The 57,671-nt window shown below is 58.8% G+C and carries 51 protein-coding genes and 2 riboswitches; of the genes, 23 read left to right on the top strand and 28 right to left on the bottom strand.

All coding sequences use genetic code 11. The features are described 5' to 3' along the window. Nucleotides 1–17: 17 nt before the first annotated feature. A complete protein-coding gene (locus tag J7399_RS18055) occupies nucleotides 18–641 on the bottom strand; it encodes a glutathione S-transferase (protein WP_209088441.1) in 624 nt (207 codons plus the stop codon). Between the two features lie 18 nt (nucleotides 642–659). Further along, nucleotides 660–1,136, bottom strand: a complete 477-nt coding sequence (locus J7399_RS18050; protein ID WP_209088438.1) for a nuclear transport factor 2 family protein — start codon at nucleotides 1,134–1,136, stop codon at nucleotides 660–662. Between the two features lie 128 nt (nucleotides 1,137–1,264). Between J7399_RS18050 and J7399_RS18045 the strand changes: the two genes are divergently transcribed. Continuing rightward, complete coding sequence (locus J7399_RS18045; RefSeq protein ID WP_209088436.1) at nucleotides 1,265–2,161, top strand: LysR family transcriptional regulator; 897 nt, start codon at nucleotides 1,265–1,267, stop codon at nucleotides 2,159–2,161. A gap of 13 nt (nucleotides 2,162–2,174) precedes the next feature. Here the strand turns inward: J7399_RS18045 and J7399_RS18040 are convergent, their stop codons facing one another. From J7399_RS18040 to ugpC, 14 genes are all read right to left on the bottom strand, one after another. Beyond that, complete coding sequence (locus tag J7399_RS18040) at nucleotides 2,175–2,870, bottom strand: RraA family protein (RefSeq protein ID WP_209088433.1); 696 nt, start codon at nucleotides 2,868–2,870, stop codon at nucleotides 2,175–2,177. Next, nucleotides 2,867–3,562 carry an alpha/beta hydrolase gene (locus J7399_RS18035; protein WP_209088430.1) on the bottom strand — a complete coding sequence of 232 codons (696 nt, stop codon included), beginning with the start codon at nucleotides 3,560–3,562 and terminating at the stop codon, nucleotides 2,867–2,869. The genes J7399_RS18040 and J7399_RS18035 overlap by 4 nt, the downstream gene beginning before the upstream one ends. Further along, nucleotides 3,559–4,692 carry a cobalamin-independent methionine synthase II family protein gene (locus tag J7399_RS18030; RefSeq protein WP_209088427.1) on the bottom strand — a complete coding sequence of 378 codons (1,134 nt, stop codon included), beginning with the start codon at nucleotides 4,690–4,692 and terminating at the stop codon, nucleotides 3,559–3,561. Before J7399_RS18030 ends, J7399_RS18035 begins: the two co-directional genes overlap by 4 nt. Before the next feature lie 126 nt (nucleotides 4,693–4,818). Next, the gene (locus tag J7399_RS18025) at nucleotides 4,819–5,778 is read right to left on the bottom strand and encodes a cupin (RefSeq protein ID WP_209088424.1); all 960 of its coding nucleotides are present in this window, start codon (nucleotides 5,776–5,778) and stop codon (nucleotides 4,819–4,821) included. 166 nt (nucleotides 5,779–5,944) lie between these two features. Further along, nucleotides 5,945–6,934, bottom strand: a complete 990-nt coding sequence (locus J7399_RS18020; RefSeq protein WP_209088421.1) for an ester cyclase — start codon at nucleotides 6,932–6,934, stop codon at nucleotides 5,945–5,947. Nucleotides 6,935–6,940: 6 nt separating this feature from the next. Next, a complete protein-coding gene (locus tag J7399_RS18015; RefSeq protein ID WP_209088594.1) occupies nucleotides 6,941–7,981 on the bottom strand; it encodes a LacI family DNA-binding transcriptional regulator in 1,041 nt (346 codons plus the stop codon). Next, nucleotides 7,978–8,742, bottom strand: coding sequence for an SDR family oxidoreductase (locus J7399_RS18010; protein WP_209088418.1), 765 nt, complete (start codon nucleotides 8,740–8,742; stop codon nucleotides 7,978–7,980). The genes J7399_RS18015 and J7399_RS18010 overlap by 4 nt, the downstream gene beginning before the upstream one ends. Then, nucleotides 8,742–9,791, bottom strand: a complete 1,050-nt coding sequence (locus J7399_RS18005) for an ester cyclase (RefSeq protein WP_209088415.1) — start codon at nucleotides 9,789–9,791, stop codon at nucleotides 8,742–8,744. Before J7399_RS18005 ends, J7399_RS18010 begins: the two co-directional genes overlap by 1 nt. A gap of 63 nt (nucleotides 9,792–9,854) precedes the next feature. Continuing rightward, on the bottom strand, nucleotides 9,855–11,186 hold the full coding sequence (gene hisD / locus J7399_RS18000) for a histidinol dehydrogenase (RefSeq protein ID WP_209088412.1): 1,332 nt from the start codon (nucleotides 11,184–11,186) through the stop codon (nucleotides 9,855–9,857). Between the two features lie 78 nt (nucleotides 11,187–11,264). Beyond that, nucleotides 11,265–11,798, bottom strand: a complete 534-nt coding sequence (locus J7399_RS17995) for an ester cyclase (protein ID WP_058239333.1) — start codon at nucleotides 11,796–11,798, stop codon at nucleotides 11,265–11,267. 126 nt (nucleotides 11,799–11,924) lie between these two features. Next, nucleotides 11,925–12,809 (bottom strand): carbohydrate ABC transporter permease, encoded by an 885-nt coding sequence (locus tag J7399_RS17990; protein WP_058239334.1) that lies wholly within the window; start codon nucleotides 12,807–12,809, stop codon nucleotides 11,925–11,927. Next, nucleotides 12,809–13,837, bottom strand: coding sequence for a sugar ABC transporter permease (locus tag J7399_RS17985; RefSeq protein WP_209088408.1), 1,029 nt, complete (start codon nucleotides 13,835–13,837; stop codon nucleotides 12,809–12,811). Before J7399_RS17985 ends, J7399_RS17990 begins: the two co-directional genes overlap by 1 nt. A gap of 79 nt (nucleotides 13,838–13,916) precedes the next feature. Continuing rightward, nucleotides 13,917–15,152: an extracellular solute-binding protein gene (locus tag J7399_RS17980; protein ID WP_209065498.1), complete on the bottom strand. Its 1,236-nt coding sequence runs from the start codon at nucleotides 15,150–15,152 to the stop codon at nucleotides 13,917–13,919. Nucleotides 15,153–15,232: 80 nt separating this feature from the next. Further along, nucleotides 15,233–16,282: a sn-glycerol-3-phosphate ABC transporter ATP-binding protein UgpC gene (gene ugpC / locus J7399_RS17975; RefSeq protein ID WP_209088405.1), complete on the bottom strand. Its 1,050-nt coding sequence runs from the start codon at nucleotides 16,280–16,282 to the stop codon at nucleotides 15,233–15,235. 183 nt (nucleotides 16,283–16,465) lie between these two features. On the opposite strand from ugpC, the gene J7399_RS17970 reads away from it, so the two are divergent. After that, nucleotides 16,466–17,488 (top strand): ester cyclase, encoded by a 1,023-nt coding sequence (locus J7399_RS17970; RefSeq protein WP_209088402.1) that lies wholly within the window; start codon nucleotides 16,466–16,468, stop codon nucleotides 17,486–17,488. Then, complete coding sequence (locus tag J7399_RS17965; RefSeq protein ID WP_209088399.1) at nucleotides 17,478–18,353, top strand: amidohydrolase family protein; 876 nt, start codon at nucleotides 17,478–17,480, stop codon at nucleotides 18,351–18,353. Before J7399_RS17970 ends, J7399_RS17965 begins: the two co-directional genes overlap by 11 nt. 10 nt (nucleotides 18,354–18,363) lie before the next feature. Here the strand turns inward: J7399_RS17965 and J7399_RS17960 are convergent, their stop codons facing one another. The 3 genes from J7399_RS17960 to J7399_RS17950 all read right to left on the bottom strand — a co-directional run bounded on the left by J7399_RS17960 (nucleotide 18,364) and on the right by J7399_RS17950 (nucleotide 20,612). Beyond that, a complete protein-coding gene (locus tag J7399_RS17960; RefSeq protein ID WP_209088396.1) occupies nucleotides 18,364–19,161 on the bottom strand; it encodes a sulfotransferase in 798 nt (265 codons plus the stop codon). Between the two features lie 261 nt (nucleotides 19,162–19,422). Further along, on the bottom strand, nucleotides 19,423–19,782 hold the full coding sequence (locus tag J7399_RS17955; protein ID WP_209088393.1) for an MAPEG family protein: 360 nt from the start codon (nucleotides 19,780–19,782) through the stop codon (nucleotides 19,423–19,425). 65 nt (nucleotides 19,783–19,847) lie between these two features. Next, a complete protein-coding gene (locus tag J7399_RS17950) occupies nucleotides 19,848–20,612 on the bottom strand; it encodes an alpha/beta hydrolase (protein WP_209088390.1) in 765 nt (254 codons plus the stop codon). A 101-nt stretch (nucleotides 20,613–20,713) separates the two neighbouring features. On the opposite strand from J7399_RS17950, the gene J7399_RS17945 reads away from it, so the two are divergent. Continuing rightward, complete coding sequence (locus tag J7399_RS17945; RefSeq protein ID WP_209088387.1) at nucleotides 20,714–21,616, top strand: AraC family transcriptional regulator; 903 nt, start codon at nucleotides 20,714–20,716, stop codon at nucleotides 21,614–21,616. A gap of 144 nt (nucleotides 21,617–21,760) precedes the next feature. Here J7399_RS17945 and J7399_RS17940 read toward each other — a convergent pair whose 3' ends face one another. After that, nucleotides 21,761–25,204, bottom strand: a complete 3,444-nt coding sequence (locus tag J7399_RS17940) for an SdrD B-like domain-containing protein (protein WP_209088384.1) — start codon at nucleotides 25,202–25,204, stop codon at nucleotides 21,761–21,763. A gap of 671 nt (nucleotides 25,205–25,875) precedes the next feature. Between J7399_RS17940 and J7399_RS17935 the strand changes: the two genes are divergently transcribed. After that, on the top strand, nucleotides 25,876–26,511 hold the full coding sequence (locus J7399_RS17935; protein WP_209088381.1) for a hypothetical protein: 636 nt from the start codon (nucleotides 25,876–25,878) through the stop codon (nucleotides 26,509–26,511). A gap of 3 nt (nucleotides 26,512–26,514) precedes the next feature. Further along, entirely contained in the window at nucleotides 26,515–27,408 is an 894-nt protein-coding gene (locus J7399_RS17930) for a hypothetical protein (RefSeq protein ID WP_209088378.1), read from the top strand. Here the strand turns inward: J7399_RS17930 and J7399_RS17925 are convergent. The 6 genes from J7399_RS17925 to J7399_RS21220 form a co-directional block, all read right to left on the bottom strand. Further along, nucleotides 27,316–28,410: a glycosyltransferase gene (locus tag J7399_RS17925; RefSeq protein WP_209088368.1), complete on the bottom strand. Its 1,095-nt coding sequence runs from the start codon at nucleotides 28,408–28,410 to the stop codon at nucleotides 27,316–27,318. The genes J7399_RS17930 and J7399_RS17925 overlap by 93 nt on opposite strands. Before the next feature lies 1 nt (nucleotide 28,411). Next, nucleotides 28,412–29,365, bottom strand: a complete 954-nt coding sequence (locus J7399_RS17920) for a glycosyltransferase family 2 protein (protein ID WP_247738901.1) — start codon at nucleotides 29,363–29,365, stop codon at nucleotides 28,412–28,414. A gap of 183 nt (nucleotides 29,366–29,548) precedes the next feature. After that, nucleotides 29,549–29,713, bottom strand: coding sequence for an LPXTG cell wall anchor domain-containing protein (locus tag J7399_RS17915; protein ID WP_209088365.1), 165 nt, complete (start codon nucleotides 29,711–29,713; stop codon nucleotides 29,549–29,551). 1 nt (nucleotide 29,714) lies between these two features. Further along, nucleotides 29,715–30,041 (bottom strand): hypothetical protein, encoded by a 327-nt coding sequence (locus J7399_RS17910; RefSeq protein WP_209088361.1) that lies wholly within the window; start codon nucleotides 30,039–30,041, stop codon nucleotides 29,715–29,717. A gap of 13 nt (nucleotides 30,042–30,054) precedes the next feature. Beyond that, on the bottom strand, nucleotides 30,055–31,644 hold the full coding sequence (locus J7399_RS17905) for a GMC family oxidoreductase (protein ID WP_209088358.1): 1,590 nt from the start codon (nucleotides 31,642–31,644) through the stop codon (nucleotides 30,055–30,057). Nucleotides 31,645–31,854: 210 nt separating this feature from the next. Further along, nucleotides 31,855–32,607 carry an acyltransferase gene (locus J7399_RS21220; protein WP_209088356.1) on the bottom strand — a complete coding sequence of 251 codons (753 nt, stop codon included), beginning with the start codon at nucleotides 32,605–32,607 and terminating at the stop codon, nucleotides 31,855–31,857. Between the two features lie 224 nt (nucleotides 32,608–32,831). Between J7399_RS21220 and J7399_RS17895 the strand changes: the two genes are divergently transcribed. The 17 genes from J7399_RS17895 to J7399_RS17815 all read left to right on the top strand — a co-directional run bounded on the left by J7399_RS17895 (nucleotide 32,832) and on the right by J7399_RS17815 (nucleotide 54,574). Next, the gene (locus J7399_RS17895) at nucleotides 32,832–34,403 is read left to right on the top strand and encodes an FAD-dependent oxidoreductase (protein WP_209088353.1); all 1,572 of its coding nucleotides are present in this window, start codon (nucleotides 32,832–32,834) and stop codon (nucleotides 34,401–34,403) included. Between the two features lie 722 nt (nucleotides 34,404–35,125). Further along, entirely contained in the window at nucleotides 35,126–36,565 is a 1,440-nt protein-coding gene (locus J7399_RS17890; RefSeq protein ID WP_209088350.1) for a UbiA family prenyltransferase, read from the top strand. Next, complete coding sequence (locus tag J7399_RS17885; RefSeq protein ID WP_209088347.1) at nucleotides 36,562–36,981, top strand: GtrA family protein; 420 nt, start codon at nucleotides 36,562–36,564, stop codon at nucleotides 36,979–36,981. Before J7399_RS17890 ends, J7399_RS17885 begins: the two co-directional genes overlap by 4 nt. Then, nucleotides 36,978–38,324: an FAD-binding oxidoreductase gene (locus J7399_RS17880; protein ID WP_209088344.1), complete on the top strand. Its 1,347-nt coding sequence runs from the start codon at nucleotides 36,978–36,980 to the stop codon at nucleotides 38,322–38,324. The genes J7399_RS17885 and J7399_RS17880 overlap by 4 nt, the downstream gene beginning before the upstream one ends. Next, nucleotides 38,321–39,064: an SDR family oxidoreductase gene (locus tag J7399_RS17875; protein WP_209088341.1), complete on the top strand. Its 744-nt coding sequence runs from the start codon at nucleotides 38,321–38,323 to the stop codon at nucleotides 39,062–39,064. Before J7399_RS17880 ends, J7399_RS17875 begins: the two co-directional genes overlap by 4 nt. A gap of 16 nt (nucleotides 39,065–39,080) precedes the next feature. Then, complete coding sequence (locus J7399_RS17870; protein ID WP_209088338.1) at nucleotides 39,081–40,715, top strand: hypothetical protein; 1,635 nt, start codon at nucleotides 39,081–39,083, stop codon at nucleotides 40,713–40,715. A gap of 6 nt (nucleotides 40,716–40,721) precedes the next feature. Beyond that, nucleotides 40,722–42,179 (top strand): oligosaccharide flippase family protein, encoded by a 1,458-nt coding sequence (locus J7399_RS17865; RefSeq protein ID WP_209088335.1) that lies wholly within the window; start codon nucleotides 40,722–40,724, stop codon nucleotides 42,177–42,179. Nucleotides 42,180–42,676: 497 nt separating this feature from the next. Then, nucleotides 42,677–44,422, top strand: a complete 1,746-nt coding sequence (locus tag J7399_RS17860; RefSeq protein WP_209088332.1) for a hypothetical protein — start codon at nucleotides 42,677–42,679, stop codon at nucleotides 44,420–44,422. Between the two features lie 144 nt (nucleotides 44,423–44,566). Beyond that, the gene (locus J7399_RS17855; RefSeq protein ID WP_209088329.1) at nucleotides 44,567–45,559 is read left to right on the top strand and encodes an NAD-dependent epimerase/dehydratase family protein; all 993 of its coding nucleotides are present in this window, start codon (nucleotides 44,567–44,569) and stop codon (nucleotides 45,557–45,559) included. 347 nt (nucleotides 45,560–45,906) lie between these two features. Then, nucleotides 45,907–48,078 carry an exopolysaccharide transport family protein gene (locus J7399_RS17850; protein WP_209088324.1) on the top strand — a complete coding sequence of 724 codons (2,172 nt, stop codon included), beginning with the start codon at nucleotides 45,907–45,909 and terminating at the stop codon, nucleotides 48,076–48,078. 90 nt (nucleotides 48,079–48,168) lie between these two features. After that, nucleotides 48,169–49,581, top strand: a complete 1,413-nt coding sequence (locus J7399_RS21215; RefSeq protein ID WP_209088321.1) for a GMC family oxidoreductase — start codon at nucleotides 48,169–48,171, stop codon at nucleotides 49,579–49,581. Beyond that, nucleotides 49,578–50,003: a hypothetical protein gene (locus J7399_RS17840; protein ID WP_209088318.1), complete on the top strand. Its 426-nt coding sequence runs from the start codon at nucleotides 49,578–49,580 to the stop codon at nucleotides 50,001–50,003. The genes J7399_RS21215 and J7399_RS17840 overlap by 4 nt, the downstream gene beginning before the upstream one ends. A gap of 168 nt (nucleotides 50,004–50,171) precedes the next feature. Beyond that, nucleotides 50,172–50,361: riboswitch (cobalamin riboswitch) on the top strand. An 82-nt stretch (nucleotides 50,362–50,443) separates the two neighbouring features. Next, nucleotides 50,444–50,665, top strand: coding sequence for a glutaredoxin-like protein NrdH (gene nrdH, locus J7399_RS17835; RefSeq protein WP_209065525.1), 222 nt, complete (start codon nucleotides 50,444–50,446; stop codon nucleotides 50,663–50,665). Between the two features lie 5 nt (nucleotides 50,666–50,670). Continuing rightward, on the top strand, nucleotides 50,671–51,099 hold the full coding sequence (nrdI, locus tag J7399_RS17830; protein ID WP_209065526.1) for a class Ib ribonucleoside-diphosphate reductase assembly flavoprotein NrdI: 429 nt from the start codon (nucleotides 50,671–50,673) through the stop codon (nucleotides 51,097–51,099). After that, nucleotides 51,081–53,204, top strand: a complete 2,124-nt coding sequence (nrdE, locus tag J7399_RS17825; protein ID WP_209088315.1) for a class 1b ribonucleoside-diphosphate reductase subunit alpha — start codon at nucleotides 51,081–51,083, stop codon at nucleotides 53,202–53,204. Before nrdI ends, nrdE begins: the two co-directional genes overlap by 19 nt. A 12-nt stretch (nucleotides 53,205–53,216) precedes the next feature. Further along, nucleotides 53,217–54,188, top strand: coding sequence for a class 1b ribonucleoside-diphosphate reductase subunit beta (gene nrdF / locus J7399_RS17820; protein WP_209088311.1), 972 nt, complete (start codon nucleotides 53,217–53,219; stop codon nucleotides 54,186–54,188). Then, nucleotides 54,188–54,574, top strand: a complete 387-nt coding sequence (locus tag J7399_RS17815; protein WP_209088308.1) for a nucleoside triphosphate pyrophosphohydrolase family protein — start codon at nucleotides 54,188–54,190, stop codon at nucleotides 54,572–54,574. The genes nrdF and J7399_RS17815 overlap by 1 nt, the downstream gene beginning before the upstream one ends. A gap of 412 nt (nucleotides 54,575–54,986) precedes the next feature. Here J7399_RS17815 and J7399_RS17810 read toward each other — a convergent pair whose 3' ends face one another. After that, the gene (locus J7399_RS17810; RefSeq protein ID WP_209088305.1) at nucleotides 54,987–56,066 is read right to left on the bottom strand and encodes a hybrid-cluster NAD(P)-dependent oxidoreductase; all 1,080 of its coding nucleotides are present in this window, start codon (nucleotides 56,064–56,066) and stop codon (nucleotides 54,987–54,989) included. Between the two features lie 4 nt (nucleotides 56,067–56,070). Beyond that, on the bottom strand, nucleotides 56,071–57,297 hold the full coding sequence (locus J7399_RS17805) for an aromatic ring-hydroxylating dioxygenase subunit alpha (RefSeq protein WP_209088302.1): 1,227 nt from the start codon (nucleotides 57,295–57,297) through the stop codon (nucleotides 56,071–56,073). 107 nt (nucleotides 57,298–57,404) lie between these two features. Beyond that, a riboswitch (cobalamin riboswitch) is annotated at nucleotides 57,405–57,609 on the bottom strand. Nucleotides 57,610–57,671: the final 62 nt, after the last annotated feature.

Here is a 57,671-nt window from a genome sequence, read left to right as displayed (position 1 = left end):
CGCGCCAGCCTGCTGGATTAGGCCAGTTCCGGGACCGGAGAAGCCACCATGCCGACAAAGTTCGGCTCGGCCTCAACACGCGCGATCCAGGCGCGCAGGTTGGGGTAGGGGGCGAGGTCGACGCCGCCTTCTGGTGCATGGGCGATGTAGCTGAAGCAGGCCACGTCGGCGGCGGTGATGACATCTGCGGCCAGCCAGTTGCGGTCTGCGAGGTGTGCTTCCATGACCTTAAAGAGCGCATGGGCCTTGGCGATGGCGGCCTCGTGATTGAGCGGCGCACCAAACAAGGTGACCAGACGCGCGGCACAGGGGCCGGAATAGACGTTGTCTGCGGCGATGGTCAGCCATCGCTGCACCTCGGCGGCCACTTTTGGATCGGCAGGCAGCCAGTCGCTGTCTGGCGCATAGGTTTTCACCAGATAGACAAGGATGGCGTTGGAATCCGCGAGAGTGTAGCCATCGTCCTCAATGGCCGGAACCAGACCAAAGGGGCTTATTTTCAGGAAATCCGGCGCCTTATGTGCGCCAGCGGCCATATCCAGATCGATGGTTTCATACGGCAGGCCCAGCAGGGCGAGCATCAGCTCGACCCGGTGGCAGTGGCCGGATTTTGGGGTGCGGTAGAGTTTGATCGGTTTCATATCGTGATCCTGTTGTGATTAGAGGCCAAGGTCGCTCAGGCCGGGGTGGTCGTCGGGGCGCCGGCCCAGAGGCCAGCGGAAGAGCCGCTCTTCTTCGGTGATCGGTTTTTCGTTGATGGAGGCATGGCGGTTGGCCATGTAGCCATTGTCGTCAAATTCCCAGTTCTCATTGCCGTAGGCGCGGAACCAGTTGCCGCTGTCATCGTGATATTCATAGGCGTAGCGCACCGCGATGCGGTTGTCGGTGTAGGCCCAGAGCTCCTTGATCAGGCGGTAGTCGAGCTCCTTGTCCCATTTGCGGGTCAGGAAGGCTTCGATCTCGGCCCGACCTTGCGGGAACTCGGCGCGGTTGCGCCACTTGCTGTCTGGCGTGTAGGCGAGCGCCACTTTGGCAGGGTTGCGGCCGTTCCAGCCGTCTTCGGCGAGGCGCACCTTTTCAATGGCTGTTTCCCGCGTAAACGGTGGCAGGGGCGCGCGGGGCGGTTCTTGAGACATGGCCAAATCCTTTGGTTGGAAATCTGCGTTTTATCGCTTGGCCAAGAGATAGATTGATCCGAAAATCGAATGAATATACGAAATATGAAAGTCATTATTTTAAAAAATGACCATATTGGAGCTGTGCCTTGGATCGTTTGCAAACCCTCGAAGTCTTTGTGGCTGTGGCAGAAGAAGAGAGCTTTGCCGGCGGGGCGCGGCGGCTGGGGTTGAGCGCACCTTCGGCAACGCGGGGGGTGAACACGCTGGAAGCACGCCTTGGGACGCCGTTGTTCACACGGAGCACGCGGCGGGTGCGATTGACCGAGGTGGGGCACACTTATCTGGAGGATGCGCGCCACATTCTGGCGCAGATGCAGGCGGCGGATGACGCGGCCACCGGGGCGGCGACCAATCCGGTCGGGCAGTTGCGGATCACCTGCCCAACGGAGTTTGGCCGGATTTATGTTGCACCGATCCTGACGGATTTTTTGGACCTCTTCCCGGCGGTCAGCGCTGATGTGCTGATGGTGGATCGGGTGGTGAATATGGTGGAGGAGGGCTTTGACCTTGCGGTGCGGATCGGAGATTTGCCCTCCTCCGGCCTGACGGCGGTGCGCGTGGGGCAGGTGCGGCGCATGGTGGTGGCTGCGCCGGAGTATCTGGCGCGTCACGGGATGCCGCAGACGCCCGCAGATCTGCCACAGCACCAGATCCTCACCGCAGCGCCGGTCAGCCCCACCACCGAATGGCGCTTTGGCCGCGACCTGCAGGACGGCGTAAAAATCAAGCCCCGCTTGACGTTAAGCAGTGTCGCCGCAGCAATTTCCGTGGCGCAAAGCGGGTGGGGGCTGTGCCGGGTGCTGTCCTATCAGGTGGCCGCTGATCTGCAGTCCGGAGCGCTGCAGGCCGTGCTGGAAGAGCATGAGCCCGCGCCGCTGCCGATCCATCTGGTGCATGCGGAAGGGCGGCGGGCTCCGGCAAAAATCCGGGCTTTCATTGATATGGCGCGGGACCGGCTGCGGGCGGTCCCGGGGTTGGCTTAGGGGCCCTCAGCGTTTAGGTGCGCGCGGCTTCAAAAGCCTGCCACGCGGCTTCAAACTTTTCAAAATCAAAGTCGTCGGCGCGGGCTGGTTCCAGCACCAGCTTTTCTGTGTCCAGAAGCTTCAGAATGGCGTCTTCCAGCATCGGCAATACCTCTTCGGGTATGGCCAGCGCGCCGTGGCGGTCTGCGTGGATGATGTCGCCGTCGTTCACCGTCATGCCAAAGATTTCCACGGTTGTGCCAACCTCGCGCACATGCACAAAAGCGTGGCTGGGGCCGATGGAGCCTGCGACCACGGGGAAGCCCTCCGGCAGGTCGCCAAGGTCACGCATCACCCCGTTGGTGAGCGCACCCGACACGCCTAAGCCTTTGTGAACCGTGGTGTTTATCTCTCCCCAGAACGCCCCAACCGCATCAGGGTAATCCAGATCTTCGACCACAGTCACCCGCGGAGACGGGCCTTCGGACATGTGTTTGTAGTACGCCATGCGGCGCGCGCGGATCACCTCGGGGGCTTCTTGAGGGGGTTCCTGTGCGGCAATTTTGGCGGTGCGGGCATAGCCGACCATGGCGCCTTCCTCAGGGGCGGAGCAGAGCATGGTGCCGCGGGTGAATTGGGCAAAGCCACGTTTGCCTTGGGCGACTTCGATGGCGTTGCAGACGGTGGGGGTGTCGACAGATTGCAGGAGCTTGAGCAGGGAGGGGGTCATAGGGTCTCCAACCAGGTTTTGAGCGCCGCGGTGGTGGCGTCGGGTTGTTCGAGGGTCGGCAGGTGACCTGCGTTTGGCAGCACTTTGAGCGTGCTGTTGGGCAGCAGGTCATGCATGAGTTCGTGGCGGGCAACGGGGCAGAGGCTGTCATCCTCGCCGCAGAGCGCCAGCGCGGGGCCGGTGAAAGATCTTAGCGTCTGAGACTGATCTGGCCGGTCGCGTAACGCGATGGATTGGTTGATAAAAACCTGATCCCCGAGGGCGGTGGCCATGTCCATGCAGAGATCGAGAATGGCCCCCTGATTGGGGCCATCGGTGAGGTAGTTGGGCTTCATTTCCTCGCGCATCACACGGCGCAGCTCGCCGCGCTTTACCGCCTCGATCTGCGGGCCGCGTTTGGCTTTCACCGCGTCCGCTTCGGCGAGTGGGTTGGTGTCCATCAAGGCGAGGCCCGCGACACGCTCGGGGGCCTGACGGGCGATCTCCATGGCGACGATGCCGCCCATGCTGAGGCCTGCCAGCGCGAAGCGGGGTGGGGCGTGGGCCAGCACCTCTTCGGCCAAGGCGGCCATGGTCTGGTGGTGCCCGATGGGCGCGACAGAGACCGTGCGCTGAGCGGAAAAGGCGGCGATCTGCGGCGCAAAAAGCCGTGCGTCACACATCATGCCGGGGAGGAAAACGAGCGGGGTCATGCCAGATCTGAGGCCAGTTTTGCACCCTCGCTGAGCGCAGAAAGTTTGGCGTAAGCGATGTCAGGATCGACCGCGCCGAAACCGGCAAACGTGCCAAAGCCACAGTCGCTTCCAGCGACCACACGTTCGGCCCCTACGATGTCACTAAAGCGTTGAAGCCTTTGGGAAACCAGTTCCGGATGCTCCACAAAATTGGTGGTTGTGTCGACCACGCCCGGCACCAGAACCTTGTCCTCCGGGATCTCGGATTTGCGGTCGCGGAACACGGTCCATTCATGCGCGTGGCGGGGGTTGGAGGTCTCAAAGAGCACATAGCGCGCTTTGGTGTCCATGAGCGTGGTGAAGACCTTGTCCATGCCAATGTCACAGCAGTGTGGCCCTTCGTAATTGCCCCAGCAGATGTGGACGCGGACGCGCTCTTGCGGGACGTCGCGCAGGGCGTGGTTCAGCGCCTCCACATGCAGGTTTGCGATCTGAACAAACTCATCGTCGCTGAGGTCGGTAAACAACATATGACGGGACAGGGCGAGGTCGGGGCAATCCAGTTGGAGATCGAGCCCGTGGGCGATGATGGTGTCGTATTCTTCTTTCATCGCATCGGCCAAAGCGGCGAGATAGGCCTCGCGATTCTTGTAAAAATCATTCTGCAAAAACAGCGAAACCACCCCCGGAGAGGCGGCATTCATGAAGCCCTGTTCGGCGCCATGGGTGGCCATGGCGGATTTCAGGTTGTTGATATCTTTGAGTAATTCGTCCTGTCCTTTGCTGCGGACTTCGCCAGTGCATTTGGGACGGGCGTATTGTGGAGTGCCGCCGCCATCCGCGAGACGCTTCAGAAAACTGGGGAACATTTTCAGATCCGCCGGGGCGTTGCGCTCGCTGTCGCCAGAAAAACCGGTGTAGCGGTCTTTGACATAGGTGGCGTAGGAAATTTTGCTGGTTTCCCCGTCACTTACGATGTCGACACCTGCCTCGACCTGTTTGCGCACGGTGGCGTCCACCGCAGCGGTCATGGCGGCGTCAAAAGCGGCGGGATCGTAGGGTGTTTCGTTCTCGCGTGCGAAGATGAAATCCACCACCTCCTGCGTGCGGGGTAGGCTGCCGACGTGGGTCGTTAAGATTTTGCTCATGGGCCAAAATTTCCTGTCGGTATCGCGTCGGTATCGCGGCTGTATTGCGGAGGTGCAATTTTCAGCGGCTGGCGTTAACTTTTGGGGGTGTTGCGCGGCGTACGTTGCGCCGCGCAGGGGGGCTTATTAACCTTTCCACGTCGCCCCGGCGGGATCGTTGGTGGCGGTGATGCGGTAAAGGCCGGCCTCGCCGGTCATGGATGGCGCGGCGCTGTAGCTCTCACCCGGCATGGCCACGGCGGTGTCCCCGGCGGAGAGGGTAACCTCCACGTCATCAATCTTGATGCGCCAGTGGCCGCTTGCGGGCATCAGCACCACGGGCTGATCGGTCTTGACCTGCTCTGTCACAGCAGAGCCACGGGTGAGGAAATCCACCTCAAAGCCGGGCTTGTCCTTGATCATGGCGTCCTTGCCAATCACTTTGGCGGGTTTCTTTGATCCCAGCGCCATCAGATCCCAATAGCGGGCGACGTATTTGCCAACCACATCCTCAACCGGCACTTCGGGGTAAGCTTTCAGCTCTTCCTCAGACAGCAGCGGCATGGGGCGCACATTATGGGGCAGCTCCTGACCTTTCTTGCTGTCATAGAGCACGCCGTTGTCGCCCAGCATCAGGCCGTGGGCCTGCGCGTCCTCGATCACCTGCGGGGCCCATGTGACGCCACCGCCCGCATCGTCGCCGCCAAGGATCGACATGATCATGCCGTAGTCCTGACCGACGTTTTCAAAGCCCCGGAAGATGCCTGTTGGAATGTTGAAGATGTCGCCTTCTTCAGCGATGAATTCACCGGCGGTGCCATAGCGGCCCCAGAAGAAGCGCCAGCGGCCTTTGGCCACAAAAAACACCTCGGCGGTGGTGTGGCTGTGCAGGGAGTTGCGGCATTTGGGCGGCTGGCCTGCCGCGCCGATGTTGAAGCCGATCTTGTCGGTGATGTGGACGTGCTGATCGGGGGATTCCGAGACACCGCCGCCGACGATGGTGAAGTTCTCTTTCTGGTCAGAGCCCGGTGTGTGGGCGTCGATGAAAGCGGTTTTGCAGGGTTGCAGCTCGCCGTAGCGGACGATGCGGGATTGGATGGTGCTCATGTTGTGTCTCCTTTGGATTGGGTGGGAATGTGAGGGGGTTCACATTCCCTGTCCGGGAGGACGGTTGTTCAAGCGCCGCGCGCGCAGAGAGGCGCGGTGTGCATGAAAGCGCCGCGCCGCCTGTGTGGCGTTGAGATATGAGTTTTGGGCCAGCACCAAGCGCGCCTTACAGCTCGCCGGTGTGCAGCAGGATCTGTTTCCAGACGGCGGTTTCGTCAAACAGAGTCCATTCGCGGCGCAGACGGATGTCGCCGCCGATGAGTTCGCCCCATTCGGCGTGGCTGATGCCGAGCACATAGAGATCGGCCCCTGTGGGTGCGCCAAGCGCGCCCCAGCCGTCGTGTTTGCCGTGCAGGCTCCAGCGGATCGCGGAGCGGGGCGGCATATTGGGATCGTCGCGGCCGATCTGGTGGTGGATGGTGAATTTCGCGGAGGGCAGGGAGGCGCGCAGGGACATCCAGAAGCGTTCGACCGGATCCCAGCTGTGGCCGGTAGCGCCGCCGGGATATTCGCTCTGCACGGCGCGATTATAGTGCCGTTTGATCGCCGCCATATCGGCATCCATCATCGAGGTCAGCAGATCGGCGTGGCGCTGGCCCCATGGGTTGTCGTTGCCGGTGCCTTTGTAAGGGCCGTCGATGTCATTGGCCGGGGTGAAAGGTTTCACGCAGGCTTCTGGGCCGCCTTCGCGGGCGATCAGATCACGCGCGAAATCCTTGGGATCCCAGCCCATCTGGCGCACCACCGCGCCGTTGTCGCGGATCAGCCATTCGTCATCAATGGCGTTATTCTTGGCGTGGCAATCGGCCAGAATGCGGTAGGTCAGCTTGCTGCCGGTGGCCTTGCCAAAGACACCATCGCCCAGATGGGTCGCGGTGGACATAATCCGGTGGCTGGAGAGCATGCCCTCCTCCGGTGTGCCGGACCAGATCACATCTTCGCCCAGCAATGTACGATCCGGAAATTCCGCGAGTGTCGCCATGGTGGCGCCAATCACGCCTGCGTTGCCGCGCGACACAGAGCCGGGCATGCGCACCGCCACATCCGGGGCGTAATAGTCATGCAAAGTAGCCATGCCGCGGTCTTCCCAAATCTCTTTGGTGATGCCGATGATGTAGTCGGGGAAGTCCTTAAACTTCGGGTCAAAGCCTTGCATGGCGGTTTATCCTTCTTGCGGGGGCCAATTGGCAGGCACACGGGCGGAGCCGCGCACGATCAGCGGGGCCGTTATGGAGACCTGACGGGGGGCTGCGCTGGCGGGATCTTCGATGTGGGCGAGCAGGGCGTCCACGGTTTCTGCCACCATCAGATTGGCGCGCTGGCGCATGGTGGTGAGGTCATAGGCCCGCCAGGCGGCGGGGGGCACATCGTCAAAGCCGACAACAGAGACATCTTCGGGGATCTTGAGATCAAGGCCAAAGCGCAGCTCGTCCATCACCGCGAAAGCCATGTGGTCATTGGCGACAAACACCGCGTCGGGGCGCTCGTTTGCGGGCACGTTGAACATGGCGTGGGCGGTCGCGCGGGTGTGGTCGGTGTCAAACTCGCCGCAGCCGCGGGCAAAGAGGCTCTGGCCCAGTTCTTCCAAACCGGCGCGGAAGCCCGCTTCGCGGTCGCGCTGTGTAGAGGCCCCTTCCCAACCGGCGATATAGGCGATTTTCTTATGCCCGCCAGCAACGAGGAACTGCGCAAGCTCGCGACCGCCGGCGAAGTTGTCTGAGGTCACGGAGCTGACGCCCTGGGTTTTCTCAAACCGGTTGAAATGCACCACCGGCACATTGGCCTGAATGCATTTCTGCGACAGTTTGGAGGACATGGCGACAGAGGCGGTGACGATGCCATCCACCTGATAATCCAGGATTTCCTGAACCACATCGTCGATGGGGCCTGCGGTTTGTGAGGCCATGAAAACCAGCACGTGGTAGCCTTTTTCCTGAAGCGCGTTGGAGAGAATTTCCAGCGTCTCCGGGTAAAAGTAATTGTCGAGATAGGCGACCACGAGGCCAATGATGCGGCTTTTGCCGGAGACCATGGCGCGGGCGAGCACGTTGGGGCGGTAGCCCAGCTCCTCAGCCGCCTTGCGCACTTTGTCCACGGTTTTCTGGCTCACCGAGGCACCGGGGGTGAAGACACGGCTGACCGCGGATTGGCTCACACCGGCACGTTCGGCCACTTGCAGGGAGGTGACTTTCTCCGCCATCAGTCTGCCGTCCAGCCGCCGTCGATCAGCATGGAGGTGCCGGTGACCAATGCGGAGGCGTCCGTGGCGAGATAGAGGACAGCGCCCATGATGTCCTCTACTTCGCCGATGCGCCCAAGTTTGATTTTCTCTTTGATCCAGGCGGCGCGCTCCGGGTTGTCAAAGGTCGATTGCGTGAGTGGTGTTCGGATGAAGGTTGGGCAGACGGTGTTGATGCGGATCTTGGACTGGCCCCATTCGATGGCCATGGCTTTGACCATGCCCTCAAGCCCGTGTTTAGAGGCGCAGTAGACCGCGCGGTCGATGCCGCCCACATGGCCCATCTGGCTGGAGATATGAATGATCGAGCCGGACTTGCCTGCCGCGACCATGGCCTTTGCGGCGTAGGCTGAGAGGAAATAGGCCGACCGCAGGTTCAGCCCCATAACGGCGTCGTAGTCTTCCGGTGTGGTCTCCATCGCGGGGCCGTGGCGCGCCAGACCGGCGGAGTTCACGACCACATCAAAGGCGCGTTCCGCCATCACGAGGGTAAGCGCCTCGAGATCGTTTTGATCCAGCGACAGCGCCTCGGCACTGTGGCCCGCTTCGGTGAGTGTGGTGACGGTGTCGTTGAGTTTGTCCACGCCGCGCGCGGCGCAGACCACATGCGCGCCTGCCTCAGCCAGCGCCACGGCGCAGCCCTGACCGATGCCGGAGGAGGCTCCGGTGACAAGCGCGGTCTTGCCAGCAAGGGAAAAGGACGGGGTGCGGGGCAGTTGGGTCATCAGGTCATTCCATCAGGCAGTGTCAGACGCGCAAGGCTGCGCGCTTTGTTGAATTCCCGCAAGCGGGCAAAGACATCAACACCCAACTGCCGGTAGATGTCGAGCAGATCGACGAGCACCCAGTTTTCGCGGATCTTGTCGCCTTCTACGCGCCAGAAATCGAGGCTGCGTAGGCTGATCTTCTTACCGGAGGGGGCGATCCCCATCCAGCCGTCCGCGCTGAGGCTTTGCATCATGTTGGGCCAGCCGGTGACGGCTGCATATTGGCCGTCGCCGAAGAAATGATGGGTAATCTCATCCTCATGCTGGCCGCGATCAGGCATGGCCTTAAGGAAAGGGATCTGGTGCCAGTTGCGAAAGCCGGAAATGCCGCGCGCAGTGCCAATGCCTGCCGGGCCATACCAGCTCATGCGCGGGTGCCAGAAGCGGTCAAGTTCCATCACGCGCGGGTTCGGATCTTTGGGATGTTTTACCAAAGCCGTCAGCATATCAAGGATCAGTTGGCAGCTTTGCGCGCTTTGCTCTGCATCATAGGGCCCTGCCACAATGCCATCACAGGTGGCGGGGCCGGGCACGCGCCATTCACGCCCCAGCGAGGGGGCCATTGGCCAGGCGCGGGCCTGCATCATCACTTCGGGGATGTCCCAGATCGCCTGTATCTCCACCACTTTGCCGTCTTCAAAACGGAAAAACTCGTGGTAGCGCATGGCGATCTGGTGGCCGGTGGGTGGGATGTTGAGCCACGGGGCGACAAACACGCCGGTGTAGTGACCGCCACAGCCGACCCAATCCTGACCAAAGGCATCTGCACCCGCCATGACAATGAAATCACGCCGCTCCAGATCGGGCACCGCCGCAAAGAGCGGCGCATAGGCCGCCTCATAAAGCGCCTCCGGTCCGGTCAGATCGCCAAACGGATGGCACAGGTGGACGTCCACATCCGGCGCACAGAGCTGCGCCAAGGCATTCTGCACTGTGGCCGCGTCAAAATCATAAGCCGCCTCACGAAACGCCTTGATCGCTGCCTTATGCCGGGTGTGTCTGTCCATTTTCCTCTTGCTCAAAATATCCCGGGTAGTCTGAGGGGCTGGCCCCTCAGTCCCAGAACTGCCTCACTCGGCGGCGTCGCGGTAAGGCGCGCCGGTGCCGTAAGGCACGTTGATACCGCCATAGCGGCGCACCCGCACGTTGCATTGCTCCGCATGGCCCACAAAGCCTTCGAGCATACAAAGGCGGGAGCCATATTCGCCGATCAGCGTGGCCGCCTCATCTGTGGTGACTTTCTGATAGCTGTGGGTTTTCAGATATTTACCCACCCAGAGACCGCCGGTATAGCGGCCCGCCTTTTTGGTGGGCAACGTGTGGTTGGTGCCGATTACTTTGTCGCCGTTGGAGACATTGGTGCGCGGGCCGAGGAACAGCGCGCCATAGCAGGTCATGTTCTCAAGGAACCAATCGTCGCGGTCGGTCATCACCTGAACATGCTCAGAGGCGATATCATCGGCCACTTCGAGCATTTCTTCATAGGTGTCACAGACAATCATCTCGCCGTATTCATCCCAGCTCACGCGCGCGGTGTCGGCGGTGGGCAGGATCTGCAAGATACGCTCGATCTCCACAAGGGTCTCTTCGGCGAGTTTCTTGCTGTTGGTGAGCAGCACACAGGGGCTGTTGTAACCGTGCTCTGCCTGACCCAGCAGGTCGGTGGCGCAGAGTTCGGCGTCTGCCGCAGTTTCATCTGCAATCACCATGGTCTCGGTTGGGCCGGCAAAGAGGTCGATGCCGACGCGGCCAAAGAGCTGGCGCTTGGCTTCGGCCACAAAGGCGTTGCCGGGGCCAACCAGCATATGCACCGGATCAATCGTCTCGGTGCCAATCGCCATGGCACCAATCGCCTGAATGCCGCCCATCACATAGATCTCATGGGCGCCGCCCAGATGCATGGCGGCAATCACGGCGGCGTTGGGTTTGCCCTGAAACGGCGGGGTGCAGGCGATGATGCGCGGCACGCCAGCCACAGAGGCGGTGGCCACGGACATATGCGCCGATGCCACCATGGGGAATTTGCCGCCGGGCACATAGCAGCCCACGGATTGCACCGGGATGTTTTTATGGCCGAGGATCACGCCGGGCATGGTTTCCACTTCGATGTCCAGCATCGAGTCCCGCTGGGCCTGGGCAAAGTTGCGCACTTGCTCCTGGGCAAATTTGATGTCGGCCAGCTCGCGTTCGGTCAGCGAGGCGATCAGCGCGTCGATTTCCTCCTGGCTCAGGCGGAAAGAGGCCGGGGAATAATTGTCAAATTTCTCAGACAGTTCCCGCACGGCGGCGTCGCCGCGGGTTTCAATGTCTTTGAGCGTGGCTTCGACCACGGCGCGGGTTTTGGCATCGTCTTCGGCACGTTCTGCTTGGTCTTTGCCGCGTTTCAGATACTCGATGGTCATCTCGGTGTCTCCCGCCCCGCAGGATCGGCGGGGCCTCATTCATAGAGTTGGGTCCCGGACTTGCGCCCGGGACATGGTTTATTTTGCCTCTGGACGGGGCGCTTCTTTTTCACCGCGGTCATAGGCTTCCCAGCCTTCGCCGTTGAAGATGTCGACCCCCAGCTGGGCGGCCACATGGGCGAAATCGACGTTTACCCAGTTGTCGACAATCTTGCCGTCCACAACTTTCCAGAAATCCATATAACGGATTTCAACGCGTTTGCCGGTGGGGGCAATGCCGAGGAATTCGCCGGAGTGGGTGGCTTCCTGACGGCCAAAGGCCGCGGCCCATTCGCCCATATAAAGTCGCGCCTCGTCGATGCAGGTTTTGTCAGAAAACGCCGCCTGGAAGGGGCGTTGCCAGTTGTCTTGGAATTCCTTGAGGCCGGTTTTGGTGCCGCAGCCCTGGTTCCCCATCCAGCGGAAGCCTTGGGTGAAGAATTCGCCGATATCGTCGATGCGGTGGTCGTTGAGACCATCCACCATGGTTTCGATCACGCGACGGGTGTCTTCGGTTTTGCTCATATCCGTGTCACGGGTCAGAACGGCTTGTTCGGGGCGAGAACCTTTCATGGTCAGTCTCCTAGTAGAATGCGTTGTTTGTTTTGAGTTGGGCGTAAGAAGCCCCACTCAAAAAATCACGGGGCATCCTGTTGAGCGCAGGGTGGCGCGCCATGGCGCTGTGGCGGGCGGTGGCGCTCATCCTTTCACCGCCCCTGCGGTCAGGCCCGAAACGATCTGGCGCTGGAAGAACATCACCAGCACAAAGAGCGGTGCGGTGGCGGAGACCACGGAGGCAACAGCAAACATCACGTTGCCCTCTTCCTGCGTGGAGCCAAGGAAGCCGTAGATCGCAGGCACCATGGTGCGGTTCTCTTCGCTGAGCAGCATCGAGGTGACGGAGAAGTCATTGTAGGCCAGTAGGAAGGAGAAGAGGCCGGTGGTAATGACGCCGGGCCACATCACCGGGATGATCACATGGCGGAAGGCCTGGAACTGGTTGCAGCCGTCGACCTTGGCGCTTTCATCGAGATCCTTGGGGATGTTCAGGAAGAAGGAATGCAGCATCCAGAGCGTGAAGGGCTGGTTGATCGCCACAAGTACGATGATCGCGGTGGGGATATGGCCCCAGAGGTTCCATTCAAAGAAGGGCAGCAGGTAGCCCGAAACCAAGGTGATGTGCGGCATGGCGCGAAACACCAGTGCGATCATCAAAAGCCAGAAGGAATAGTTGTGGCCTGAACGCGCCAGCGCATAGCCGCCCAAAGTGCCAAAGGTCAGCGAGATGACAACGGTGAAGAACACAATGATGAAAGTGTTGATCGCCGCGCGCCAGAACTCTTCCTGCACCCAAGCGCCTTCATAGCCTTTGCCGGTGAAGGTGCCGCCGGTTTCAATCAGCGTGCGCGTGCCGGTGAGGGCCTGAGTCCAGTCCGCCTTGGAGAAGAAATCGCCCTGCACTTTGAAGGAGCCCCAGAGGGTCCAGAGGAAGGGGAAGGAGGCGACAATCACCCAGAGCAGCACGAAGGCTGAGGAGATCACAATCAGGCTGCGGGAGGAGCGGTTTGCAATGGTGGAGGACATCAGACAGCCTTTCCTTTGAAGTCGCGCCATGTGCGCACCAGCACAGGGGCAAGCAGGATGGTGACCCCGATCACGGTCAGCACCGAGGTGGCGGCGGCGGAGTTGAAGCGGGTGATGTCGCTGCGCATATCCGCAAAGATGATGTAGGAGAGCGAGGGCGCATTAGCCTGGGCTGAGAAGCCCACCACCGGTTCAAACACCCTGAAATTGTCCATCAGCTGCATCAGGGAGATAAACACCGCCAGCGGCATCAGATGGGGGATCACCACATAGCGGATCTGTTGCCATTTGGTGGCCCCGTCGATCATGGCAGCTTCAAGAGAGTCGCTGTTCACGGTCTGAAGCCCTGCGTAGAAGACCACAAAGGCAAAGGGCGCGCCGCTCCAGATGCCGTAGACGATGAGGGTGATCCATGTGAGTGGTGGAGAGGCTTTCAGCGAGAGTTCCGGATCATCAAAGATCCATTGCAGGGATTTGCCGATCACCCCTTGGGCGTCGATCATCCAGAACAGGATCAGCGAGCCGATCAGCGGCGTGATGATCATCGGCAGCAGGGAGACAAAGATTGTCGGACCTTTGAGCGCAGGTGTGAGGCGGTTCACCCCCAGCGCGATCAGCAGGCCGAGCACGATCACCATCGGCGTGACCACAAAGGTGTAGGTCAGCGTGAAGGCCAGCGCCTTGTAAAACGGCAGATTATAGAGCTCGGCGAAGAAGTCTCCGAGACTTTCGCGATTGGCCCAGGCCTCGGCAACTTCCGAGCTGGCGAGGTGGCCGCGGTCAAAATAGGTGGCAAGGCCCGCAAAACGCCCAAGCGGCTGCTCGGCGCGCAATTTGGCGGTGGCCTCAGTGTCGACAGAGCTTTCCTGCGTACAGCCGAAGGGGCCGCAGTTTTCGGTCACAACAAGGACCTGCTCATGTTCGATGTGCATGGACTGGACAACCACTGACACCAGCGGCAGCGCAATGAAGAGGATCATCGCCGCAAGGCTGGGCAGAATGAACCAGAGGAAGGTTTTATGGCGCATGTCAGATCGTCCCGTTCACGAAGGGCCAGGGGCGGCAGAACCGGAGGGGAGGGGGCCGGTTCTGCCAAGGGATGGCTTCTTACTGAAGGAAGCCTTTTTCTTTGGCTGCGGAGACATAGGCTGCCTCAACATCGGCCAGAGCCTGCTCAGCAGATTCAGAGCCTTGCAGGAACTCGGAGAGTTCTGCGCCAAGGGCGGAGTGCATCAGACCCATGAAAGGGATCATCGGGTAAGGCTTGGTGCCGCCGGTGGCGGTTGCCAGAACACCCGCGGAGGCCGCAGAGGGCTGATAGCCTTCGACAAGCCAGACGGCTGCGTCGTTGTTGGCTTTCACATTCTCTTGGCTGATGCCGTTGAGCATGGCGACAAAGCTGGCTTCGGCGTCTTCATCACTCACGTTGGCAGCGATGGCAAAGCCGTCCCACCACAGGGAAGAGGCAGGTGTGCTGCCACCGCCAACGGTGGGGGAGGAAACCAGCACGGTGTTGCTGACGATCTCGTCGGTGGAGCCTTCCGCATCAAGAATACCGGTGCCGCGCGAGCCCCAGAGGTGCGCAATCGCCAGATCGCCCGCTTCCCAGGAGGCCTGAACCGCGTTGGAATCAAAGGTCAGGAAATCTGGGTTGGACTGCTCGGTCAGCGACTTGAGCATGTTGAGCGCGGCCACGCCGGTTTCGTTGTTCACATTCGGCTCTGCGGTGCCGGGCTTGAAGAACTCGCCGCCAAAGCCGAGGTACATGTTCACAAACTCTTCGCCGAGGTTCCAGCCGGTCTGGCTGGTGGTGGCGAAGGGGTGTTCCATCAGGCCTGCGGCTTTGATGGCTTCGCTTGCGGCCACAACATCCTCATAGGTGGTGGGCACTTCGACACCGGCTTTCTCAAGGATGTCGGTGCGCACAAACAGGTGCTGGGCATTGGCCATAAACGCCACCGCCATCACCTTGCCATCAACAGTGATCAGCTGGTTCTTGGAAATGTTCTGGCCGTGTTTGGCAATCAGATCATCCAGCGGGCGGATCAGGCCTTCGCCGATCAGCGGCACGATGGCGGCGTTGGTGGTGACCACGGTGGAATATTGCGCCGGATTTGCGGTCAGCGCGGCGATCTGCAGATCGCGGTAATCTTTGTTGAGGTTGCTCTCAACGGTCACGCCGTCACCGGCGCATTGCTTGGCGCCTTCGGCAACCGCCTGAATGGCGGCAAAGTCATTGCCCAGAATGCTGACGTTGCCGGAGGTCACGCCGCAGCCCGCATAAGCGGTGGTTCCCATGAACACGGCCGCTGCGCCGAGCATTGAAAGTTTCATCATAGACATTTGTGTCTCCCTGTTTTGGTCAATTGGGGCGCTTTCACCCCGGTTGGCCTTGGCCGCTTATGCGAAGGCAGAACGCTGGGTTAAGATCCCAGTCTTGCGCCATCTTCTGCGTTGAAGAGGTGGCAGATTTCAGTCGGGATGCTGAGGGAGACCAGATCGCCGATTTCGGCGCGGTAGGTCTTGTCAGCTTTCACGGAAACCAGTGCATCCCCGACACGCACGGAGATCATCGTGGCATCGCCAAGAAGCTCCAGCGTGTAGATGGGGGCGGTGATCTGGCCTTTGCCTTCGGCAACAGCGGCATCCTCTGCGCGGAAGCCGAGGGTTAGTGGGCCATCAGGGGCATCAATGCCGGAAATTTCCACATTTTGCGCGCGGAACACGCCGCCTGTGACCGCGCCATCCATCAGGTTCATGGCTGGAGAGCCGATGAAGCTGGCCACAAAGGTGTTGGCAGGGCGGTCATAGATTTCGGTCGGAGAACCAACCTGCTGCACCACGCCTTTTTTCATCACCACAACGCGGTCCGCCAGTGTCATCGCTTCGATCTGGTCGTGGGTCACATAGATGGTGGTGGCCTGAAGATCATGGCTCAGGTTTTTGATCTGGGCCCGGGTGGAGACCCGCAGCTTGGCATCCAGGTTGGAGAGCGGCTCGTCCATCAGGAAGACTTTGGGCTTGCGCACAATGGCGCGCGCCAAGGCCACGCGCTGACGTTGGCCGCCGGAGAGTTCCGCCGGTTTGCGGTGCAAGAACTCGCCCAGCTCCACGCGCTCTGCGGCCTGCATGACGCGCTCATGGTGGGTGGCCGGATCAATGCCGCGCACCTTCAGCGGAAAGCGGATGTTTTCATAGACGTTCATGTTCGGGTAAAGCGCGTAGCTTTGAAACACCATGGCCACGTCGCGGTCTTTGGGCTCGAGCTCGTTCACGACGGTGTCGTCGATGCGGATTTCCCCTTCGGTGACATCCTCAAGCCCGGCGATCATGCGCATGGTGGTGGTTTTGCCGCAGCCGGAGGGCCCGAGCAGCACAAGGAACTCTTTGTCGGCGATGGTGAGGTCGAAGTTGTGAACACCCACAAAAGTGCCCCAACGCTTGCCCACATTGCGAAGCTGAATTTCGGCCATTTTGGTCCCCCGAGCAGCATCCGGTTGATCCGGGTGCGTTTTGCATACGTTTGCAAAATGGTAGTGACGCCGCGTCGGTTTTGGCAAGACATTTTTGCATACGTATGCAAAAATACTTGAAACGACTCCGGAAGCCGCGTTGTTAAATGCGCAGCAAATACATGTTTAATATGGGAAAATCACATGCGTGATGTTCAAGAGGCCAAGCACATTATTCGGGCATTTTATGCCGATTTGGACGCAGCTCCGGCGGAGGGCGCGGCGGAGGTGATGGCCAAATACTGTGATTCTGAGCTGGTGTGGCGCGGATTTCATCCTTTTGACGAGATCCGTGGCGCGCGCGCAGTGGGGTACAAATTCTGGACCCCGCTGCGTCAGAGCCTGCGCCGGATGCAGCGCCGGATGGACATCTTTTTTGCCGCGCAGAACCGGTTTGACGATCAGGGCGGCGTTTGGGTGAGCAGCATGGGGCATTTGATGGGGCTGTTTGATCAGCCGTGGTTGGGCATTGCTCCCACCGGCAAGATGGCCTTTCTGCGCTACTGCGCCTTTCATCGGGTGTTGGATGGCAAGATTGTTGAGACCGCGATGTACTTCGACATTCCGCATCTGATGGTGCAGGCGGGTTTGCAGCCCTTCCCGGAGCAGACCGCCGCGCAGCTGGTGCAGCCCGGCCCGCTGACCCATGATGGGTTGCTGTATGAGGCGCAGCCCGCAGAGGAAGGCACCAAGACTCTGGCGGCGATTGAGGCAATGATTGGCGATCTGGGGCAATGGGACAATCCGCTGCCACTGGAAGAAGAGCTGGCGCTGACGTGGCATGACGACATGATCTGGTGGGGGCCAACGGGGATTGGCGCGACCTACACCATTGAACGCTATGCCAAGCAGCATTCCGGGCCGTTTCGGGCGGGTTTCACCGAGCGTTCCAAGACCAATCACATCTGCCGTATGGCCGAAGGGCATTATGGTGGCTTCTTTGGCTGGCCCAATTTCACCGCCGTGCCAAGCGGCGGGTTTATGGGCATGCCAGCAACCGGCAAAGCCGGGGAGTTTCGCGTGATCGACATCTATCGTCGCGACGGCGGCAAGCTGGCGGAGAACTGGATTTTCATCGATCTGCTGCATTTCTGGAAACAGCAGGGCGTGGATATTCTGGCGCGGACCACAGGCATTTCAGGCGCGGGAGCGACCCATGCGGATTGATGCACATCACCACCTTTGGGATTTGAAGGCGGTCAGCTACCCGTGGCTGATGGCCAAAGGCGTGGCGCGGTTTTTTGGCGATCCGGCCTCGATCCAGCGCGACTACCTGATCGCGGAGTTTCGCGAAGATGCGGCGGCGCAGGGCTTTGCTGGCTCGGTGCATATTCAGGTGGGGGCCGAGGATGGTCTGGCAGAGGCGCGCTGGGTGCAGACGGTGGCAGAAGAGACGCCGGATTGGCCGATGGCGCAGGTTGTCTTTTGCGATCTGACCGCGCCGGATCTGGACGCGCAGCTGGATGCGTTTCAGGCGCTTTCGACCGTGCGCGGAGTGCGCCAGATTGTCGGGCGCGCGCCTGGTGAGGATGCGGTGACCGGCACCAATGTGCTGCTCGATGATCCGGCGTTTTTGCGGGGATTACAGATGGCCGGTGCGCGCGGGCTGTCCTTTGATCTGCAGCTGATCCCGGAGTTGATGGAGAAGACCGCGCGGGTGCTGGCGCAGGCCCCTGAGACGCAGGTGGCGCTGTGCCATGCGGGCAGCCCGCATGATCGCAGTGCGGCCGGTTTGGCGCAATGGGCCAAGCAAATGAAGGCGCTTTCCGCATTGCCTCAGGTGACGTGCAAGCTTTCCGGGCTGGGCATGTTTGACCACGACTGGACGGTGGACAGCATCCGCCCGATCGTGGCGGAATGCCTTGCGCAGTTTGGGGCGTCGCGGGTGATGTTTGGCTCGAACTTTCCGGTCGACAGCCTATCGTCAGACTACGCGACGCTTGCTGGCGCCATGCGCGAGTTGGTGCCCGAGGCGGACCATGCGCAGGTTTTTGGCGGCACGGCGGCGTGGTTTTACGGGATGGGGGCGTGATCTGGGCGGATCACTCCTCAAACAGGGGCGCGTAGCGGGTGCCCGCAAAGGCGTTCTTGAGTTCGGCGAAGTTTTTGACAACCTCGGACTTGGGGCGCTTGTTCTGTTTGGACATTTTGGAGTGAAACGGCGCTGGCGGGACATCAAGAAAGGCACAAAGACGCTGCATCTCGGCCTCTTTCTGGGCCACCAGATCTTCGTAGGTCATCTGCAAAAGACGTGAGGGCGGGAAAGCCTCGGCAATCCGCGCCTCCCAGCTTTCCAGCCATTCAAAACGGTCCCGGACCCAATCCACAGGCAGCTTCAGCGTGCGGTCGCCATAAGACCCGCCGACCCATTCGCCGCTTTCATAGGCCAGGCGCGTTGAAATGAGCACGGCGAGTTTGTCTTTGCGTCTGAGGTGGATGAGCCGGATGTCCTCTGCCGCGCGCAGATAAGGCAGCACGCCGCTGGTGTCGCTGATCCCGAATTTCTCTCCATAGTCGCTTTCGAGATGGCGATAGAGCAGTTTGACGCCAACGATGTCTTCGTTGGACATGCGCGACAGGCGGCGTTCGAGATAGGATTGCGCACCCGCGCCGGTGATCCGGCGGCGGACCGCTGCGCTTTGCAACTGGTATTCGCCGATGATTTCCCCGTGCTGCCGGGTTTTGGGGATGCTTTTGATCAGGGAGACCAGCAGGTTGGAGCCTGACCGTCCGGCGGAGAGGATGGCGTATTTCTTGACCGGGGGCAGGAAGAGATCGGAAATCCGCCCGGTTGAGGCGTGCAGGCAATCTTTGATCAACGCGGCGTTGGCAGGTTTCATGACGTCTGGAACAGCAGTTTAGAAAAAATTTCAAATTCAAAAAGTCTGTGCAGGCGGACAAAAATCGCGTCCGGCGCAAGGGGAAGTTCAGCACAGGTTGCCCCCTGTCGCAAATGAATTTGGCTGTCGGGCCGCGCTCTGAGGGCGGGTGTTGCAACTTTGGAAGGTTCTGTCTGCAAAACCTGCGCGGCTGTTGGCAGAGAAAGCCCCTGAGGTGCTTTCTTGTTGGTGAGGGAGGTCTCTCTAGAGGGCAAGCGCCCCTTAGCCGATGTGCTGCGCCATCATCACGAGGCCCACGAGGCTGATCGCCCAGACGATGGTCCGCAGATAGGGCACGCCGGTGAGGTAGAGGATCACATGAGCCACGCGCGCAATCATGAAGATGGTTGCCCCGAGCACCGCGCCTTCGGCGTTGAGTGTAAGCAGAGCGAGTGGCAGGAAGAGGATCATGGCCTCGCCCACGTTGACCAAGGCGCGCTCTGCGCGGCCCACCAGAACGGTGGTTGCGGGCATCTCGTCACGGGCGTTGAAGGAGGCGGGGTTGCCGCGGTAGCGGAAGGTGACCGGCAGCAGGGTTTGCACAAAATAGAGGATCAGTGCGGCCAAAATCAGTGTGGTCATTTGGGTGGTCCTTTGTTGGAGGAGGTTGTGGCGCTGAGGCCAAAGAAAGGGGGAAAGACAGGCTGCTACTGGGAGGCGGCGGCTTGAACGGCGTTCAAAATCACCTCGGCGACGGCCTCCGGCTGGGCGAGCATGGCCACATGGCTGGAGGGCACAGTTGTGACGTCGGCACCGATTTTCTGCGCGAAGTAGCCTTGGATCTGGGCCGGAATGATTTGGTCATTTTCCGCAATCACATAGCTGGAGGGCTTAAGGGTCCATGCCGCCACAGAGAGCGCATCCTGATTGGTGTCATATTTGAGGGGGGCTTGGGTCACGGCCATGACAGCGGTCTCTGATGCTGGCAGGTCAGGGGCAAAGAACTCGGAGATGCCGGTGGCGGTCAGGCGCAGATATCCGGCTCTATCCGGGTAGATTTCCGACAGCCACGGCGCGGCGGGCTGATCTTTGGTAAGATCTGACAGTAATTGCCCCGCCTCCATGGCAAAGCCTGCCACATAGACGAGGTGTTCGACCTTTTCATGGGCGCCGGCCTCAGTGATGACACTGCCGCCATAGGAATGCCCGACCAGAGCCACCGGCCCGTCCTGTAGCTCGACCAAACGGGTGACGGTTGCGGCGTCTTCTTGCAGGTCGGCCAGCGCAAGTTGCGCGGCGCTGACGGAAACCCCGGCGTCTTGCAGGATCGGGATGACCCTGTGCCAGGCAGAACCGTCGGAAAATGCGCCGTGAACAAGCACGACGGAGGCGTTTTCTGCGGCGGCAGCGACTGGCAAAGACAGGGCGAGTGCGGCGACGACGCTGCGGAACTTGCTGAGAGCAATAGACATTTTGGATGACCTCACGACAGGGTTAGCATTGCCAAGAGAGGTATGGGGTCAGAAGGGATTTGCCGATGACGGAAACGCCGGAAGTGTTAGCAGAAACTCCAATGTTTGAGACGGACGCCTTCTCAGAGGTGCTCGACATTGTGCATGTGCGTGGGGAAAGCGCCCGTGTGATCACGCCGGAGACGCCATTGGCCTTTGCGGTGCCACCGGGAAAGCCGTGTGTGTACATTCTTCAGCAGGGGGCGTTGGACATCTCCCCGGTAGGTGGGGCGACGGTGACCTTGCAGGAAAAGCAGATCGCGTTGATGCTGCAAGGCACGGCGCATGATGTTGTGTTTCGTGATCCAGCTCTGAAGGCGCGGCAGGCCACGCTGATTGATCCTGAGAGCGGGGGGCGGTTGCGCCCGGCAATCCATTGTTTTTGCGGCAGCTTCACGGTGGACGGGGATCTGGCCGAGCGCGTGTTGCAGTCATTGCCGCAGGTGATTGTGCTGGACGGACTGGCAGAAGATCCTATCGAATGGCTTGATGAAATGTGCGGTTTGGTGCTGCGCGAGCTGGGCGCGACGCAGCCGGGGGCAAGTTTGATGGTGTCCCGGCTTTTGGATTTGCTGCTGGTGGTTATTCTCAGACGCTGGGCGCAATCTGATGACAGCTTGCCCGGGTGGCTGGCGGCGGCGAAAGACGAGCGGATCGCTCGGGCGATTGCGGCGATCCACTCCAACAGCGGCGGCAGTCTGAGCAATGCGGAGCTGGCGGATATTGCCGGGATGTCGGTGTCCAACTTTGCGGATCGGTTCAAACAGGTGATGGGGCAGGGGCCGGGGGCCTATCTGAGGGGGTGGCGACTGGATCAGGCCGCTGAGGCGTTGTTGCATTCCAGCGCATCGATTGAGGCGATTGCCGACCGGGTGGGCTATGCCTCAAAAGAGGCGTTCAGCCGCGCGTTTCAGGCGAAGTTCGGGCAGTCTCCCTCGGCCTGGCGCGGTGCGCGGCACGCATGACCTGCGACCAGACAAGGAAAAGCTCCCGAAGGTGTTTCGGGAGCTTTTGGTCTTGTCGCCAATGCGCTGTGAGGCTGAGGTAAGTCCAAGAGACGCATCACGACCTGAGGGTGAGCAGGCCCCCGATTGAGGGCCTGATCTGCCTTAGATGAGCACCACTTCCTCGAAGTTGCGGATGTCGAGATCCAGCGTGGTGAAGCTGAAGGTGTCTGTGAGGATGCTGCCGTCGTTGATGCTGCCCGCTGCGGGCGCATTGAGGGCAACCAAAGCGAGGTAGGCATCGACTTCGGCCTGAACCGCAACCGCATCGGCACCGTCCAGCTCGATTTCGAGGCGGTCGATCCCGCTTTCCCCATCGAGGAAGTCCCGTTCCCCCGCATCGCTGGCCTCTGACCAGATGAACTCGTCGGCACCAGCGCCGCCAAGGATCACATCTGCGCCGTCGTTGGGGCTGAGGAACCGGTCATCACCCGCGCCGCCGGAGACATAGTCCGAGCCCTGCAGGCCGCGGATGAAGTCATCGCCGTCGCCACCAAAGAGCGTGTCGTCACCGGCCTGACCAGCAAGTGCGTCATTGCCGATGCCGCCCAAGGCGAGGTCGGCCTGACCGTCGGCGTTGATGGTGTCGTCGCCTTCGCCGCCCAGCAGGGTGTCAAAGCCAGCGGTGCCCCGCAGGTTGTCGTCGCCCCGGCCGCCTTCGATGAAGTCGTCGCCGCCGCGCCCTTCGATGGTGTCTTCGCCGCGTGTGCCAAGGATGTTTTCATCCAGACCCGTTCCGGTGAAGCTGACCCCGTTTTCACCCAGAGGCTCGACCAGTACGATGGTGCTTGGGTCCGCCGGGTCCAGTGTTGGGACGTCGCCGACCTGCACTTCGACCGTGCGGACAAAGCCGACACCGTTGGTGACGGTGTAGTTGAAGGAGTCATAGCCGGTGAAGTTCGCGCCAGCCGTGTAGGTCACGGTGCCATCCGCTTCGAGCACCACGGTGCCGTAGCCGCCGTTGTTGACCTGAGCGACCTCAAGCATGCCTTCGCTGAGCTCGATGTCATTGGCGAGCACGTCGATGTTGACCGAACCACCCGCGCCCGGTGCGGCCACCTGATCGCTGGTGCCGCCTGGTACAAGCTCTTCCACGGCCACGGTCATATCATCAAACTGCAGGAATTCGATGTTGCGCAAGCGGTCAACGCCATCCACGGAGGTGATGATCAGCTCGCCGGTGAAGATGTCGACGACTTGGATGTCCGCATCGGCAAAGTTGCCGCCAAACACCGCAGTGTCGACCTCGCCGTCGCCGTTGAGATCGTCATTGCCAGCGCCGCCGATCAGGATGTCATTCTCGGACCCGCCGTTGAGATCATCCTCGCCTTCGCCACCTTCCAGCAGGTCGTCATAGCTGCCGCCTTCTAGGGTGTCGTTGCCGCCGTTGCCCATCAGGGTGTCTTCGCCGGAGAAGCCGATGATGCTGTCATCGGTTTCACAGCCCACCAGCAGGTCAAAGCCGCCGACCGGCGAGTTTTCATCGGCCTGGCTGGTACCCTCGATCAGACCGCAGCGCAGGATGCCGGCGTCCAGCGTGAGGTTGGATTCGCCTTCGGCCAGGGTGACCACCTGTGTCATCGCGAAATCAGCGCTCATCGGCACCGCATCGGAATCGCGGGCATCATCGCCGCCCTGATTGGCCGCTGTGAAGGCAAAGCCCTCAGGCAGGAGGAAGCCGACCTTGTAGTCGCCTGCGGCGAGACCGGTGAAGAGATAGTTGCCGTTCTCATCGGTCATCTGCTCAGCAAGCACCATGCCGGAGGCGGTCAGGAGCTGCACGGTGACGCCCTGCACGCCCTGTTCGCGGCCGTTGAAGAACGGATCGAACGCTTCGTCGTTGAGAATGCCGTCGCCAAACAGGTCCAGCCAGACGGTGTCGCCCAGCTCGGCAGTCATCGGGTCGGTGTCACGCACACCGGCGTCGTTGTCGCCTGTGTCTTCGCCGGACACCACGGTGATGTTTTCAATGACGGACATGGTGGTGTCGCCGATGGCGTCGCTGTCGGAAGTGTCATCCGCGCCAACATTAGGGTTCACCAGCTCTTTGCCAACCAGCACGGCATCGGGGTCTTCGAATTTGACGCCATAGGTGCCGGGCTCCAGATCAGAGAACTGATAGTTGCCATCCGCATCGGTCAGAGTGGTGATGGCGTTGCCGCCAGCGTCCAGCACCGGATCGCCATTGGCGTCGAGCAAGGTGACAAGCACACCCTGAATGCCGGGCTCGTCGCCGTTGTTGTTGTCGAGGTCATCTCTGTCCACGTCGCAGAAATAGCGCCCGGAGAGGGAACCGGGATCTTCTTTCACGCAGACGCCGAGGTCGATGTCGGTCTCGCTGTCGGCGGTGACAGAGACCACGCCGGACATGCCGTTTTCATCCACATCGGAATCGATGCTGTCATCTGCGCCAGCGTCCTGAATGGTGAATTCCGTGCCATCCGGGGCAACGCCCATGATCTTGTAGTCGCCCACAGGGACGTCATCGAAGCGGTAGTTGCCATCCGCATCGGTCTGGGTGGTTGCAACCACATTGCCGTCCAGATCCAGAAGCTTGATGGTCACGCCCGCTTTGGTGGGTTCAGAGACCACTTCGGTCTGATCCTGACCTTCCAGAACGATGTTGTCGATGCGGACATATTCGTAGTCGTCGCCAAAGGCTTTCAAGGTGACGTCCTGACCGGATTCAATCGCAACATCTTTGATCACATAGGTGGAGAAGCCACCATCATTGGAACCCCAGCCGTCGGTGTCTGCATCCAGACGGACGGCTTCGACGACCTGACCGCCGACCTTAAGCTTGATGACGCTCTGGCCGTCTTTTTCATCCTGCACACGGATTTTTACGTCATAAACGCCGGTTTTGCCGTCAAAGGTGGTGCAAAGCTCACCGTAGCCACCTGCGCAGTAGAGCTTGACCAATTCGCCACCGGAGGCCTGCGCGCCTTCGACGGTTTTGAAGCCATAGCTGGCCATGTCTTCGGCTTCGATGGTGTAATCACAGCCCGGGATGACGGTGACTTCGCCATTGATGCCGTCACAGTCCACATCGCAGAAGACGGTGCCGGAGATCGCGCCGGTTTCGACCTTTTCGCCTGCGCTGAGGCATTTGTAGTCGACCCAGTTGCTTCTGACGTTGCAGGTTTTGACAACGGTCAGCTCGGTGCCTTCTGGCGGCACTGCGCCGTAGAAGCTGAAATAATCGTCGCCTGCGCCGGGGGCGTTGTGATCCTCGATTTCAATTTCGATCATGTAGTAGGTCTGGCCATCAGAGCCTTTCAGCACGTGATAGCTTTCCGCATACATCTGACCGCCAACTTTTTCACCGTCGACATAGGCCTGCTGACCGGAGCGGTCGTTGGCGTGCTCATTGCGGCAGTTGTCGCCGGAGAGGAAGTAATCGTTGTCTTTGGTTGAGAGACAGACTGAGGCGCTGTCCGGCATGGTGAATTTATCGCCACAGCCGATGCTGGAGCCGTTGCCGCCCTGATCCAGAAGATCGGATTCTTTGAGAGCGGTCCATTCATATTCGCGGTAATAGTATGACACTGTTTATTCCCCCTAATTACTCGCAACAAACGCGTATTTTTCGCCAAATAAGCGGGAGAGCAGCGGAGCGGGGATTCAGAGCGGAATTGCGCCGAATGTTAAACAAATAGGTCCGCTTTGATGGACCGAACATCAAAGAGGCAAAAGTATAAATTTTATGCAGGCAAAAAATGGTCCTGCGGTTTGGAATTGTTAAATTCCCCCGATATTCCGCCTGTTTGATTACCCTTCCCACAGACACATCACAAATAAGATACGGAGATTTCAGCGGCGTCAATAAGTATTAATAATCTATTAAAAAAACATTTAAAATTAGAGGTTTGTGAATTTCCAGTCAGGGTTTTGATACCTACCCAAAAGAGTAGCGTTCGGGGCGTGGGGGTTGGCCGTGAAATTCGCCGCTATTTCGCGCGGTTTTTATTGACGTCGCCTGCGTCGGAGGCTGATATAGAGAAAACACATTATTGTCTCTATTTGGGCCAAATCTATTGAATAACAATGATATAGAGGCTGCTGCTGGCGGTCTGAAACGCTGCCATATTGATGGCCATGTGCATATTCATTCCGCGTTTTCCGTTGAAAAGGCGCTCGATAATGCGCGGTCGACTATGGGGTTAATGAGAAACAGTCATTCTGACGTCGGCTTTTTGTTTCTCACGGAGATATCAGGCGTGGATTATTATGATTCTCTCCCCGAAAAGGCTGGAGAATGGGAAATCACGCCAACCCAAGAAGAGATGACGAAGGTGGCGTGCGCGCCGGATGGGAGCCGCATATATATTGTCGCCGGGCGCCAGGTTGTGACGCAGGAAGGGCTTGAGGTTTTGCTGCATGGGACATCCGTGGCACCGCCTGACGGGGCGCCCTTGGCAGAGGTGATCAGCGCGGCGGTCGGGCAGGGGCTGCTGGTGGTGTTGCCCTGGGGCTTTGGCAAGTGGCAGGGCGCGCGGGGCGAGGTGGTGCGGTCGCTGGTCTCGCAACCGCCGACCGATACGGGGGTCTTTGTCGCGGACAGTGGCGTGCGGATGCGTGGTGCGCAGCGGCCAGCCTTGCTGGCAGAAGCCGAAGCCCACGGCTGGCGCGTTTTGGCGGGGTCAGACCCGCTGCCGTTGCCCAATCAGGAGCGGGCCGTTGGGCGCTACGGGTTTGTAGCGGACTGCGCGATAGATCCGGAACGTCCGTTTGGCAGCATGGCAGATTGGTTGCGACAGGTTGAGCGCTCCCCGGCGTGTTTTGGAGCGTTGACGACCCCGGCGGCCTTTGTTGCGGCGCAGGTGCGGATGCAGTTGCGAAAGCGGTTTGGCTGAGCCGTGCCTGCCACCTTGGGGCATATCGGCGCGCAGATGCTGCTCACCCGGATTGGACTGCCGCAGGCGGACACAAAATGGATTTTGGCGGGATGTGTGATCCCGGATCTGCCGTGGATTTTGCAGCGGGTGGTGCACGCCGTTGGCGATGTGCCTGTGATTGAGCTGCGGCTCTATGTGGTGGCGCAAAGCAGTCTGCTGATGAGTCTGGTGCTCTGCGCCTGTTTGGCGCTGTTCAGCCGGAGAGCCGTGAGCGTTTTCAATGTATTGGCCCTTGGGGCGCTGCTGCATTTTGCATTGGATGCGCTGCAGACAAAATGGGCCAACGGCGTGCTGCTTTTTGCGCCTTTGCATTGGGAGCCGTTGAATTTCGGGCTGTTCTGGCCGGAGGATTGGCCCACCTATGCGCTTTATGGGCTGAGCCTTGGCGTGGCGTTCTGGATGGTTTTTAGAGATGCGCCCAATGGTGACGATTTGCTGCGCCCGAGGGGCGGGCGTGCAGGCGCTGCGGTTGTGCTGTTGGCGGTCTATTTCTGTGCGCCACTTGCGATGGAGAAAGGGGCTTTCGCGGCCAATGTGCATTCTACCAAAGTGTTGGCGGAATATGACCAGCGCGTGGGGCGGGAGATTGGCATTGATCGCAACCGAATCGTGGTTGAGAACGGTGCGCCATATTTGCGTGTGTGGACCGGCGAGCGCATTGCGCTGACAAACACAACGCTGGGCGAAGGTGCGCTCGTCTCTGTCAAAGGGGTGTTTGAGACGCCCTCAACGCTGCGGGTTGAGGACGTCCATTTGCATGCGTCAGGCGTCCGCGATATCGCTTCTTATGTCAGCCTGCTGGCGATCGCCCTGTGGTGGGGTCTCTGTATCGCGCGGGCGCGCGGTGCGTTCTGAGGCCGCCTCTTCTGCAGCGGTCGGGCGGCCCCGCAGGACTTGATCGATCTCGTAGCTGCGCAACCTTCGGCTTGAGGAGAAGATGATGATTTCCCCGACGAGGCCGAGGGCAACGATCTGGATGCCAAGCACCAGCATCAGAACCGCAAACACCAGCGCCGGGCGGTCCGCGAGGGCCGCGCCAAAGAACAGGCGCTCAATCACCAGATAGGTGGTCAGCAAAGCGCCAACCAAGATCAGGGGCACGCCCACAGAGCCAAAAAACCGCAGGGGGCGGCGCAGGTATTTCAGGCCGACAAACAGGGTCATCAGATCCACCAGCGCACCGACATGGGCGTGGGGTTTGAATTTGTAGATGTCCTGTTCGTTGAGGTTTTGCATCACCGTCACATCAACCTCTTTGACCTTATAGCCTTCAGAGGCGGCGATCAGGGGCAGGAAGTGTTGGCGGACGCCCAGTTCAGAGACCTTCTGGAACACATCACGCCGACCGGCGCGGGCGCGGCAGAACACATCGCTGAAGCTTTGTTGAAACAAGGCGCGCAGCAGGCCGTGGGTGGCCCAAGAGCGGAATTTCTGGATGCCGTTGCGATCTACTTTGTCACGTTTGCCCACCACCATATCGGCGTCGGCAAGCCCATCGAGCAGCGCATTGATGGAGCCGGGCTCAATTTCGCGCCATGATGGCAGCGTGAGGACGATATCGCCCACCGCCTGGCCAATGCCGTGTTTGATGGCCGAGTCTTCGCCGGCCCAAGGGCGCTGGCCGATGGATTTGAGGTTGGGCCAGCTGTCTTGTAGCGCGCTGAGCGCCTGGGTGATGCCCGACGAGGATTGCTCATAGACCACAACCAGTTCGTAAGGCTCGGGGCGGGCATCAAGCACCGGGCGGAAATCAGACAGCAACTCTTTCAGCCCTTTGCCATCCCCATCGGCGGTGACAATCACCGTGAGAAGTTCGCTTGCCGCTTTTGCGTCATGGGTATTTTGACTGTGAATCATTTTATTCTCCATTCGGCAGCGCGGTCACGGAATGGCCGCCGAGCCAATACAATTTGTCGGGCCCAATCTGGCGGTGCACCAAGGCACAGACCACGCCGACCAAAAACAAGAAAAGGGACAGAGAGCCGCAGAGCATGGCCACGGATGTAAAGACCATGACGCTGCCGGTTTCAGCAGCGCCGGGGCCAAAGACGATGGGCCAAGCAAAGAGGCAGGTCAAAAATGCAAAAGTGACGGACAGTCCGGTGAAGCGCCGCATGGGTTTGCGCGAAAACATCAGCAGGGTTTTGATCGCAATCAGATCAAGCAGCACTTTGAAAATGCGCGACAGGCCATATTTGGACTCGCCAAATTGGCGGGCATGGTGACGCACGCCCACTTCGGCAATGCGCGCGCCCACGGGCAATGTCATCGCCGGAATAAAGCGGTGCATATCGGAATAGAGCGGCACCCGCTTGATGGTGTTGGCGCGGTAGACCTTGAGGGAGCAGCCGTTGTCTTTTACCGGCAGGCCGGTGACCTTGCCGATCAGACGGTTGGCAATCATCGAGGGCAACTTACGTGACAGCCATTTGTCCTGACGGTTGATGCGCCAGCCGATGACCATGTCATAGCCTTCGTCAATCTTGGCCAGCATCATGGGAATGTCTGCGGGATCGTTCTGCAGATCGCCATCCATGGTGACCAGAACCTCGCCGCGCGCATATTCAATGCCCGCCATCATCGCCGCGGTCTGTCCGTAGTTTTTGCGGAACTTCAGCACCACCACACGCGGGTCTTCTGCGGAAAGCTCCGAGAGCTTTTCAAAGCTGCTGTCGGTGGATCCGTCGTCAACAAAGATGAGCTCAAAAGACAGTTTGGACTCATCAAAAACGGTGGCGACTTTCTGGTAGAGCAGTCCCACACTTTCTTCCTCGTTCAAAATTGGAACGATGACAGAGTATTTAACGGTCAAAGTATGACTCCTGACCAAAACAAAAGAATTAAAAATACCTAAAGCAAAATGCCTTCGAATTGGCTCAAACTCTAGCAACCGCTGTGGGCTGTGGCAATTGCGGAGTGAGGTGACACGTTCACGCAACACCTTCGGCAGTGAAAATAGGCAAAAACCGCTGTGGAATTGGACAATACCGCTGGCTTAATTGGCTTTGTTTCCATTGCGGCGTTTGCGGCCGAATAAAAGAAAACACAGAGTCACAATAAGCGCGCCGATCACGGTGCCGGAATAGAGGCTTCCAGGGACAAAAACGGACAGGAAGAGACCCCAGGCGGCGATCAGAATCAGAAGGATCAATACCCGCATGTCAGGCCCTTTCTTCCTGCAAAGCGATCAATGCGCAGACGCAGGCTTCGGTCTCACTCATCACCCAGCCATCGACCTGAACGGTGGCGCCTGCGGCAAAATCCTCCGCGACTTTCGCGTTTAGGGATCCGGTGTGATCTGACAGGTGCGCGTGGGAAAGTAAGCCAAGTGCGGCGCGCAAGGTCGCAGGGTCCGCCGGAACGGCACCTTGCGCAAGTGCGGCGCGGCCGATCTCTTTGAGCGCATCCAGAGAGGGATTGGGCATGGCTTTGGCGAGCGAGGCCACCGGGCTGAGGGCGGCGGCCAGAAGCAAGTCACGTCGTTTCATGTTTTCGCCCTCCTTACAGGGTGCCTGCGCGTGCGTCGGCTTTGAATTTGTCTGCCATGCGGATCGACAGGGCAGCGATTGTCACGGTCGGGTTGGCGTAGCCATTGGTTGGGAACACAGATGAGCTGCTGATGAAGAGGTTGCTGATGCCATGCACCTGACAATCGGCATTCACCACGCCGGTTTCAGGCCCCACCGACATCCGGGTGGTGCCGCAGTGGTGTTTGCCGCGGGCGACAAAGCTCGGCCAGTCATAGTCATCGCTGAGCACATCGGTCCAGACGCGGCCTGCGCCTGTGCGGCTGATCTCTGAGGCAAGCAGTTCTGTCGCGCGTTTGACTGTGCGCATTTCCTGATCTGTGAGCTGCCAGTTCAGCGCGATCTGGCGCTGGCCGAAGCGGTCTGTTTCTTCCACCAGATGCACGGTGCTGTCGTAGTTTGGCACGCATTCAAACCCAAGCCACGGGCCAACCCATTCGCGGGTGATCAGATCGTCCCTTGTATCAAGGGCGCGCCGCCAGATGCCGTTGACCGCGCCATCCAGATCGGTCAGCACGTTCTGGATATGCGGCGCAAGGCCGTTGCCCTTGCCGCGGAGCTGTTTGGTAAGCTGGCCAATGGCCAGATCGCCGGGGGAGCGCGCCGCCGGGAACATGTGGAAGATGAAGCTGGCGATCTGTTCGCGCCGGAGCAGATCATCTGACGGCACAATGGCCGCAAACATGCCGCCCACATCGTCAAACTCGTAAGGCTCGGCGTAAAGATCGATGTTGGGGGCGTTGCGGCCCGCCAGAATGCGCGCTGCCGGACGGATGGCGGCGTGGTCTGCAAAGAAACGGCCCACAAGGTCATTGCCGTTGCCAATTCCGGTGTTTTGCACCTTGTTTGACAGAAGCATCAGGCGCGGGATTTCAATACCGCCCATGCAGAGGACATAACGCTTGGCCTCGCAACGCAGCCTTGGGCCGTCGATGCAGGCAAGTTCAATGCCCGTGATTTCGGATGCGGTGGAGGTGCTGTCGATGTTGAGCGCATTGGCGTTGAGAAACACCGTGACATTCTCAGACGCCCGGAGCGCATCCTCATAGGTATAGCCAAATGCCGTTGGCGGGCTTTGGTTGATGGAGACGTTTTCCAGAAGATCCGGGTTGAGGTCAAAGAGGTCAAAGCCAAGACGATCTGCCCAATAGGCGATGTCATAGGGGCGCTCTTCATGAAGCTCGAAATAGGGTTGTGCGCGGTCATAAAACGGGGCGACGTCCTCATAGGTGATGGGCCAGCCGGACCATTTCATCCAGTCGCGCACCTCAAAATCCACCGGTGCCAGGCGCATGGCGTGGCCGCTCCAGTGGTTTGAAGAGCCGCCGAGAAAGCGCAGGCGGGCCTCATCCAGCGGGTCATACTGAAAGCCGAGGTTCGGCCCCTTGTAGAGTTGCTGGGTTTCATCCTCATAATAGATGCCGCCGCTTTCAATCAGGGCAACTTTTAGAGGGGAGCCAGAGAGTTCCAGTGCAAGGGTGATGCCCGCAGGGCCACCGCCGACAATGCAGATGTCGGCGTCGATAACCTCGCCGTCAGGTAAGCTGCGAGCGTCAATAATCATCTCGTCTTCACAATATGCTATGTCAAAATTTGAGGGCGAGGCCCTCTCTAAAATCTAGGGCCACGTTAGGTCGTGGTAGCGGTTTGTGGCAAGCGGTTTGCGCCAGAAAGCACGCGGGGGCGTGGTTTTGATACATCGGTGCGGCTCAAACGCCCAAACGGGATGCACGGATTTGGAAAAGGGCCATCCGGCGTAGGGTGGCGGCGCAGATCAGCTGCGGTGGCGGATAACGCGGGCAGGAACACCCGCGACTATGGCGTTGTCTTCCACATCGCTGGTGACCACCGAACCCGCTGCAATCACCGCGCCGTCGCCGATGCGGACTCCATCCAGAATAGAGACATGCGCGCCGACCCAGACGTCATTTCCCAAGACCACAGGGCCTTTGGTTTCTAAACCTTGCGTCACCATGGGGCCTTCGCCAAGGGCCATTTTGTAGCGCCCGCCGCCGAAGTAGCATTGGCCTGCGATGATGCAGTGATCGCCAATTTCAATGCCTGACACACCGCTGAGATTGCACTGGCTGCCGATGGAGCAATCCGCGCCTATGCGCAGGTGGTTGTTTTTCACGAGCAGCACGGTGTCGCGCGCAATCAGGGTGCGCGGTCCAATGGAAAAATCATCGGCGGAGGCCGCGCCGCGCGCATCAAGCGCACAGCCGTCATCAATGGTCACGCTGTCGCCCAGCGTCATGCGGGTGGGGCAGCGCAAAGAGATATTGCGGCCAAAATTGACGCCTTTTCCGGTCTTGGAAAATAGGCCGGGGAATAGGTGTTTTCTGAGAAAGAAGCCCAAAGCGCCGCGTGTGCCAGCCGCAAACATCATGGCAAACTCATACCGCAGAAAGGCGCTGAAACTGGAATTGCCGACAAAGAATTTCTGATATTTTTGCAGGGCAGAGCTGTCGTCGTTTAACGCATCAACGACGCGGTCTTTTTTAAGAGTGTCGCGCTCACTTTCCACCAGCGTCCCCCATAAACAACCCAAGCCTGATTTGCGTAGCACCAAAAAAGCGCGCCTCGCAAGATGCCTGCGCAGAGTGTGGTGATGTGGTCACGCAGGTGATGCCTCAATTCCTCAGCGCGGCAATTGGCAGCATGACAAACGGTGGGAAATTGCGTCTTATCAAAGGCGGTTATTTGATTAAGTGGCCGTTTTTAATAGATTCGTGCACCATTGGTGACTTTATGAAACGTGATTTGTCAGAGCTGTCGACGCGGCAGTTTGATTTGGTTGTTGTGGGCGGCGGTGTGCTGGGGGCCAGTGTGGCGCGGGATGCGGCGCTGCGCGGGTTGAGCGTGGCGCTGGTGGAGCGGGCCGATTTTTGCAGCGCCACAAGCCACAACTCCCTGAAGACCATTCACGGCGGCATCCGCTATCTTCAGCATCTCAATTTCAAGCGGGCGATTGAATCGATCCGTGAGCAGCAGATTTTTCTGCAGACTGCGCCGCATCTGGTGCAGCCGATGCGGTTTTTGATGCCGGCTTACGGGTTTGGCATGCGGGGGCCTGCCGCGCTTGGCATTGGGGTGGCGCTTTATGAGTTCCTCAATGCCTGTGTGGCGCTAAAAGACGGGCGCAGACTTAAGGCGCCGAAGGGGCGTGTTCTGGGGGCGAAGCGCTATCGTGACATGGTGCCGGGCATGGAGGATCAACCCTTAAGCGGCGGGGCGATGTGGATGGATGCGCAGGTCTCGCTGGCGGATAAGGCGGTGCTGCAGATGTTGCAGCAGGCGGCGGAGCATGGGGCTTCGGTGGCCAATTATGTGACCGCAGACGCGCCGCTGTTTCGGGAGGATGATCCGCAGGTGATCGCTGGCGTCAAGGCGCAGGACATGCGCAGCGGGGCGTGTTTTGACATTCAGGCAAGCGCGGTTGTCAACGCAACCGGCCCCTGGGCGGCGAGCTGGATCAACGGTGCGGATGAAGCGCAGCTTTCGATGCAGCTTGGGCTGGTCAAAAGCATGAATTTGGTGACCTGCAAGCCGGCGCTGCCGCATGGGGTGGCTGTGCGCAGCAACCGCGCCTCTGACTCCAAGGTCGACAGTGCCAACCGCATGTTTTTTGTGGTGCCCTGGCAGGGCAAAACCATGATCGGCACCACCCATGTGGCGCATGAGGGGGGAGAGGTGGATGACCGGGTTGGGCCGGGTGATGTGGCTGATTTTGCAGAGGAGTTTAATGAGGTCTACCCGGAGCTGGGGCTGTCGCCTGAGGATGTGCTTTACAGCTATGCGGGGCTGGCACCTGCGATGCAGGAAGAGGGTGCGGAGGCGGTGCCGTTGCACGAAAGTGAGATTATTGACCATGGTATCGTGGATGGGATTGTCGGGCTTTTCAGCATTGTCAGCGTGAAATGGACCACCGCGCGGCTGGTGGCGGAGCAGACGGTTGATCAGCTGTTGGGCGCACAGGCAAAGGCGCGCCCCTGCCAGACGCGCAGCGTGGACTTGCCGGACTATGAAAACATGCCGCATGAGATTGCAGGGATGACGGAGGCGCAGCTGCGGGCCTTTGTGCACCAGCATGTGGACGAGACGCAGGCTTTCCGGCTGAGTGATGTGCTGCTCAGGCGCACAAATGATCTGGTGCTGGGCGCGATGAGCGCGCAGCAATTTGAGGTGGTTGTCAGCGAAATGGCAGCGCTTTTGGGTTGGAGCGAAGAGGCGCGGAGCGAGGAGATCTCGCTGGTTTTGGATCGGCTTTCCAATGCGGCGCAGAAAGCGGATCTTTCTGCGCAAATGGATCTGATTTCCTGATGTTCGATCCAATGGTGTGCGTTTCAATATTCCTGTGAATGGGGCTGCTGATATGCGGCAATCATGCCGCGTTTTTTGGCGAGTCGCGGCTCAGAATTACTGTTGTCAGGATAAAGCTAGGCCCATCACAAGGCTTGGGCTAAATATTAAAGTATTGATTCTTTAATTTATGAGGCCCACCCATGGGTGTTGACGGTACTTTTTCTCGGCCTGTCAAAAACTTGATTGCCAGCAGCCTAAATCTTTTGCCGAAATCGGCCGCGGGGTGGCCCAGGTAGGACGCTGTTGCTGATTGTGGAATTGAGCCACAAATCGATAGCTCACTTTTTGATGCGATGCCGCAAAAAAATCGAATAATTCGGCTGTTATGTGCGTGCGGATGGCCGCATGGTAACGCCTTAGAACGGGGATAAGAAAACACGTGTATTATTGGTCAGTGCTTCGAACCATTTTGGGTGAGGGCGGGTGCGTATTCCTGCGCCAACTTGCTGTGGATGGCGGGCCATTTGCCGCTCTGCGGCGTTTCTAAATGACTGGATATTGCGCAAATCGATATTTTGGCAACTCTGAGAGCCAAGTTGCGCTTTCTTGAACAGCTATCGCTTGGTTTAGAATAGAGCTTGGGGTTTCCTACTTTTAGATTTTAGACTTTTTTGGTTTTGGATTAAATTATGACGACGATAGGAGCACAGCGCGGATCTGCGGACGCTCTTGAATTTGACATGTCTGATACTGTGGACATACCGTTGGTCGTTGATTTGGACGGCACGCTGACCAAATCAGATACGATGCACGAAGCGCTTTTGCTGTTGATTGCAAAGCAGCCTGCAAAATTGCCTCAGATTGTCTCTTGGCTGTTTGCGGGGAAAGCGCAATTCAAAGACAAGCTGGCCGCCGAAATGGTGGTTGATGCCGACAGCGTGCCGCTGCGCGAGGATGTGTTGGCGCAGATTTCTGCGGCCAGAAAGAGCGGGCGGCAGGTGCTTCTGGTGTCGGCCTCAAACCACAGACAGGTGAGCCTGATCGGGGATCAGCTGGAGCTGTTTGACGAGGCGATTGGCTCGGATGCGCAGCGCAATCTTGCGGGCAGCGCCAAGGCGCAATGGCTTGTGGATCGGTTTGGCGAGCGGGGCTTTGATTATATCGGAGATTCCAGCGCCGACCTTGAGGTTTGGCCCAAGGCGCGCAAGGCGATCACCATCGGGGCCAAGCCGGCGGTGCGTGCGCGTGTGGATGCGATGGATGTCGAGGTCACCCATCTGGACGGGAATAGCGATGAAAGCGCGACGCGCAAAGCGCGCCATTACCTCAAGGCGATGCGGCCGCATCAGTGGCTGAAGAACCTTTTGGTGTTTGTGCCCGCGCTGGCCGCGCATGAGATGTCGATGCTGCTGCCGTCGTTCTTTGCCTTCTGTGCCTTCAGTCTCGCGGCCTCCAGCATCTATTTGATCAATGATATGCTCGACTTGCATGTGGACCGGCAACACCCGCGAAAATGCAAACGCCCGTTTGCGGCGGGCACCATTCCCGTCGCCCATGGGGTTGTGCACTCGGCGGCGCTGTTTTTGACGGCGATGGTGATTGCGGCCTTCCTGCCCTCGGCCTTTGCGCTGGTACTGGTGGGCTATGTGGCGCTGACCTTTGCCTATTCTCTGGTGCTCAAGCGCAAGCTGATGATCGATATCTGGACGCTTGGTGCGCTTTATACGATCCGGATTGTGGCCGGTGGCGCGGCCAGTGGCATCCCGCTGTCTGAGTGGCTTCTGGCCTTTTCGATGTTTGTCTTCCTTGCGCTGGCCGCGGTGAAGCGAATTTCCGAGCTCAAGGATCTGGAAGCGCGGGATTTGGACAGCACCGATGGGCGCGGATACAGCGTGGGCGATTTGCCTGTGGTGCTGGGGGCGATGCTGGCTTCCGGCTATTGTTCGGTGGTGATCCTGGCGCTTTATGTCTCCAACTCCAATGTGGCGAGCCTATACTCGGAACCAAAGCTTCTTTGGTTGGTGTGCATGATGCTGCTTTATTGGATCAATCGCGTGGCCATCATCTCCTATCGCGGAGAGATGGATGACGATCCCATTGTTTTTGCTCTCAAAGATAAGGTGAGCCTGATTGTCTTTGCCGCCTGCGGCGCGGTGTTTCTGGCGAGTGCGCAGCTATGACACTGACGCAACTTGTCACCCGCTACAGCGCGTTTGCGGTGGTGGCGACCATCGCCAACCTTCTGACGCAGCGCCTGTCCTTGGCGTTTTATGAAGGCAGTTTGGGGGTGCCGCTGGCGATTTTTGTCGGCACGGTTGTCGGGCTGGTGGTGAAGTTTCACCTCGACAAGCGCTGGATCTTTTTTGATGCCTCCAAGGAGGCGCAGAGCCGGAAGTTTGGTCTCTACACCCTGATGGGGGTGATCACGACGGTGATTTTCTGGGGCTCGGAATATGGGTTCTGGTTGATCTGGCAGACGGATCTGATGCGGGAAGCGGGGGCCGTGCTCGGCCTGAGCGTCGGTTATTTCTGCAAGTATCATCTGGACAAGCGGTTTGTGTTTACCCCTGCGGCTGGCGTGGGGGGGCATGCATGATCAAGACGCAGACGCTCTCAGGCTGGGGACGCTGGCCGCAGCGCAAGTGCGCGACGGCGCCGCTTGATCCGGCAGGGTTTGACGCGCTGCCAGTGGCTGCGGGCAAGGGCATGATCGCGCGCGGCTTTGGCCGCTCTTATGGCGATATTGCCATGAACCCGGACCTCACATTGCTGGGCACAGCGCGCAATCGGATCCTGTCTTTTGATGAAGACACCGGCACGCTTGTGGCAGAAGCGGGGTTGAGCCTCACCGAAATTCTGGACGTGTTTGTACCGCGCGGCTGGTTTCCTGCGGTGACGCCGGGGACAAAATTTGTCTCGCTGGCGGGGCTGATCGCGGTGGATGCGCACGGCAAGAACCACCACAAGGTGGGCAGCTTTGGCGATCACGTTCTGTGGTTTGATCTTTATTGCGCGGACGGGCAGATCCGACGCTGTTCGCCTGAGGAGAACACCGCGCTGTTTCATGCCACGATTGGCGGCAATGGCTTGACGGGGCATATCCTGACGGTGTGCACCAAGCTGCTGTCGATCCCTTCGGGTTGGGTGCGGCAGACCACCCATGTGGCGGAAAACCTCGCTGACGCGATTGAGATTTTTGAGACCCACAACGATGTGACCTATTCCGTGGCCTGGATCGACTGTTTGGCCAAAGGCGCCCATCGTGGGCGCTCGCTGGTGTTTCTGGGAGAGCATGCTGCGCCTGAGGAATTGGCTGCGGCCCAGCGGGATCTGCCGTTTGATATCCCCCTGCGCAAAAAGCAGCGGATGCCGATGGATGCGCCGTCCTGGGCGCTGAACACCTACACCATTCGCGCTTTTAACCGGCTCTATCACAAGAAGAATTCTCAAAATCTCGCACCGCAGCTCGTTGACTATGACCGGTATTTCTATCCGCTGGATGCGATCCTTGAGTGGAACCGGCTTTATGGGCGCGGCGGGTTTGCGCAGTATCAATGTGCGCTGCCGCTGGCTGAGTCTGAGGCCGGGCTGACCAAGCTGTTGACCGCGATTTCCGATGCGGGGCTTGGCTCTTTCCTAGCGGTGCTGAAGCGGTTTGGCCCCGGCGCGCCGCAGCGCCCTCTGTCGTTTCCGATGGAAGGCTACACGCTGGCGCTTGATTTCCAGCTGTCGCCGCGCGCGCTGACCCTGATGACCGCGCTTGATGAGATCACAACGGAACATGGCGGGCGTCTTTATATGGCGAAGGACAGCCGCATGAGCCAGCCGATGCTTGAGGCAGGATATGCCGAGGGCTTGCCTGCGTTTCGTGATCTGCGCGCCCAATCCGGTGCGCGCGGGCTTTTTCAATCTATGCAATCCCAGAGGCTGAACCTGTGACACCTGCCGACACCCCCGCATTGATCCTTGGTGCCCGGTCCGGCATCGCCCGTGGCATTGCCGTCGCGCTGGCCAAGCGCGGGCATCCCATTATGCTGGCCGCGCGCAATGCGCAGCGGCTGGAGGCGGATGTCTCCGATATCTCTATCCGGCACAGCGTGGAGGTGTCCGCGCATGATTTTGATGTGCTGGATGTGGCGGGGCATCAGAGCTTTCTTGAAAGTCTGCCGATGAAGCCGGGCATCGTTATCTGCGCCATCGGTGTGCTGGGTGACCAGGAGGCGGATGCGGGGGACAGCGCGGCGACCCGGCTGATTGTTGAGAGCAATTTCCTCGCGCCGTGCCTGTTTCTGGAGCGGGTGGCGACGCAGATGTCCGCTTCAGGGCGGGGCGGGCATATTGTAGGCATAGGCTCTGTTGCCGGTGATCGCGGGCGGGCCAAAAACTATGTCTATGGCTCCGCCAAGGCGGGGTTTGCGGCCTATCTTTCCGGCCTGCGGCAGAAATATGCGGCCAGCAGTCTGCATGTGATGACGGTGAAGCCGGGTTTTGTGCGCACCGCGATGACGGAGGGGATGGATCTGCCCGGGCCGCTGACCACCGACGCAGAGCCATTCGCCGAGCGCGTTGTGGCGGCGATGGAGAAGGGCAAGCTTGTCTATTACGACATGCGCTGGCGCGCGCTGATGGGCGTGGTCACGCATCTGCCCGAACGTATTTTTATGAAGACCAAATTTTGAAGAGATCGGACGGCAGATGTATCAGCCACATAAATTCCAAGATTTTATACTGGCCTTCGGGCTGACCTGCATTGGGGCGGCGCTGGCGTGGTTTCTGTCTGGCGGTCTGCCGTTCATTGGCATTGATGATGCGGCGATCACCCGATCCTATGCTGAAAACGTCGCCAATGGGGCGGGGTATGTCTACAACGTGGGCGGCGAAAAGGTCGAAGGCTCCACCGCGTTTCTGTGGATGAGCATACTGACGGTGGCCTATAGTCTGACGCCCACGCCGGAGTTTCTGATCATCGGATTATGTGCGCTGTTTGCACTGGGCGCGGTCTATATCACGCTGCGTCTGGTGCGGGCGCTGACCGATTGGCTGGACGTGCCAACCGGACCGGCGCTGTGGACCATGGCGCTCTTCCTGATGGCCAGCCCGGGGTATTTCATGTGGTCGGTCTGGACCATGATGGAGCTGGCGCTGTGGTCTATGATGGTGATTTGGCTGGTGTTTCTGCTGGCCAAGCGGGTGGAGGACGACTTTGGCCCCGGCAACGGGCTGGGGCTGGTTCTGGCAGCCGCATTGATGCCCTTGGTGCGTCCTGAAGGTATTTTGGTGGCAGTGGGGCTGATCTGTCTGAGCTTTTTGCTCTCGCTGCGGTCCTGGCGCGTTCTGGGGCTGTCTGTCCTCGCGGCGGGCGGCTCCTTTGTGGCGGTCACCTTTTTCCGGCTGAGCTATTTTGGCCAGCCGTTCCCCAACACTTTTTATGCCAAGGTTTCCTCTGACCGGCTGCAGGGGCTGGCGGACGGGATGAAATATCTCTTTGATTTCCTGCTGCGCAGCCCATTCACGGATATTTTGGTGATGATCTGGCTGGGGCTGACCTTTTGGGCGCTGTTTGAGGCGCGGCACAGCCGCCCCGGCACGCGCGCGCTGATCGTCGCAGCCGCGGCCATTTTTGGCCTGCTGATGACCTATGCGGCGCTTGGTGGCGATCACTTTGTGCTCTGGCGGTTCTATCAGCCGGTGGCCCCGTTGCTGCCAATTGCGCTGGCGCTTCTGGTTGCTTTGGGGGCTGGGATGCCCTCCACAACCCTTGGTGCGGCGAAGGTGGCCGGCGCGGTTGCTGCGCTTGGCATCATGTTGATTGGCTGGGGGCAATATTACCAATCACGCTTTGATATCCGCAAAGAATATGTGCTGGTGGAGCAGGGGCTCGATTTTGGCGCGTTCCTGAATGAGGTGGAGCCGCGCCCCTCAATTGGTGTGGGTCCGGCCGGCGGCATTGCGCTGGCGTATGACGGCCACATCTATGATCTGCTTGGGCTGAACTGGGTTGAGATGGCGCATGCCAATCCCGTGAAGATCGGGATGCGCAACCACGCGAGTTTTGACAAGCCGACATTCTGGAAGCACCAGCCGGATGTGCTTGCCGCCTTCAACCGGGCCTGCACAAAAGATCAGGGGCTGGCGTTCTGGTCACATGCGGACAGCGCGTTTGACGGGCTGTATTCGGATGCGGATTTTCGGGCGGCCTATGTGCCGGTCGCCTTTCGAAACACGACCCAATGCTGGCCAAGTTTCGCGCGGCATGAGTGGTTGGCAAAAGCGACCCCAAGTGATGCGATCCTGGTCTATGATTGGGCAGATGTGATCAAGCTGGACTGATCCGCTATGGGCTCTGAAAACGGCAACACCGGCCATTCCACCAAGGGATTTTTTGTCAACGTCGGCTCGCTTGTGTCTGCGCGCCTGTTTCTGGCGTTGTCGCAGATTTTGGTTTTGCCGGTGGTGGCGCGTTATCTCACGGTGGATGAGTTTGCCCTGATTGCCATGGCGATGTCTCTGATCGTCTTTTGCAGCGTTTTGAGCGATGCGGGGCTTGGGCGGTCGTTGATCCGGACGCCGGAGTATGACCATGACGAATGGGTCAGTGTGTTCTGGCTGCTTGTGATGGTGGGGGGCGGTTTGATGGCTATCATTCTGCTGGCCGCGCCGCTTTGGGCGTCATTTTTTGAGCAGCCTGAGCTGGTGAAGATCATCGCGGCGCTGTCGGTGGTGCCTCTGATGCAGGCCATTGCCGCCACGCCCAACGCAGAGATCGAGCGGCGGGAAAATTACACAGGCATTGCCAAGGTGCAGACCATCACCACGGTGTTTAGCCTTGGCGCGGTGGTGATACTTGCGGTGCTCGGCGCCGGTGTCTGGGCGCTTGTCGCGCAACAGCTGGCGCTGGCCGGGGTCAGATTGGCCGGTATTCTGTACCTGTCCGAGTTTCGCCCCACGCGGGTATTCCGCCCCGCTCTGGTGAGGCCGCACCTTGAGTTTGCCCGAAATGCTTTGATTGTGTCGGCCATTTCGGCTGTCAAAGCGCAGTCAGCGGTGATGAGTATCGGGAAGTTCAACGGGGAGGCGGCACTGGGTCTGTTCTCCATGAGCGCTCGATTTTCCAAATTGCCTCAGTTTGGGCTCGTTGGACCAGCGTCCACGATTGTTTACGTTCGTATGGCGAAGGCTCAGCATGATCCCAAGCGGCTGGTCGACATCTATCTCAGCGCGATGAACCTGATGGCGACGGTTCTGTTTCCCATTCTGGCCGTGACAGCGGCTGCGGGGACGGCGGTGTTTACCGTGGTGCTCTCAGATGATTGGGCGCAGGTTGCACCGATTTTTGCCTTGTCGATTGCAGGGCTGACATTTGAGGCAATTGCGGTGGTTTTACTGTCCTGTATTTTCCGGGCGACCAATCGCACCGACTTGCATGTGCGCCTTATGACGGAATCCGCGGTCCTCTATACGGTTATGGTACTCTGCGCCGCTGCATTCTCGGATGTGCTCGGCGTGGCGACGGTGATCACGGTCTGGGGGCTGGTCATTGTGCCGCGTGGTTGGATTTTGGCGCAGAAAATCGTGCCGATCAGCCTGGCAGATTGCGTCAATGCGATCGCCGCGCCGCTTCTGCTTTCGGTAGGTCTGGTCTGCGCCCATATTGGGCTGCGTACACTCTGGGAGCCGGGTCATGTTGTGGAAATTCTATTGTCCGGGGGGCTGCTTGTGGTGGGACTTGGCGGCACCATTTTGATGCGCCGCAAGACACTTCTGGAAGCGATTGGGACGTTCAAACAGGCCTGAAAAAGTCAATTTGCGCAGCTTTTGTGCAGCGGTGTTTTTTCAAGGCATGAAATGCGCGGAAACGGGTGATCGCCATATTTGACTGGCAAAAATGATGGGAAGACGGTAAGAAATAGTATATTCTTTAACGTGTATTTTTCTGCATTTGTTCAATTTTGTTTTTTGTTTTGAGGAGTTGGCGACGCATGTGCGGGCACATGGCTGTTGTGGTCCCTAAGGGGCATCTGTTTGAATATTGAAAATCCGGAATTCAGTCAGATGATTTGGGGGGTAGCGGAGTTGTAATTTTGGGTGTTCACGCAATTTTGCATGCGGGAAAGCAACACTCGAGCTATCATCAACCAAAGACAAAACAACATGTATGCATATGATATTTGGTCGAATATTCTGATTATATATTGCTGAATTTCTTTTGGGGGTGCGGTTATTGGGATGCCGCCTGAAGACGAAGCATTTGGTCGTCCGTTATTTTCTTGGGCGATCCAAGGAAGTGAATTGTGTTTGGAAGTTTAGAAGAAAATACTGCGCGGCCCGGTCGGGATGACACCAAATCGCACCTGCTGCGACTTCTGGGAATTGGCCTGATTTCGTTTGTGATGGCGATGCTCACCCGGGTGGGGCTGATCAACCATCCTCTGATCTATGATGAGCTTTATCAGTATTTGCCCTCGGTGAGTTGGCAGGAAAATCAGACCTTCACGGTGCTTGACGGGATCTATGACCGTGCCGCCCGGTTTTCGCAGTTCATAGCTTTCAGTTTTGACGTGATTGGTGAGCAATCGGCCTTTTCGGCGCGGCTGATTCCGTCGGTGATCCCGGGCGCGCTGTTGGTGGCGCTTATTGTGTCTTGGGCTTATCACGTTAGCGGGCGCGTCGCGGCGCTGATTGCGCTGTGCTTTTTACTGTTTTGGCCCAACGGCATTGAGGTTTCCCAGTACATCCGGTTCTACTCCGCCCAAGGTGTGCTTTTTGTGGCGGGCGCCTTGCTGGTTTACACCGCGCTGACGGAGATTTCTTCTGTGATCTGGCGCGCGGCGGCGCTGGTTGCGGCGGCTGTTGCGTTCCTTGTGGCGCTGGATTTGCAGATGCTGACCGCGCTTGGCGTCGGGGCGATCCTGCTGTGGGTGCTGGTGGTTTATATGCCTGGCTGGCTGCGCCGGTACCCCATGCTTTGGTGGCTCAATGGTGCTATCGTGCTTGGCCTGGCGATCTTCTTTCTCAGCGGTGTGGCGTCGGAGGAAATCAACTGGCTTTGGACCACTTACAACTGGGAACCTTGGCCGCATGTGGATGATACGACGTTTTATCACCGCAATTTCCGCGACAATTACCCGACCTTCTGGACGCTGTTTCCGGTGATTGCGCTGATTGCGCTGCGGGCCAATTTTATGCCGGCCTCGTTTTGTCTCGCGCTTTTTGTCACCACCTTTCTGCTGCAGTCGTTTGGCGGTCTGAAAAACATTCGCTACCTCTATCCGACGATGCCGTTTTTCTTTGTTTTATGGGGCATTGGCTTGCAGGCGGTGCTGCCGGTGTTTTGGCGTTTCCTGAAGACCAGCGCGACGGAGGCGTCGGGCAATTTTGTGCCAGCAGTGCTGAAAAAGCCTCTGGCATTTGCGGTTTTGGGGATCAGCGCGGGCTTTTTGATCTTTGCCAATCCCGCCCTGCCACGCAGCGCCAAGCTGATCCTGGGCCAAGATGAGAACATGCTGCTGGGTAAGACGCGCTGGCAGTGGGAAGGCGCGGAGGCGTTTTTGACACCCTGGCTGGCGGACAATCCTTTGATTGTCACGGACGAGGAGATGCGGGCTGTGGAATGGCTGGGGGACTTTGATCTCGCTTACAACAAGCCCAGATTCTCCGAGCTGCTTTATAGCGTCAGTCCTGATGCACCGCCTTTTTCGGTGGATCGGCGCACCGGACGGCCGTTGATTGGAGACTATGCTGATTTCCGTCTGGTGGTGTTTTGCCATCCCGTAGGTGTTTTTGTCACAAACGAGGCGGGTGCTCGCAATGGCAATATTTTGCGTCTGCTGCAGGAGGCGCGGAGCGCGGATTTGAGTGTGTCGCTGCAGACCGGCCGGGGGATGGCGATGGTTGGCTGGCGGCACAAAGCGCATATGGAGCTGCCGGAAGACTGTCGCAAGGTTCCGAATTTTGGTGATCCGTCTGCGGCCGGTCGGATTCTGTCTGGTGAATCCGTGCCGTGGAGTGTCGCGTCGTCCACAGTTCGGACACATTGAGAAGGGGATATTCTGTCGGCCAAAAGCGTGACTGCTTTCCATATTTGAGGACAAGGTTCACGAAACTGCGCCGCAGGTCGTTTAAGTTTTGGGGCAGATATTACGGATCTGCTTTTGAGAATTGATTTTTAGGAGTGCGAATTTATGAGCTCGGAGCCAATTTATCTCGTCACAGGTGCCGCGGGTTTTGTGGGAGAGCATCTCGTGCGGCACCTGAAAGGCGCTGGTGTCAAAGTGCGGGCGATGGTGCGCAAGCCCGCGCAGGCGGAGGCGTTAAAATCTCTGGTAGATGAGGTGGTTGTCGCGGATCTCGCGCAACCTGAAAGCCTGCCTGCGGCCGTGGAAGGGGTGGCTGGCATCTATCATCTGGCGAGTATTTTCCGGCAAGAAGGGCTGCCGGATGAGACTTTCTATGACATCAATGCCGAGGGCACGCGGCGCATTTTTGAAGCGGCGATTGCGGCCGGGGTGCCGCGCATCATTCATTGCTCCACCAACGGTGTGCACAGTGACATTGATCACCCTCCGGCAACCGAAGACTACCCCTTCAAGCCCGGCGATATCTATCAGGAAACCAAGCTTGCCGGTGAGGAGATCGCCTCAGAGTATTTTGCGGATGGTCGTATGGCTGGCGTTGTGCTGCGGCCGACGATGATTTGGGGGCCGGGCGATGACCGGACGCTCAAAATGTTCCGCATGATCCAAAAAGGGCGTTTCTTCTTTGTCGGTGATGGCGGCACGCTGCACCATTGGGTTGATGTGCGCGATTTGGCGGCGGCGTTCCGGCAGGCGATGGAAAGCGACGTCAACAATGAGGCTTTCCTGATTGGCGGGCGAGAATATGTGTCATTGCGCAATATCGCAAACGAGATCGCCGATCAGCTGGGCAAACCCAAACCAAGTTTGCGTGTGCCGGTTGGGCCTATGATGCTTTTGGCGCATGCCACGGAAATTGTCTGCAAGCCCTTGGGAATTGAGCCGCCGATTTTTCGGCGCCGCGTCGGATTCTTTATCAAAAATCGCGCATATGACATTTCAAAAGCGCATCGCATTCTCAATTTCCAACCCAAGCAGGATATTGCAGGGGAAATTGCAGATATTATCGAGGCTTACAAGAGTGATGGAAAATTGGCCTAAGGTCATTGAATTTAAGATTGCCGCCCAATTTGCGCCTGATTTTTCTGTTAATATTTCAATTATGAAGAAAGGATAGTGACGTTTAAACCACATGCTTTGTCGATATTGCCCGGTGTTAACCAGCTTAACGTAATTTTATTGTAGGAAAGTTGCGTGCATTGCTTAGCATAAAATTGATTTTGCGGTTTGAAGCCGAAGTTTAATAATACCACTGGGGAAGGGGTAAACGCTCGGTAAGTCTATGAGATTTCGAAATACTGTCGGGAAGAACCGCGACTCGACGGAATACAAATGAGTTTCTTTGAATACCAATGAATAGAGTTCTTTCACCTGATAGAAAGTTGGAGATGCGTCTGCCCAAAGCTGCGACATCTGCTCCGAAAATGCTGGAATTTTCCGATGTTATTCGCGCGTTGCGGCATCGGATTGCGCTTGTGCTTGCCACGGGCGTACTTTGTCTGGGGGGCGCGGTTTACTACCTGTCGTCCATCACGCCGACCTATAGTTCCGGCGGCCAGCTTTTGTTGGGTGGGCAGGGGCTCAGTGAACAGAACTCTTTTGATCTTGTGGAAGCTCAGGTGCTGAGCAACGCGGTGATCGAGGGGGAGATCGCGATTATGCGGTCCAATGAAATCCTCATCAACGTGGTGCAGAAGCTCAATCTGGATGAGGATCCGGAATTCAATCCAAGTTTGCGTGAAAAGCAGGTGCCCAATCCGGTGGTGACCTGGCTCAAGGATACAGCCAAAACCATTCTGGGCCGAGGCGAGAGCGCAGCGGATGATGAGGTGGTTGTTGTTGAAACAGCCTCCAATACAGCGGTTTTGGAGGCGGCCTCTCTGAACGAGCAGACCCTCGGTGAATATGGCACCTCAGTCGGCATTTTGCGCAAGGGTCTGTCCATTCGTCAGCAGGGTACCTCGTTTCTGATGGCGGTTCAGGCCACGTCGGAGAGCCCACAAAAGGCGGCGGCGATTTCCAACACGGTGATGACGGAATATATTCGCGTGCTTGCGGATAAACGGTTCCAGACGGCAAGCCGTTTCACCGGCTGGCTGGAGGGTCGGGTTGAGGAGCTTGCGAGCAACCTTGAAGAATCCGAGCGTGCCGTTTTGGAGCTGCGCAGCGTCATGGAGGCGGATGCTGACAATGGTGCCCGTCTGGATCAGCAGATGCAGGAGTTCACCACCAAGCTGGTGAACGCGCGGGCGGAGCTGGCGCAGGCAGAGGCGCAGGTGCGTCGGGCGACGCTGGTGAATGAGCAGGATGGCCCGCTGGCGACCGCGAATATTCTTTCCAATGATGCGATTTTTGAGTTCCGTCGGGCGCTGGTGGATCTGCGCCGCGAAGAGGCAGAGGCCTCACTGAGCTTTTCAGATGAGTCCGCGCGGATGGATTCAATCCGCCGTGCGATTTCCAAGACCGAGGCTGAGCTGGCCAATGAGGTTGAGAACCTGATTTTGCAGCTCAACAACCGGGTGGAGACACTGCGGCTCAACGTGCGCACGCTGGAGACCAGCCTGCGCAGCTTTGAAGGGTTGAACCTTGAGCGGTCGCGCCAGCTGATCGAGATGAACCAGCTGCAGCGTGTGGCCGACATCAACCGCCGTGTGTATGAGGACTTCCTGGGGCGGTATCGCGAAATCAGTGAGTTTCAGGAAATTCCGATCTCCGATGCGAAGATCATCCGTTATGCCTCACCACCCAGCAGCCCGTCTCACCCGCGCAAGAAAGTGGCGGCGATCCTGGCGCTGGTTGGCGGGCTTTCGCTGGGGGCGGCTTTGGCCTTCATGCTGGAGTGGCGGCCCAGACGGCTCTCTGAGCCGAGGCAGGTGTCGCGCGCAACTGGATTGCCGGTGTTTGGCAACACCCCCCGCTTGAAGAAGATCCGCTCGGCTGAGAAGCTGGTTGCACAGCTTTCCAACGATGAGGCCTTTGCGCAGGCGGCGCTGAAGCTGGCGGATAACATCAATCTGCACAGCGAACGATCGCTGAGGTCTCTGTTTGTGACCTCCTATGATGCCAACCAGAGCCGGACCAACACTGCGATCTTGCTGGCCTGGGCCAATGCGCAACGGGGTCGAAAATGTGTGCTGGTCGACGGAGATTTCCGCACCGCACAGCTGACGGATAGTTTTGGTCTGAATGAACAGGCGAACTTCTTGTCCGCCATTCACAGCGACAAGCCTTTGAGTGAATGTCTGGTGGTGACGGATACGGCGGATGGATTTGACTGTATCGGCGCGGAAGTATCGGCGGCGGATCCCTCTGTGCTTTACAGCTCTGAGCGGATGCAGGACATGATTGCCCTGCTGCGCAAGGTCTATGATGTGGTCATCATTGATGCGCCCAGTCTGGAGGACAGCTCCAACAGCTTTGCCGGTTTGAATTCGCGTGATCTGGGAATCTTCACGATTGAGACCAATAAGATGACGCGCGATGGCATGAACCGCAGCCTGAACATGTTGAGAGATATGGATCTGGGCGGCGCGGGCATTGTCCTGAATGGGGCCAAGTGAAGCGCAAAGCTGAGTGGCGGATGCCTGGGTGCATCGGCCACTTCGCTGTGCCCCGCGTGACATGTGTTTTGATCCAGACATAGGTGCCGTGTGAAACCGATTTCCGCCGCAGATGCTCAGAAGACATCCTGGGACGTGATCCTGGTTGGGACGAGCTTTGCCTCCTGTTTTTTCGCCTACAAGCTGAAAGGGCGCGGCCTGAGGGTTCTGTTTCTGGAGCGTGGTCCGTTTATTGATCATGACACCCAGCTGGAAACCCGCGTTCCGCACCCAACAGGCGGTGTGGCGCAGGAAAACAGCTCTGGCCAGCGCAAGGACTGGACCGTGCGGCACCAGTTTGGCGGCTGCTCAAACTGTTGGTGGGGGAACACGCCGCGCCTGCAGCCGAGCGATTTTGAGCTGTTTTCAAGATATGGCGTGGCGCAAGACTGGCCGGTGTCTTACGGCGACATAGAGCCTTACATGGTGGAAGCCGAGTATCTGATGGATATCGCCGGTTCCGATGAGGCGGGATATGCGCCCCGGAGTGCCCCGTTTCCGTTTCCGCCGCATGCGCCAACGCGGGCGGAGCGCAAGCTGTTTGCCCAAGAGCCTAGCTGGCAACCGATGCCCTGCGCGCGTTCCAATGGGGGGCGTCGCACCACCTGTTGTGTGTCTGGCGCCTGTAACCTGTGTCCGGTGGATGCGAAGTTCACGATCCTCAATTCTCTGGAGCTGTTTGAGGATGAAGGGTTTCATTATCTGCTGGATGCGGAGTGCCGCACTGTGGAGACTGCTGCGGGTCTCGCCACCGGTGTTGTGGCGCAGACAGCCGAGCTGGGGCCGATCACCTTACGGGCGGATTTTGTCGGGCTTGGGGCCAACCCGATCTTCAATTCGGCAATACTGCTGAGATCAGGCATTGGCTCTGATCTGGTGGGGCGTGGGTTGCATGAACAGGTGGGGCAGTTTGTTTGGGTGAACATTCCGTTTGACAACTATTATGGCGGCACTTCGCTGACCGGGATGGGATACGGATTTTACGATGGGGAGTTTCGTCGCGAGGCGGCGTCTGTCCTCATTGAAAGCTGGAATGCACCGCCGTCTTTGCGCCTTGAGAAAGGAAAATGGCTGCAACGCCTGAAGTTGAAGCTGGTGGCCGAAGATTTGCCGCAGGAGCAGAACCGCGTCGTGTTGAAAGACGACGCGCCGACGATTTTGTGGTCCGGGCACAGCGCCTATGCCTATGCTGGCCTTGCGCGGGCGCGTGAGCGTGTGTCCTCACTGATCCCATTTGACCATGAGATTGTCGGGATAGGGGGCATTGAGCCGACGGAAGCGCATATTATCGGAGGCACCCCCATGGGTACGGGCAGCAAAACCGGTGTGGTGGACAAAAACCTGCGGGTCTTTGGTGTCTCCAATTTGGCCTGTCTTGGGGCTGGGACCTTCACGACCGGGGCGGCTGCGAACCCGACGCTCACGCTGTCGGCGCTGTCGCTTTATGCGGGAGAGCAGCTATGAGTTTGAGGCGGCGCGCGTTTCTGGTGGGGGCAGCCGGTCTGGCGGGGGCGGTTCTGGTGCCTTTGACGCTGGGCGGCACCACGTCATTCCTGCGACGCACGCTGAAGGATCACTTTGGCCCTGAGGCTCTGGAGCTGGCGGGCATTGACGATTTTGTTGACGAGTTCGCCGCCTTGGCCGGAGAGGATGACCCGGCAAAGAAGATCGCGGCGGAGATGTACTTTGGCTGGCATGGGGATCGTGTGAAAATGATCGGCCCGGCCAAGGCGATACAGGAGCGGTTTCTTTTCACCATCCTGCACCGGAGCAACATCATCGCGGTTCAGCAAGGCCGCGCGACAGAGTTTGAATACGGGTCCGTTGATCCTTGGTCACCGGTGTGCGGGCTCTATCTTTCCTCCTTCGCGGATGAAACGCTTTAGGTGAAACGCCGGTGTGCGGCTGGCCATTTTTCTGAGGGTGATGAGATCTTGCGCCGGGATGGCGGTGATGTGGATATCTTGGGCAGATATCCACAGAAACTTTGCATCCATCAACAATAAATCGAAGTCACAATGCCGCTATATATTGACACTATGTGGTGATCACACCCTATATAGGGGTGCTTCGGTTCTTTCGATTCCTGTCGAAGGCTAAGAGGGAAGCCGGTGAAATTCCGGCGCTGCCCCCGCAACTGTAAGCGGATAGCAAGGCTGAATATGCCACTGGGGGCATCCTCGGGAAGGCCAGCCAAGCGTTGATCCGCGAGTCAGGAGACCTGCCGAAAGTGCAAAATGATGACCACGAACGGAGGGTTCGGGGGCGCGTAAGAGGTGGTGCTGCCACTCTGCGTCCTCGGCTTTGACAAAAAGAAAGAGGACAGATGAGCATCATCGTTTATTCCAAACCCGCTTGTGTACAATGCACCGCAACCACACGTGCGCTGGACGCCAAAGGCATCAGCTATGATGTGGTTGATCTGACGCAAGATGACAGCGCGCTGAGCCATGTGACCGAGCTGGGCTATCGTCAGGCGCCAGTGGTTGTGGCGGGTGCGGATCACTGGTCGGGCTTTCGCCCTGACATGATCGCTCAGCTGGCCTAAGGGAGGTGAGCCGCCAATTTCCGGCGCTTGTCTACTATTCCTCAAAATCGGGCAACACCCACCGGTTTGTGACGCGGCTCGGTATTGAAGCCGCGCGCATCTCGGAGGATCCCGACGCGCCGCTCCCTGACCCCAAAGAAGCCTTTGTTCTGATCTGTCCGACCTATGCGGACGGGCAGGGGCGGGGGGCTGTGCCCAAACAGGTGATCCGTTTTCTCAACGACGCCACCAAACGCGCCCACCTTGTTGGGGTGATTGCCACCGGCAATCGCAACTTTGGCGCCACCTACGGGTTGGCCGGGCGCGTCATCGCCGAAAAATGCAACGTCCCGCTGCTCTACACCTTCGAGCTGGCTGGCACCGAAACTGATATTTCCCGCGTCCGTGCGGGGCTGGAAAAGATTGGGAGACCGCTATGCTCGACAGCACAGTGAACGAGCAGGACTATCACGCACTCAACGCGATGCTGAATCTGTATGACGCGGATGGCAACATCCGCTTTGACGCGGATCGCATGGCGGCGCGTCAGTATTTCCTGCAGCATGTGAACCAGAACACCGTTTTCTTCCACTCGCTGGATGAAAAGCTCGGCTATCTGGTGAGCGAAGGCTACTATGAAGAAGCGGTTCTGGATCAATATTCCAAGAACTTCATGCGGGCGATCTGGGAAGCGGCCTATGCCAAGAAATTCCGGTTCCCGACCTTCCTCGGCGCCTTCAAATATTACACCTCCTACACGCTGAAAACCCGCGACGGGCAGCGCTTCTTGGAGCGCTATGAGGACCGTGTGGTGATGACCTCTCTGGCGCTGGCGCGCGGGGATGAGGATCAGGCCATGGCCTTTATGGAAGAGATTCTGGAGGGCCGTTTCCAGCCGGCCACGCCGACCTTCCTGAACGCCGGTAAAGCTTCCCGTGGCGAGCTGATCTCCTGCTTCCTGCTGCGTCTTGAGGACAATATGGAAAGCATCGGCCGCGGCATCAACTCGGCACTGCAACTCTCCAAGCGCGGCGGTGGTGTGGCGCTCTTACTGACCAACATCCGCGAGCATGGTGCGCCGATCAAAGGCATTGAAAACCAGTCCTCGGGCGTGATCCCGGTGATGAAGCTGCTCGAAGACAGCTTTTCTTACGCCAACCAGCTGGGCGCACGTCAGGGCGCAGGCGCGGTCTATCTGAACGCGCACCACCCCGACATCATGCGCTTTCTGGACACCAAGCGTGAAAACGCCGACGAGAAAATCCGCATCAAGACGCTGTCGCTGGGCGTGGTGATCCCCGACATCACCTTTGAACTCGCCAAGAAAAACGCCGATATGTATCTCTTCTCTCCGCATGACGTGGAGAAAGTTTATGGCGTGCCGTTCTCTGAAATCTCGGTGACTGAGAAATACAATGAGATGGTCGAGGACAAGCGCATCCGCAAATCCAAAGTGAACGCGCGCGAATTCTTCCAGACCATTGCCGAAATCCAGTTTGAGAGCGGCTATCCCTACGTGATGTTTGAGGACACGGTGAACCGGATGAACCCGATTGAGGGCCGGATCAACATGTCCAACCTCTGTTCGGAAATCCTGCAGGTCAATGAGGTGTCCGAGTTCAACGAAGACCTCGGCTATGCCAAGATGGGCAGCGATATTTCCTGTAACCTCGGCTCGCTCAACATCGCCAAAACCATGGACGGCAAAGATCTGGGCCGCACCGTGGGGGCCGCGATCCGCGCGCTGACAGCCGTGTCTGAGATGTCCGCAATCGACTCCGTGCCATCGGTGCGCAAAGGCAATGATGACAGCCACGCCATCGGCTTGGGCCAGATGAACCTGCATGGCTTTCTTGCGCGTGAGCACATTCACTATGGCAGCCCGGAAGGCATTGAATTCACATCGGTTTACTTTGCCGCTGTGGCTTTCCACGCGATCCGCACCTCCTGTGATCTGGCGCAAGAGCGCAAGGCTTCCTTCAAGGGTTTCGAGCGCTCTGACTATGCCTCCGGTGTGTTCTTTGACAAATACACCGAACAGGACTGGTTGCCGGAGAGCGAGAAGGTCAAAGCACTGTTTGAGGGGCTCGATCTGCCCACCCGTGAGGATTGGGCTGCACTGAAGGCAGACGTGATGAAACACGGCTTGTTCAACCGCAACCTTCAGGCGGTGCCGCCGACCGGCTCGATCTCCTACATCAACAACTCGACCTCCTCGATCCATCCGATTGTGTCCAAAATTGAGATCCGCAAAGAGGGCAAAATCGGCCGCGTCTACTATCCGGCCGCCTTCATGAACAACGAGAACCTCGAGTACTACCGTGACGCCTATGAAATCGGCCCCGAGGCGCTGATTGATACCTATGCGGCGGCCACCGAACATGTGGATCAGGGCCTGTCGCTGACCCTGTTCTTCCCGGCCGAAGCCACCACGCGCGACATCAACCGTGCCCAGATCTACGCCTGGAAAAAAGGCATCAAAACAATCTATTACGTGCGTCTGCGTCAGGAGGCCCTGGAGGGCACCGAGGTGCAGGGCTGCGTATCCTGCTCGCTGTAAGGGAAGCCTGACATGAAAGACATGATCGAAACCCGCATCCCACGTGCCATCAACTGGAACCGCCTTGAGGACGACAAGGACCTTGAGGTTTGGAACCGTCTGACCGTCAACTTCTGGCTGCCGGAAAAGGTGCCGCTCTCTAACGACATCCCAAGCTGGGGTACGTTGACGGAGCATGAAAAACAGCTCACCATCCGCGTGTTCACCGGGCTGACGTTGCTGGATACCATCCAGAACTCCGTTGGCGCGCCAGCGCTGATGCCCGATGCGATCACCCCGCATGAAGAGGCTGTGCTGACCAATATCGCCTTTATGGAAGCGGTGCATGCGCGTAGCTATTCTTCCATCTTTTCAACGCTTTGCTCCACCAAGGAGATTGATGAGGCGTTCCGCTGGTCGGAAGAAAACCCGCATTTGCAAGCCAAGGCCAAGGCGATCCTTGATACCTATGCGCCGGGCAATGACCCGCTGAAGCGCAAGATTGCTTCGGTGTTCCTTGAGAGCTTTCTGTTTTATTCCGGCTTCTATCTGCCAATGTATTGGTCGAGCCGCGCCAAGCTGACCAACACCGCCGATCTGATCCGCCTGATCATCCGCGACGAGGCGGTGCATGGCTATTACATCGGCTATAAATTCCAGCGCGGCTATGAGCAGCTCGATGAGGCCGGACAGCAGGAGCTGAAGGATTATGCCTTTGGCCTGATGTTTGAGCTTTACGGGATTGAGAACCAATACACTGAAGAGCTCTATGACGAGCTGGGCCTCACTGAGGATGTGAAGGTCTTCCTGCACTACAACGCCAACAAAGCCCTGCAAAATCTCGGCTTTGAAGCGCTGTTCCCGCCGGAAGTCTCCGAGGTGAACCCGGCCATTCTGGCTGCCCTCAGCCCGGACAGCGAAAACCACGACTTCTTCTCCGGCTCGGGCTCTTCCTATGTGATCGGCAAAGCGGTCGCGACCGAAGACGAAGACTGGGATTTCTGATGTCCCGCGACACGCTTGCGCTTGTGAAGGAATGGCATGAGGCCTTTGATGTGCCCGTGGTGGACACACCTGCCATTCCCCACGCGCGTGCGGAGATGCGTCAGGCCATTCTCGAAGAAGAGGTGGCCGAGCTGCGCGCCGCCATTGCGGCCGGGGATATGGTCGAGGTGCTCGATGCGCTCTGTGACATCCAATATGTGCTGGACGGCACCTTTCTGGAGTTTGGCCTGCACAGCCTGAAACCCGCCGCCATGGCCGAGGTGCATGCCTCCAATATGTCCAAGTTGGGTGCCGACGGCCGCCCGGTGCTGCGCGAAGATGGCAAAGTGCTGAAAGGGCCGGATTTTCGGCGGCCCGATCTGGGGCGGGTTTTGAAGGACGGGTGAGTAAGAGGTACGTTGGTCAGGTGGTCGACCCTTGACCACAACAACCAAATAGATGCTAGAACTTCGTCCTTTAAACCAGAAACGCATGGCCTCTACCAACGCGCAGGCGGCGAAGCCGACCAGCCCCCGACCCTCCCCATGGGAGGGGGCTTCACCCCCACCCAGGGTCGCGGGCTGGCCTATCTGACCTGATACAGTCGTTGCCGATTTGTTGGGCGATGATCTAACTCCCGTTGTGGAGCCAGTCTATGCTGCATCGATGACCGGGGATTGAGTGAATAGCGTTCAGCTGGGAGTCCAAAATCTTATCGGGATGCAAACTACAAATTTGCACAGGTCTCCCTTCGCCTTCCACACAAAAAAAAGCCCGGCATGTCTGCCGGGCCTTTCTTTGAGCCCGAGAGCGGGGGGCTCAGACCTCTACTGCCACTTTGCCAATTGGGTTGGAGCAGCAGGCGAGGATGTAACCGGCTTCGATGTCGTCGTCGGAAATGCCGCCGTTGTGGACCATATGCACCTCGCCTTCGGTCTTTTTGACCTTGCAGGTGCCGCAGACGCCGAAGGTACAGCCTGAGGGGATGTTGAGCCCAACCGAGCGCGCGGCGGCGAGCACGGTTTCGGTTTCGGCGACTTTCGCGGTGACGTCCGAGGTGGCGAAGTGGATTTCCGCCTTGCTGTCCTCATCAGGCACCACATCATCCAGCGCGGGCTGTTCGGCTTCGGTTTCCACCGGCGCACCGAAGCTCTCCTGATGGTAGTTGTCCATGTCAAAGCCCAGACCGGCCAGCGCTTCGCGCACCGCGGTCATGAAGGGCTCCGGCCCGCAGCAGTAGACCTCGCGGTCAAGATAATCCGGCGCCATCAGGCCCAGCATCAGCTGGTTGAACTGCCCCTGATAGCCCGTCCATGGGCGGTAGAGATCGGGCTCTTCGACCACAAATTTGAGATCCAGTCCGGGGGTGCGGCTGGCCATCTGTTCGAGGCGCTGGCGGAAGATGATTTCCGAGGGGCGCTTGGCGCAGTTGATGAAGACGGCGTCCAGTTCCTGACCTTCGTCCCACATGCAGGTGGTCATCGACATCATGGGGGTGACGCCGGAACCTGCCGAGATGAAGAGGAATTTTTTCGCCGTGCTGCCCGCGTTGGTGAAGAGGCCTGCTGGCCCCAGGGCTCTCAGGCGCATGCCGGGGCGCAGATTGTCGAGCATCCAGCGGGTGCCGATGCTGTCAGGCTGCGCTTTTGCGGTGATGGTGATCGAGCGCGGGCGTGAGGGCGAGGAGGAGATCGTGTAGGTGCGGTGCACCACGCCTCCCGGCTGACCCGGTGCGGGGATTTCCAAGGTTAGGAACTGCCCCGGATCATAGGCAAAGAGGGCGCCGGATGGGGCGCGGAAGGTGAAGCTCGCCGTGTTTGGCATTTCCGGCACGATGGAGACGCATTCCAGCATCTCATTGTCCTGCCAAACGGTTGCGGTGGTCTGAAGATCTTTCATCACATCACTCCGCGGCAAGGGTGTTCGGGGTCATATGGCTGGCCAGTTTGGCGCAATACCATTCAACAAACTGCAGCACGCCGGATTCCTGTGTCGGGGAATAGGGGCCGGGCACATAGGCGGGGCTGTTGATGCCTTGCTGGTTGTCCTCGACCACGCGGCGGTCCTCATCGTTGGTGGCCATCCAGACTTCGGTCAGGCGCTTGAGATCATAATCCCGGCCTTCCACGGCGTCTTTGTGTACCAGCCATTTGGTGGTGACTTCGGTCTCGGTCGGACTGATCGGGGTGACGCGGAAGACGATGGAATGGTCCGCGAGGAAGTGGTTCCAGGTTGTCGGATAGTGGAACTGAAGCAATGCACCAGCATCAGCGAATGGCACGCGACCCAGCCACGGACGTACGGCGGTTTTGCCATCCATCGTGTAGCTTTCCGCGCCTTCCTTGAGCGGCATGCGCGCCACGCGGTATTGGCCCTCTTCGCTGAGGTGGAAGTTGGAAGGTAGGCCTGCGGCTTCGCAGCGGTCAAAATGCGCCTGCAGGTGATCCGGTGTTTCGCCGCCCTCACCAATGCCGGTCACGCTGGGGTCATCGGGGTAGGTGCGGCACAGGGCCGGGTGGTTGCCGCCGCAGTGGTAACATTCACGGTTGTTTTCCCAGACCAGCTTCCAGTTGCCGTTTTCGACAATAGAGCTTTCGAATGCAACTTTGGCATTGCCCAGATCATGGGCCTCCAGATAGGGGCGCACGGTCTCTGCGAATGGTGCGAAATCAGGGGCTTCGTCTGCCAGACAAATGTAGACGAGACCGGCGAGCTCCTGACAATGCACGGTTTTCAGGCCGTGTTGCTTCGGGTCGAAATCCGGCCCCATGTCGCGCGCCCAGAGGAGTGAGCCGTCCAGCTCATAGGTCCACTGGTGGTAGGGGCAGACCAGCTTGGGCGCATGGCCCTTGGCGGCTTTGCAGATCACCGAGCCGCGATGGCGGCAGGTGTTGTGAAAGGCGCGGATCTGATTGTCGGCACCGCGCACAATGATGACGCGGTAAGCGCCAACATTGTAGGTGACGTAGCTGCCTGCTTTCTCCAATTCGCAAGACGGAATGGCAAACAGCCACTCGCGATAGTGGATGGCATCAAGGTCGGTCTGAAAGATCTCGGGATCTGTATAGAAGGCTTGTTCTAGAGCATGGCCCGGGTTTCGACGCGCCAATAGGGTGTGAATGTTATTCAAATCTGGCTCTCCTGCCGCACCCCGCGGCCTTGCTTGGGGCAGATGGCACAGAGGCTTGCGCAGGCGGGATGAGGATCGCGCCCTGACAGAAGCCTCCACCGCCACCCGCGGTTTGACGTTTGCAAGGCTGGTTTCCGGACTTCGAAGCGGCTTTCACCTGGTTTTGGCACCTTCCCGGGATCCTCCTCCCAGTGGTCGTTTGCCTAACCTCACCTTCGTTACCGTTGCGGGGGCAGTGCCGGTATTTCACCGGCTTCCCAATTCTCCATTGCCGGACAACCCGGCAACAGCACCTCACGCCCGCAAGATATTTTGAAGTCGGATTGCCTCTAAAATTTTTGCGACCTTTCCGGTTGCAAAACAGACATTGGTCC

The organism is Shimia sp. R9_1, from assembly GCF_017743775.1.
Classification (GTDB): Bacteria; Pseudomonadota; Alphaproteobacteria; order Rhodobacterales; family Rhodobacteraceae; genus Shimia.
The sequence above is the reverse complement of the archived record's forward strand: the minus strand, read 5'-3'. Positions and strand labels throughout refer to the sequence as shown.

Coding starts and splice junctions, on each gene's coding strand:
- J7399_RS17885 (WP_209088347.1), top strand. CDS start 36,562: ATGACACTGACGCAACTTGTCACCCGCTACAGCGCGTTTGCGGTGGTG.
- J7399_RS17985 (WP_209088408.1), bottom strand. CDS start 13,837: ATGCGCCATAAAACCTTCCTCTGGTTCATTCTGCCCAGCCTTGCGGCG.
- J7399_RS17880 (WP_209088344.1), top strand. CDS start 36,978: ATGATCAAGACGCAGACGCTCTCAGGCTGGGGACGCTGGCCGCAGCGC.
- J7399_RS18055 (WP_209088441.1), bottom strand. CDS start 641: ATGAAACCGATCAAACTCTACCGCACCCCAAAATCCGGCCACTGCCAC.
- J7399_RS17915 (WP_209088365.1), bottom strand. CDS start 29,713: ATGCGGGTATTGATCCTTCTGATTCTGATCGCCGCCTGGGGTCTCTTC.
- J7399_RS18035 (WP_209088430.1), bottom strand. CDS start 3,562: ATGACCCCGCTCGTTTTCCTCCCCGGCATGATGTGTGACGCACGGCTT.
- J7399_RS17810 (WP_209088305.1), bottom strand. CDS start 56,066: ATGAAAGATCTTCAGACCACCGCAACCGTTTGGCAGGACAATGAGATG.
- J7399_RS17925 (WP_209088368.1), bottom strand. CDS start 28,410: ATGATTCACAGTCAAAATACCCATGACGCAAAAGCGGCAAGCGAACTT.
- J7399_RS17865 (WP_209088335.1), top strand. CDS start 40,722: ATGGGCTCTGAAAACGGCAACACCGGCCATTCCACCAAGGGATTTTTT.
- hisD (WP_209088412.1), bottom strand. CDS start 11,186: ATGACCATCGAGTATCTGAAACGCGGCAAAGACCAAGCAGAACGTGCC.
- J7399_RS17960 (WP_209088396.1), bottom strand. CDS start 19,161: ATGAAACCTGCCAACGCCGCGTTGATCAAAGATTGCCTGCACGCCTCA.
- J7399_RS17980 (WP_209065498.1), bottom strand. CDS start 15,152: ATGTCTATGATGAAACTTTCAATGCTCGGCGCAGCGGCCGTGTTCATG.
- ugpC (WP_209088405.1), bottom strand. CDS start 16,282: ATGGCCGAAATTCAGCTTCGCAATGTGGGCAAGCGTTGGGGCACTTTT.
- J7399_RS18030 (WP_209088427.1), bottom strand. CDS start 4,692: ATGAGCAAAATCTTAACGACCCACGTCGGCAGCCTACCCCGCACGCAG.
- J7399_RS18025 (WP_209088424.1), bottom strand. CDS start 5,778: ATGAGCACCATCCAATCCCGCATCGTCCGCTACGGCGAGCTGCAACCC.
- J7399_RS17945 (WP_209088387.1), top strand. CDS start 20,714: ATGTTTGAGACGGACGCCTTCTCAGAGGTGCTCGACATTGTGCATGTG.
- J7399_RS17840 (WP_209088318.1), top strand. CDS start 49,578: ATGAGTTTGAGGCGGCGCGCGTTTCTGGTGGGGGCAGCCGGTCTGGCG.
- nrdE (WP_209088315.1), top strand. CDS start 51,081: ATGCTCGACAGCACAGTGAACGAGCAGGACTATCACGCACTCAACGCG.
- J7399_RS18020 (WP_209088421.1), bottom strand. CDS start 6,934: ATGCAAGGCTTTGACCCGAAGTTTAAGGACTTCCCCGACTACATCATC.
- J7399_RS17815 (WP_209088308.1), top strand. CDS start 54,188: ATGTCCCGCGACACGCTTGCGCTTGTGAAGGAATGGCATGAGGCCTTT.
- nrdH (WP_209065525.1), top strand. CDS start 50,444: ATGAGCATCATCGTTTATTCCAAACCCGCTTGTGTACAATGCACCGCA.
- J7399_RS17870 (WP_209088338.1), top strand. CDS start 39,081: ATGTATCAGCCACATAAATTCCAAGATTTTATACTGGCCTTCGGGCTG.
- J7399_RS17850 (WP_209088324.1), top strand. CDS start 45,907: ATGCGTCTGCCCAAAGCTGCGACATCTGCTCCGAAAATGCTGGAATTT.
- J7399_RS17990 (WP_058239334.1), bottom strand. CDS start 12,809: ATGTCCTCCACCATTGCAAACCGCTCCTCCCGCAGCCTGATTGTGATC.
- J7399_RS17965 (WP_209088399.1), top strand. CDS start 17,478: ATGCGGATTGATGCACATCACCACCTTTGGGATTTGAAGGCGGTCAGC.
- J7399_RS17995 (WP_058239333.1), bottom strand. CDS start 11,798: ATGAAAGGTTCTCGCCCCGAACAAGCCGTTCTGACCCGTGACACGGAT.
- J7399_RS18040 (WP_209088433.1), bottom strand. CDS start 2,870: ATGACCCCCTCCCTGCTCAAGCTCCTGCAATCTGTCGACACCCCCACC.
- J7399_RS17905 (WP_209088358.1), bottom strand. CDS start 31,644: ATGATTATTGACGCTCGCAGCTTACCTGACGGCGAGGTTATCGACGCC.
- J7399_RS17895 (WP_209088353.1), top strand. CDS start 32,832: ATGAAACGTGATTTGTCAGAGCTGTCGACGCGGCAGTTTGATTTGGTT.
- nrdF (WP_209088311.1), top strand. CDS start 53,217: ATGAAAGACATGATCGAAACCCGCATCCCACGTGCCATCAACTGGAAC.
- J7399_RS17970 (WP_209088402.1), top strand. CDS start 16,466: ATGCGTGATGTTCAAGAGGCCAAGCACATTATTCGGGCATTTTATGCC.
- J7399_RS17910 (WP_209088361.1), bottom strand. CDS start 30,041: ATGAAACGACGTGACTTGCTTCTGGCCGCCGCCCTCAGCCCGGTGGCC.
- J7399_RS18005 (WP_209088415.1), bottom strand. CDS start 9,791: ATGGACAGACACACCCGGCATAAGGCAGCGATCAAGGCGTTTCGTGAG.
- J7399_RS18010 (WP_209088418.1), bottom strand. CDS start 8,742: ATGACCCAACTGCCCCGCACCCCGTCCTTTTCCCTTGCTGGCAAGACC.
- J7399_RS17955 (WP_209088393.1), bottom strand. CDS start 19,782: ATGACCACACTGATTTTGGCCGCACTGATCCTCTATTTTGTGCAAACC.
- J7399_RS17855 (WP_209088329.1), top strand. CDS start 44,567: ATGAGCTCGGAGCCAATTTATCTCGTCACAGGTGCCGCGGGTTTTGTG.
- J7399_RS17950 (WP_209088390.1), bottom strand. CDS start 20,612: ATGTCTATTGCTCTCAGCAAGTTCCGCAGCGTCGTCGCCGCACTCGCC.
- J7399_RS17890 (WP_209088350.1), top strand. CDS start 35,126: ATGTCTGATACTGTGGACATACCGTTGGTCGTTGATTTGGACGGCACG.
- J7399_RS18050 (WP_209088438.1), bottom strand. CDS start 1,136: ATGTCTCAAGAACCGCCCCGCGCGCCCCTGCCACCGTTTACGCGGGAA.